Origin of the sequence: Micromonospora sp. NPDC049900 (assembly GCF_044461025.1) — a bacterium.
Taxonomy (GTDB): Bacteria; Actinomycetota; Actinomycetes; order Mycobacteriales; family Micromonosporaceae; genus Micromonospora.
This window is the reverse complement of the sequence record NZ_JBITKM010000008.1, coordinates 55,860-112,059: the sequence shown is the minus strand read 5'-3', so window position 1 is coordinate 112,059 and position 56,200 is coordinate 55,860. Positions and strand designations below refer to the sequence as shown.

The 56,200-nt window shown below is 72.8% G+C and carries 50 protein-coding genes (2 of these 50 only partly in view); 30 read left to right on the top strand and 20 right to left on the bottom strand.

The window, feature by feature from the left end; translation table 11 throughout:
* A protein-coding gene (locus ACIBMZ_RS19325; RefSeq protein WP_396695556.1) for a hypothetical protein crosses the window boundary here: on the bottom strand, nt 1-2,648 show its 5' portion. 61 nt of this gene lie to the left of the window's left edge; 2,648 of the gene's 2,709 nt are visible here — the first part of the coding sequence; it begins with the start codon at nt 2,646-2,648; its stop codon lies off the left edge, out of view.
* Nucleotides 2,649-2,697: 49 nt separating this feature from the next.
* Nucleotides 2,698-3,714, bottom strand: a complete 1,017-nt coding sequence (locus ACIBMZ_RS19320) for a LacI family DNA-binding transcriptional regulator (RefSeq protein ID WP_396695554.1) — start codon at nt 3,712-3,714, stop codon at nt 2,698-2,700.
* A 276-nt stretch (nt 3,715-3,990) separates the two neighbouring features.
* Between ACIBMZ_RS19320 and ACIBMZ_RS19315 the strand changes: the two genes are divergently transcribed.
* Genes ACIBMZ_RS19315 through ACIBMZ_RS19305 form a run of 3 tightly spaced genes read left to right on the top strand, consistent with a single transcriptional unit; the run spans nt 3,991 to nt 7,108 of the window.
* Complete coding sequence (locus ACIBMZ_RS19315) at nt 3,991-5,142, top strand: Gfo/Idh/MocA family protein (RefSeq protein WP_396695552.1); 1,152 nt, start codon at nt 3,991-3,993, stop codon at nt 5,140-5,142.
* Nucleotides 5,139-6,293 (top strand): dihydrodipicolinate synthase family protein, encoded by a 1,155-nt coding sequence (locus tag ACIBMZ_RS19310; protein ID WP_396695550.1) that lies wholly within the window; start codon nt 5,139-5,141, stop codon nt 6,291-6,293. The genes ACIBMZ_RS19315 and ACIBMZ_RS19310 overlap by 4 nt, the downstream gene beginning before the upstream one ends.
* Nucleotides 6,290-7,108: a sugar phosphate isomerase/epimerase family protein gene (locus ACIBMZ_RS19305; RefSeq protein WP_396695548.1), complete on the top strand. Its 819-nt coding sequence runs from the start codon at nt 6,290-6,292 to the stop codon at nt 7,106-7,108. The genes ACIBMZ_RS19310 and ACIBMZ_RS19305 overlap by 4 nt, the downstream gene beginning before the upstream one ends.
* A gap of 28 nt (nt 7,109-7,136) precedes the next feature.
* On the opposite strand, the gene ACIBMZ_RS19300 is transcribed toward ACIBMZ_RS19305, so the two are convergent.
* Complete coding sequence (locus ACIBMZ_RS19300) at nt 7,137-7,619, bottom strand: hypothetical protein (protein WP_396695546.1); 483 nt, start codon at nt 7,617-7,619, stop codon at nt 7,137-7,139.
* A gap of 198 nt (nt 7,620-7,817) precedes the next feature.
* Between ACIBMZ_RS19300 and ACIBMZ_RS19295 the strand changes: the two genes are divergently transcribed.
* Complete coding sequence (locus ACIBMZ_RS19295) at nt 7,818-8,360, top strand: UTRA domain-containing protein (RefSeq protein ID WP_396695544.1); 543 nt, start codon at nt 7,818-7,820, stop codon at nt 8,358-8,360.
* An 18-nt stretch (nt 8,361-8,378) separates the two neighbouring features.
* Nucleotides 8,379-9,107, top strand: coding sequence for a GntR family transcriptional regulator (locus ACIBMZ_RS19290; protein WP_396695542.1), 729 nt, complete (start codon nt 8,379-8,381; stop codon nt 9,105-9,107).
* A 17-nt stretch (nt 9,108-9,124) separates the two neighbouring features.
* Here ACIBMZ_RS19290 and ACIBMZ_RS19285 read toward each other — a convergent pair whose 3' ends face one another.
* The gene (locus ACIBMZ_RS19285) at nt 9,125-10,033 is read right to left on the bottom strand and encodes a 5'-3' exonuclease H3TH domain-containing protein (protein WP_396695860.1); all 909 of its coding nucleotides are present in this window, start codon (nt 10,031-10,033) and stop codon (nt 9,125-9,127) included.
* A gap of 86 nt (nt 10,034-10,119) precedes the next feature.
* Between ACIBMZ_RS19285 and ACIBMZ_RS19280 the strand changes: the two genes are divergently transcribed.
* The 3 genes from ACIBMZ_RS19280 (at nt 10,120) to ACIBMZ_RS19270 (ending at nt 12,354) form a co-directional block, all read left to right on the top strand.
* A complete protein-coding gene (locus ACIBMZ_RS19280; protein ID WP_396695540.1) occupies nt 10,120-10,500 on the top strand; it encodes a VOC family protein in 381 nt (126 codons plus the stop codon).
* Between the two features lie 140 nt (nt 10,501-10,640).
* Entirely contained in the window at nt 10,641-11,783 is a 1,143-nt protein-coding gene (locus tag ACIBMZ_RS19275) for an acyl-CoA dehydrogenase family protein (protein ID WP_396695538.1), read from the top strand.
* 64 nt (nt 11,784-11,847) lie between these two features.
* Nucleotides 11,848-12,354, top strand: a complete 507-nt coding sequence (locus ACIBMZ_RS19270; protein WP_396695536.1) for an Lrp/AsnC family transcriptional regulator — start codon at nt 11,848-11,850, stop codon at nt 12,352-12,354.
* Here the strand turns inward: ACIBMZ_RS19270 and ACIBMZ_RS19265 are convergent.
* On the bottom strand, nt 12,284-12,895 hold the full coding sequence (locus ACIBMZ_RS19265; protein ID WP_396695534.1) for a histidine phosphatase family protein: 612 nt from the start codon (nt 12,893-12,895) through the stop codon (nt 12,284-12,286). The genes ACIBMZ_RS19270 and ACIBMZ_RS19265 overlap by 71 nt on opposite strands.
* A 195-nt stretch (nt 12,896-13,090) precedes the next feature.
* Between ACIBMZ_RS19265 and ACIBMZ_RS19260 the strand changes: the two genes are divergently transcribed.
* Together ACIBMZ_RS19260 and ACIBMZ_RS19255 are read left to right on the top strand one after the other, a co-directional pair.
* Entirely contained in the window at nt 13,091-14,764 is a 1,674-nt protein-coding gene (locus ACIBMZ_RS19260; protein WP_396695532.1) for an ATP-binding cassette domain-containing protein, read from the top strand.
* A gap of 303 nt (nt 14,765-15,067) precedes the next feature.
* A complete protein-coding gene (locus ACIBMZ_RS19255; protein WP_396695530.1) occupies nt 15,068-15,265 on the top strand; it encodes a CsbD family protein in 198 nt (65 codons plus the stop codon).
* Nucleotides 15,266-15,367: 102 nt separating this feature from the next.
* Here the strand turns inward: ACIBMZ_RS19255 and ACIBMZ_RS19250 are convergent, their stop codons facing one another.
* Entirely contained in the window at nt 15,368-16,777 is a 1,410-nt protein-coding gene (locus ACIBMZ_RS19250; protein ID WP_396695528.1) for a KamA family radical SAM protein, read from the bottom strand.
* A gap of 131 nt (nt 16,778-16,908) precedes the next feature.
* Between ACIBMZ_RS19250 and ACIBMZ_RS19245 the strand changes: the two genes are divergently transcribed.
* From ACIBMZ_RS19245 to ACIBMZ_RS19220, 6 genes are read left to right on the top strand one after another with little or no spacing between them, the layout of a single operon-like run.
* Nucleotides 16,909-17,997, top strand: coding sequence for a zinc-binding alcohol dehydrogenase (locus tag ACIBMZ_RS19245; protein ID WP_396695526.1), 1,089 nt, complete (start codon nt 16,909-16,911; stop codon nt 17,995-17,997).
* 10 nt (nt 17,998-18,007) lie between these two features.
* Nucleotides 18,008-19,570, top strand: coding sequence for an amidohydrolase (locus ACIBMZ_RS19240; protein WP_396695858.1), 1,563 nt, complete (start codon nt 18,008-18,010; stop codon nt 19,568-19,570).
* Between the two features lie 5 nt (nt 19,571-19,575).
* On the top strand, nt 19,576-21,147 hold the full coding sequence (locus ACIBMZ_RS19235; protein ID WP_396695856.1) for a lysine 5,6-aminomutase subunit alpha: 1,572 nt from the start codon (nt 19,576-19,578) through the stop codon (nt 21,145-21,147).
* A complete protein-coding gene (locus ACIBMZ_RS19230) occupies nt 21,144-21,905 on the top strand; it encodes an OAM dimerization domain-containing protein (protein ID WP_396695524.1) in 762 nt (253 codons plus the stop codon). The genes ACIBMZ_RS19235 and ACIBMZ_RS19230 overlap by 4 nt, the downstream gene beginning before the upstream one ends.
* On the top strand, nt 21,902-22,294 hold the full coding sequence (locus ACIBMZ_RS19225; protein WP_396695522.1) for a hotdog domain-containing protein: 393 nt from the start codon (nt 21,902-21,904) through the stop codon (nt 22,292-22,294). Before ACIBMZ_RS19230 ends, ACIBMZ_RS19225 begins: the two co-directional genes overlap by 4 nt.
* The gene (locus tag ACIBMZ_RS19220) at nt 22,291-23,619 is read left to right on the top strand and encodes a glutamate mutase L (RefSeq protein ID WP_396695520.1); all 1,329 of its coding nucleotides are present in this window, start codon (nt 22,291-22,293) and stop codon (nt 23,617-23,619) included. Before ACIBMZ_RS19225 ends, ACIBMZ_RS19220 begins: the two co-directional genes overlap by 4 nt.
* Before the next feature lie 407 nt (nt 23,620-24,026).
* Here the strand turns inward: ACIBMZ_RS19220 and ACIBMZ_RS19215 are convergent, their stop codons facing one another.
* Nucleotides 24,027-24,608 (bottom strand): helix-turn-helix domain-containing protein, encoded by a 582-nt coding sequence (locus ACIBMZ_RS19215; RefSeq protein ID WP_396695518.1) that lies wholly within the window; start codon nt 24,606-24,608, stop codon nt 24,027-24,029.
* A gap of 72 nt (nt 24,609-24,680) precedes the next feature.
* On the opposite strand from ACIBMZ_RS19215, the gene ACIBMZ_RS19210 reads away from it, so the two are divergent.
* The 4 genes from ACIBMZ_RS19210 (at nt 24,681) to ACIBMZ_RS19195 (ending at nt 29,478) form a co-directional block, all read left to right on the top strand.
* A complete protein-coding gene (locus tag ACIBMZ_RS19210; protein ID WP_396695516.1) occupies nt 24,681-26,258 on the top strand; it encodes an FAD-dependent oxidoreductase in 1,578 nt (525 codons plus the stop codon).
* A gap of 133 nt (nt 26,259-26,391) precedes the next feature.
* Nucleotides 26,392-28,008, top strand: coding sequence for an apolipoprotein N-acyltransferase (gene lnt / locus ACIBMZ_RS19205; RefSeq protein WP_396695854.1), 1,617 nt, complete (start codon nt 26,392-26,394; stop codon nt 28,006-28,008).
* 30 nt (nt 28,009-28,038) lie between these two features.
* Entirely contained in the window at nt 28,039-28,845 is an 807-nt protein-coding gene (locus tag ACIBMZ_RS19200) for a polyprenol monophosphomannose synthase (protein ID WP_396695514.1), read from the top strand.
* Nucleotides 28,846-28,935: 90 nt separating this feature from the next.
* A complete protein-coding gene (locus ACIBMZ_RS19195; protein ID WP_396695512.1) occupies nt 28,936-29,478 on the top strand; it encodes an FxsA family protein in 543 nt (180 codons plus the stop codon).
* Between the two features lie 64 nt (nt 29,479-29,542).
* On the opposite strand, the gene ACIBMZ_RS19190 is transcribed toward ACIBMZ_RS19195, so the two are convergent.
* The 6 genes from ACIBMZ_RS19190 to ACIBMZ_RS19165 form a co-directional block, all read right to left on the bottom strand.
* On the bottom strand, nt 29,543-29,884 hold the full coding sequence (locus ACIBMZ_RS19190) for an RNA polymerase-binding protein RbpA (RefSeq protein ID WP_046564157.1): 342 nt from the start codon (nt 29,882-29,884) through the stop codon (nt 29,543-29,545).
* Nucleotides 29,885-30,129: 245 nt separating this feature from the next.
* The gene (locus tag ACIBMZ_RS19185; RefSeq protein ID WP_396695508.1) at nt 30,130-30,723 is read right to left on the bottom strand and encodes a pyridoxamine 5'-phosphate oxidase family protein; all 594 of its coding nucleotides are present in this window, start codon (nt 30,721-30,723) and stop codon (nt 30,130-30,132) included.
* 159 nt (nt 30,724-30,882) lie between these two features.
* Complete coding sequence (locus ACIBMZ_RS19180) at nt 30,883-32,097, bottom strand: hypothetical protein (protein ID WP_396695506.1); 1,215 nt, start codon at nt 32,095-32,097, stop codon at nt 30,883-30,885.
* Between the two features lie 46 nt (nt 32,098-32,143).
* On the bottom strand, nt 32,144-33,208 hold the full coding sequence (locus ACIBMZ_RS19175) for a LacI family DNA-binding transcriptional regulator (RefSeq protein WP_396695504.1): 1,065 nt from the start codon (nt 33,206-33,208) through the stop codon (nt 32,144-32,146).
* Complete coding sequence (locus tag ACIBMZ_RS19170) at nt 33,205-35,652, bottom strand: glycoside hydrolase family 3 C-terminal domain-containing protein (RefSeq protein ID WP_396695502.1); 2,448 nt, start codon at nt 35,650-35,652, stop codon at nt 33,205-33,207. Before ACIBMZ_RS19170 ends, ACIBMZ_RS19175 begins: the two co-directional genes overlap by 4 nt.
* 229 nt (nt 35,653-35,881) lie before the next feature.
* Nucleotides 35,882-37,099, bottom strand: a complete 1,218-nt coding sequence (locus ACIBMZ_RS19165; protein ID WP_396695500.1) for an ROK family protein — start codon at nt 37,097-37,099, stop codon at nt 35,882-35,884.
* Nucleotides 37,100-37,310: 211 nt separating this feature from the next.
* Here ACIBMZ_RS19165 and ACIBMZ_RS19160 point away from each other — a divergent pair, with 211 nt between their 5' ends.
* From ACIBMZ_RS19160 to ACIBMZ_RS19150, 3 genes are read left to right on the top strand one after another with little or no spacing between them, the layout of a single operon-like run.
* Nucleotides 37,311-38,975: an extracellular solute-binding protein gene (locus tag ACIBMZ_RS19160; protein WP_396695498.1), complete on the top strand. Its 1,665-nt coding sequence runs from the start codon at nt 37,311-37,313 to the stop codon at nt 38,973-38,975.
* Between the two features lie 43 nt (nt 38,976-39,018).
* The gene (locus ACIBMZ_RS19155) at nt 39,019-40,026 is read left to right on the top strand and encodes an ABC transporter permease (RefSeq protein ID WP_396695496.1); all 1,008 of its coding nucleotides are present in this window, start codon (nt 39,019-39,021) and stop codon (nt 40,024-40,026) included.
* The gene (locus ACIBMZ_RS19150; protein ID WP_396695494.1) at nt 40,023-41,006 is read left to right on the top strand and encodes a carbohydrate ABC transporter permease; all 984 of its coding nucleotides are present in this window, start codon (nt 40,023-40,025) and stop codon (nt 41,004-41,006) included. Before ACIBMZ_RS19155 ends, ACIBMZ_RS19150 begins: the two co-directional genes overlap by 4 nt.
* Before the next feature lie 109 nt (nt 41,007-41,115).
* Here ACIBMZ_RS19150 and ACIBMZ_RS19145 read toward each other — a convergent pair whose 3' ends face one another.
* Nucleotides 41,116-43,458 (bottom strand): TIM-barrel domain-containing protein, encoded by a 2,343-nt coding sequence (locus tag ACIBMZ_RS19145; protein WP_396695492.1) that lies wholly within the window; start codon nt 43,456-43,458, stop codon nt 41,116-41,118.
* 158 nt (nt 43,459-43,616) lie between these two features.
* Between ACIBMZ_RS19145 and ACIBMZ_RS19140 the strand changes: the two genes are divergently transcribed.
* Complete coding sequence (locus ACIBMZ_RS19140; RefSeq protein ID WP_396695490.1) at nt 43,617-45,632, top strand: beta-galactosidase; 2,016 nt, start codon at nt 43,617-43,619, stop codon at nt 45,630-45,632.
* 35 nt (nt 45,633-45,667) lie between these two features.
* Here the strand turns inward: ACIBMZ_RS19140 and ACIBMZ_RS19135 are convergent, their stop codons facing one another.
* Nucleotides 45,668-46,705 (bottom strand): NAD(P)-dependent alcohol dehydrogenase, encoded by a 1,038-nt coding sequence (locus tag ACIBMZ_RS19135; protein WP_396695488.1) that lies wholly within the window; start codon nt 46,703-46,705, stop codon nt 45,668-45,670.
* Between the two features lie 97 nt (nt 46,706-46,802).
* Between ACIBMZ_RS19135 and ACIBMZ_RS19130 the strand changes: the two genes are divergently transcribed.
* From ACIBMZ_RS19130 to ACIBMZ_RS19120, 3 genes are all read left to right on the top strand, one after another.
* Complete coding sequence (locus ACIBMZ_RS19130) at nt 46,803-47,399, top strand: TetR family transcriptional regulator (RefSeq protein WP_396695486.1); 597 nt, start codon at nt 46,803-46,805, stop codon at nt 47,397-47,399.
* A 124-nt stretch (nt 47,400-47,523) separates the two neighbouring features.
* A complete protein-coding gene (locus tag ACIBMZ_RS19125) occupies nt 47,524-48,003 on the top strand; it encodes a DUF1992 domain-containing protein (RefSeq protein WP_396695484.1) in 480 nt (159 codons plus the stop codon).
* 157 nt (nt 48,004-48,160) lie between these two features.
* Nucleotides 48,161-48,742 carry a hypothetical protein gene (locus tag ACIBMZ_RS19120; RefSeq protein WP_396695482.1) on the top strand — a complete coding sequence of 194 codons (582 nt, stop codon included), beginning with the start codon at nt 48,161-48,163 and terminating at the stop codon, nt 48,740-48,742.
* Nucleotides 48,743-49,016: 274 nt separating this feature from the next.
* Here the strand turns inward: ACIBMZ_RS19120 and ACIBMZ_RS19115 are convergent, their stop codons facing one another.
* Nucleotides 49,017-49,484 (bottom strand): HNH endonuclease, encoded by a 468-nt coding sequence (locus ACIBMZ_RS19115; protein ID WP_396695480.1) that lies wholly within the window; start codon nt 49,482-49,484, stop codon nt 49,017-49,019.
* A 57-nt stretch (nt 49,485-49,541) separates the two neighbouring features.
* A complete protein-coding gene (locus ACIBMZ_RS19110; protein WP_396695478.1) occupies nt 49,542-50,324 on the bottom strand; it encodes an FkbM family methyltransferase in 783 nt (260 codons plus the stop codon).
* A 175-nt stretch (nt 50,325-50,499) separates the two neighbouring features.
* Here ACIBMZ_RS19110 and ACIBMZ_RS19105 point away from each other — a divergent pair, with 175 nt between their 5' ends.
* The 3 genes from ACIBMZ_RS19105 to ACIBMZ_RS19095 all read left to right on the top strand — a co-directional run bounded on the left by ACIBMZ_RS19105 (nt 50,500) and on the right by ACIBMZ_RS19095 (nt 52,569).
* Entirely contained in the window at nt 50,500-50,925 is a 426-nt protein-coding gene (locus ACIBMZ_RS19105; RefSeq protein WP_396695476.1) for an Hsp20/alpha crystallin family protein, read from the top strand.
* A gap of 131 nt (nt 50,926-51,056) precedes the next feature.
* Nucleotides 51,057-52,055 (top strand): tyrosine-type recombinase/integrase, encoded by a 999-nt coding sequence (locus tag ACIBMZ_RS19100; RefSeq protein ID WP_396695474.1) that lies wholly within the window; start codon nt 51,057-51,059, stop codon nt 52,053-52,055.
* 106 nt (nt 52,056-52,161) lie between these two features.
* Nucleotides 52,162-52,569 (top strand): hypothetical protein, encoded by a 408-nt coding sequence (locus ACIBMZ_RS19095; protein WP_396695852.1) that lies wholly within the window; start codon nt 52,162-52,164, stop codon nt 52,567-52,569.
* Here the strand turns inward: ACIBMZ_RS19095 and ACIBMZ_RS19090 are convergent, their stop codons facing one another.
* The 3 genes in view from ACIBMZ_RS19090 to ACIBMZ_RS19080 are tightly spaced (each overlapping or abutting the next) and all read right to left on the bottom strand, a layout consistent with a single transcriptional unit that may run on beyond the window.
* Nucleotides 52,570-53,268 (bottom strand): ABC transporter ATP-binding protein, encoded by a 699-nt coding sequence (locus ACIBMZ_RS19090; RefSeq protein WP_396695472.1) that lies wholly within the window; start codon nt 53,266-53,268, stop codon nt 52,570-52,572.
* Nucleotides 53,265-54,257, bottom strand: coding sequence for an ABC transporter ATP-binding protein (locus tag ACIBMZ_RS19085; RefSeq protein WP_396695470.1), 993 nt, complete (start codon nt 54,255-54,257; stop codon nt 53,265-53,267). The genes ACIBMZ_RS19090 and ACIBMZ_RS19085 overlap by 4 nt, the downstream gene beginning before the upstream one ends.
* Nucleotides 54,254-56,200: the 3' portion of an ABC transporter permease gene (locus ACIBMZ_RS19080; protein ID WP_396695468.1), read on the bottom strand. It continues 732 nt past the right edge of the window; only the last 1,947 of its 2,679 coding nucleotides appear in the window; its start codon lies beyond the right edge, outside the window; the stop codon is at nt 54,254-54,256. Before ACIBMZ_RS19080 ends, ACIBMZ_RS19085 begins: the two co-directional genes overlap by 4 nt.

Sequence of the window (56,200 nt, the reverse complement as noted above, 5' to 3'; positions counted from 1 at the left end):
GCGAAGGTCAGCTCGATCCACTCGTCCGGCTCGGTCACCGAGTCGGCGATCGTCGGCACGATGACCTCACCGACGCCGGTCTCGGCCGGAATCACCAGGTACGGCGTCAGCCATGTCTGCGACAGCGGCCGTTCCGGCTGCACCGACTCGTACGCGTGGTCGGTGAACCAGTCCGGGTCCACGTCCAGGGTGGACAGCTCGGGTCCGGAGCTGGGCGCCTGCGGCCAGGCGGACAGGAACAGCCCCTGCTCGGTCGGCTCGGAGGCCGAGAAGCGCCAGCTCAACAGTTCGCCCTCGGCGACGCGTACCTCGCGGGACTCGACGGTGAGCACCGGCACCGGGTCGTCGTTGCGGACGTCGAGTCCACCGACGTAGTCGCCGACCACGACACCCCGGTCCGTCTTGACAGACAAGGCGTACTGCTCGGTGTAGTTCCACAGCGTGTCACCGGGCACCTCGACGGGCACCGGGATGCTGCGCTGACCGGGTCGCACGGTGGCCGTCCAGATGCGCGTCTCGAGGGTCACCGGGTCGAGCAGGTACAGCCGTACCGCGCCGCTGCCGCGTCCGGTCAACGACACCGGGATCTTGTGCGTCCGGGTGCCGGAGTCGCCCTCGGACACCTCAAGGGTGCCGACGTCGAGGCGGGGCAGGCGGGCCGGGCGTGGGTCGGGGGTGCCCGGCGACCATCCCCACGCGTCGAGCAGCCAGGCGCGGCCGTTCGCGCTGCGCGGGGTGATCTCGATCGCGGCGAGCCGGGTGGGGGCGCCCTTCAGCGGTACCCGCACCTCCTGCGCCCAGTACGAGGTCGTGTACCCGGTCCCGGGCAGGCCGTCGACCCGGACGGCACCGAGCCGGGTACGCCGTCCGTCCGTGCCGACCACGGTCACGTCCCACCGGGTGTCGGTGGTGTTCGGCGGGACGATGACGCGGAGTGCCAGTTCCCGGGCACCGGCGACGGAGACCGGCCGGGGCGGCGTCAGCCGGATCGGGGTGCCGGCGCGGGACCAGGTCAGCTCGGCCGCGTACCGGTCGACGTCGGGCACGGTCCAGCGGAACGGCACGAAGTGCGCGAACTGTGCATCACGGTCGTCCGGGTCGAGGCAGGACCGCTGCGGATCGTCGGTGACCTGGTCGCAGAGGCGGGCCCCGCCGGAGAGCGTGGTCGACGGGTCCGGCGTCAGGACCGGCGTGCGGTTGCCGCCGAGCGCGTGACTGAGCACCCGGGCCGGGTCGGCCGAGGGGGCGCGTCGGCCACTGCCGTCGAGCAGCGGTCGGACCCGGTCGTCGCCCGCGACGAAGAGCCGTGCGGCGGCGGCGACGTAGGTGGCGCCGACGGTCTGCTGCTGCGCGGCGGTGAGCCGGGTCGGGGTGCCGGGATCACAGACGGGGTCCGGTCCACCGTCGTCGGTGAAGAAGTCGTCCCACGACGGGGCCACCGCCTGTCCGGGCGTCCACTCGGTGTTGAAGTAGTTGTGGTTGGCGCCGATGACGTAGAGCGCGCTGTGCAGGGCGCCGCCGGAGCTGACGCCGCGTGTCGCGTCCACGAACATCTGGCCCTCGAGGTCGAGGACGTCACCGTCGCAGCCGGGCAGGATCGTCGCCGACGGGACGTCCGGCACCGGGTTGTGCCCGGCCATGGTCGGACCGATCAGCAGCAGACCGCGTACCGTCCAGCGGACCCGGCCCGAGTAGCCGTCGACGGCGGCCGGCGGCGGGGTGAGTGAGTCCATCGCGGCGCGGTTGACGCCCTCGCCGCCCCGGGAGTGACCCACCAGGAGCACCCGGGACAGGTCGGCGCGGGGTGCCGCGCGCACGATCTCCGGCGCGGTGGCACGTCCGGCACCGGCCCAGTCGGCCCACTTCGCCAGGTGCAGCCGGACCAGCGAGGAGCGGGCCTGGGCCCCGCCGTCCTCGAGGGCCCAGTCCTGGCCGTTGATCCCGTTGGCCGAGATGGAGACCGTCAGGTAGCCCTGCGAGGCGAGCAGCCGCTGCGCCTGGAGGTAGCCCCGGTGGCTCGGGATCGGCTCGGTGCCGACCGGGCACGGCCACTGGAGGAACAGATCGTCGGCACCACTCTGGTAGCAGTTCGTGTGGCGGCCGTGCAGGAACACCGCGAGCGGTCGGGCACCGGAGGCCCCCTGCGGCGCGACCACCACCGCGCGCATCTCCACCTTCTCCGGGAAGTCCGGCAGCGTGACGGCGGGCAGGTCGTACTCGCCGGTGATCTGTCCGTGGGGTCCGGGGACTCCGGGATCGACGGCGGCGGCGGGCTGCGGGGCGGGTACGGCGGCGACCGGACCCGACCGGCGGGCGGCCGGCGGAGCCGCCCCGTCGAGCCGCCTGCCGCCGGCCCGCACGCTGAGCTGGTCGGGTTCGACCGACCCGGTCAACGGCAGGCTGAACGTGCGTCCGTCCGGGTGCGGACGCGCCTGGCCGAGCCGCCGGTCACCGGACCAGAACTCGACCCCGGCACCACCGACCGGCACCCGGCTGCTCGAACGCCAGGTCAGCTCGCCGCCGGCCATGGACCAGCCGGTGGCGGCGGGCCGGGGCGCGGGGCTGTCCGGAGGGGCAGCCACCGCCGGCCCGGTGGCACCGGCCACCATCGCCACGGCGAGCGCGGCGGAGATCAGTAATCTACGCATGACACTACGTCTATATCAGCCGCGCAACCCGATGGCGGCGGCCCGGCGGTCAGCCCGGTGGCGGGGCGGAACTGTCCCGGCGGACCAGCTCGGCGGCTAGCGACTCCACCCGGGGGCGGTCCGCGCCCGGGTCCAGGGCCAGCGCCATCGCCCGCGCGCCCATCTCCACCAGCGGCAGCCGGATCGTGGTCAACGTCGGGGTGACGTCCCGGGCCATCGGCATGTCGTCGAAGCCGACGACGGTGACCCGGTCGGGCACCGCCAGCCCGCGCGAGCGCAGCAGCGCCAGCGCGCCGATCGCCATCGAGTCGTTGAGCGCCGCGATGGCGGTCAGCTCCGGTTCCGCGTCGAGCAGGGCGGCGGTGGCGGCGGCACCGCCGTCGCGGTCGAACTCGGCGTACCGGACGCGGTGCTCCGGCAGATCCCGGCCGTGCGCGGTGAGCGCCTCGCGCAGCCCGGTCAACCGGTCGGTGGTGGTGGTCAGCACCTGCGGACCGGCCACCACGCCGATCCGCTCGTGGCCCAGCCGGCACAGCTCCTGCCCGAGCAGTCGGGCGCCGCTGCGGTTGTCGGGCATCACCGCGTCGCCGGAGTGCTCGTGCCGACCGATCACCGCGACCCGCCCGCCGGTCGCCTCGTACGCGGCCAGCTTGCCGTTGAGCAGGCGGGTGAACTCCGCGTCGTGGTAGCCGGAGCCGGCCAGGATGATGGCGGCCACCTGGTGCCCGCGCAGCAGTTCGACGTACTCCAGTTCGCGCTCCGGGTCGCGGTAGCTGTTGCAGATCATCAGTAGTCGACCCTGGTCGGTGGCGACCCGTTGCAGACCCCGGGTGATCTCGGAGAAGTACGGGTCGGAGACGTCGTGCACGATCACGCCGACCGCGCCCCGGTGCGAGCGGGCGAGCAGTTGGGCGTGGGCGTTGGGTACGTACTGCAACTCGGCGACGGCCTGGAGCACCCGCTCCCGCAACTCGTCGGTGACCGGCTTGCTGCTGCCGTTGATCACCCGAGAAGCGGTGGCGGGGGAGACGCCGGCCCGCCGGGCCACATCGGACAGAGTCGCCACGTACCGCCCCCTTGCGCTCACGCCGCGCGCCTGCGGCCAGCGTCACCGTACCGCAGTCGGGGTCTCCCGCTCGGGGGCCGGTTCCGGCAGCTCACGCTGCTGGTCGCGGCCCTGCTCAGCGCGGTGTGCCAGGTGCCGTTCCGGTGTTCGACGGTGGTCGGGAGGTGGTGGGGGCCGGAAGTATCGCTGCCGGGAGAGCGCTTGCCTCGGCCCGGTGGCCCGGCCTAGGCTACGCGGGAAAGCGCTTACCTGTGCGTGTGTGACGGAAGGATCCCCATGACCCGCAGGTCGATCGGCATCATCGTGAACGGCGTCACCGGCCGGATGGGATACCGGCAGCATCTGGTGCGCTCCCTGCTGGCCATCCGCGACGCCGGCGGCGTACGGCTGCCCGACGGCACCACCCTCTGGCCGCACCTCGTGCTGGTCGGCCGCAGCGAGGCCAAGCTGCGGGAGATCGCCGAACGGCACGCCCTGACCGACTGGACCACCGACCTGACCTCGGCGCTGGCCCGCGACGACGTCGAGATCTACTTCGACGCGCAGGTCACCCAGCAGCGGGAGAAGGCGATCCGGCAGGCCATCGAGTCCGGTAAGCACATCTACACCGAGAAGCCGCTGGCCGAGGAGACCTCCGCCGCCCTGGACCTGGCCCACGCCGCGAACGCCGCCGGCATCCGCACCGGCGTGGTGCAGGACAAACTCTTCCTGCCCGGGCTGCGCAAGCTCAAGCGGCTGCTCGACGGTGGCTTCTTCGGTCAGGTGTTGTCGGTGCGCGGCGACTTCGGCTACTGGGTCTTCGAGGGCGACTGGCAACCCGCCCAGCGTCCCTCGTGGAACTACCGAGCCGAGGACGGCGGCGGCATCGTGGTCGACATGTTCCCGCACTGGCACTACGTGCTGGCGGAACTCTTCGGCGAGGTCCGCAGCGTCTCGGCCACCGTCGCCACGCACATCCCGCAACGCGTCGACGAGCGGGGCCGCCCCTACGCGGCCACCGCCGACGATGCCGCGTACGCCGTGTTCGAGCTGGCCGGCGGCGTGATCGCCCAGCTCAACTCCTCCTGGTGCGTCCGGGTGCACCGGGACGAACTGGTCGAGTTCCAGGTCGACGGCACGCACGGCAGCGCCGTGGCCGGACTGCGTCGCTGCCGGGTGCAGCACCGCGCGGCCACCCCGAAGCCGGTGTGGAACCCGGACCTACCGGCCACCGAGGACTTCCGCGCCCAGTGGACCGAGGTGCCGGACAACGAGGAGTTCGACAACGGCTTCAAGGTGCAGTGGGAGGCGTTCCTGCGGCACGTCGCGGTCGGCGAGCCGTTCCCGTGGGACTTCCTGGCAGGGGCGCGCGGCGTGCAACTGGCCGAGCTGGGCCTGGTGTCGGCCCGCGAGGGGCGCCGCGTCGAGATCCCGGAGCTGTCGCTGTGAGCGCCACCGAGGTGAACCTGCCCGGTGGTCGGCGACTGCGGCTGGCCGGTGGGACCGGACATCCCCGCCCGGAGGGGCCGCCGCGCAGCCGGATCGCGTACGCCGCCGCGCACGTGGTGGCCGACCCGCAGGCCGACAACACCCCGGGTACGCCCGCTGTGGTCGACTGGGAGAGCACCCTCGCCTTCCGTCGCCACCTCTGGTCGTACGGGCTGGGGGTGGCCGAGGCGATGGACACCGCGCAGCGTGGCATGGGCCTGGACTATCCGGCCACCCGGGAACTGATCCGGCGCAGCGCTGCCGAGGCCCGGGCGGCCGACGGCCGGATCGTCGCCGGGGTCGCCACCGACCAGTTGCCGGCCGGACCGGTCACCCTCGCCGAGGTCACCGCCGCCTACCGCGAACAGCTCGACGACGTGCAGGCCGCCGGTGCGGTGCCGGTGCTGATGTGCAGCCGCCACCTGGCCGCCGCCGCCCGCGGCCCGGAGGACTACCTGCGGGTGTACGACGACCTGCTGTCCGCCGCCGACCGGCCGGTGGTGCTGCACTGGCTCGGCCCGATGTTCGACCCGGCGTTGACCGGCTACTGGGGCTCGACCGACCTGGACCTGGCCGCCGACACCGTGGTGGAGCTGCTCAAGACGCACGCCGCCCGGGTGGACGGGATCAAGGTGTCGCTGCTCGACGCCGGGCGCGAGGTGGCGTTGCGCCGCCGACTCCCGGCGGGCGTACGTCTCTACACCGGCGACGACTTCCACTACCCGGAGCTGATCCGGGGCGACGCGGACGGCTACTCCGACGCGCTGCTGGGCGTCTTCGCGGCCATCGCACCGGCCGCCTCGGCCGCGTTCGCCGCCCTCGACCGGGGCGACCTGACCGCGTACGACGAGATCTTCGCGCCCACCGTGCCGCTGGCCCGGCACCTGTTCGCGGCCCCGACCTGGTATTACAAGACCGGCATCGTCTTCCTCGCCTGGCTCGCCGGCCACCAGGACCACTTCACCATGGTCGGTGGCCTCCAGTCCGGCCGGTCACCGGCGCACCTGGCCACCCTGCTCACCCTGGCCGACGCCGCCGGTCTGCTGCCCGACGCCGAGCAGGCCGCCGCCCGCGCCCGGGCCTTCTTCCAGGTGGCGGGGGTGGCCCAGTGACCGCCGGTCGCCCGGAGCTGGCCCGTTTCTCGTTCAACCAGGCCACCGCCACGCACTGGGCGCTGCCCGACGTGGTGGCCGGGTGCGTCGCCGCCGGGGTGCCCGGCATCGGCCTGTGGCGGGAGCCGGTCGCCGAATACGGCCTGGACCGCGCCGCCAAGCTGGTCCGCGACGCCGGGTTGGCGGTCACCACACTGTGCCGGGGCGGGTTCTTCACCGCCGACGACTGGTGGGACGAGAACCGGCGCGCCGTCGACGAGGCCGCCGCCCTCGGCGCGCCGGTGCTGGTGCTGGTCTCCGGCGGCCTACCGCCCGGCAGCAAGGACATCGACGGGGCCCGCGCGCGGGTGGCCGACGCCATCGCCGACCTGGCCCCGTACGCCGACACCGCCGGGGTGACACTCGCCATCGAGCCGCTGCACCCGATGTTCAGCGCCGACCGATGCGTCATCGCCACCCTCGGGCAGGCGCTCGACATCGCCGAACGGTTCGACCCGAGCGTGGTCGGTGTGGTGGTCGACGCCTACCACGTGTGGTGGGACGACACCGTCCACGACCAGATCGCCCGCGCGGGGGAGTGGATCGCCTCGTTCCAGGTCTGCGACTGGATCACCCCGCTGCCCGAGGGCGTGCTGCTGGGGCGGGCGCTGCCCGGCGACGGCTGCATCGAGCTGCGCCGGATGCGCGAGGCGGTCGACGCAGCCGGCTACACCGGCCCGATCGAGGTGGAGGTCTTCAACGCGGAGGTCTGGGCGCGTCCCGGCGCGGACGTCCTGGCCGCCGCGATCGACGGCTACCTGCGGGAAGTGGTCTGACGACCCGGACCGCCGCCGGAAATGCCGGTCACAGTGTTCCGGGGCCTTCGTGTCGATCGGGTAGCCAGCCGAGGAAACGCCGGTAGAGCACGCCGGGCGGTACGTCGGGAAGGTCTGCCGAGGCGTCCGCGAGTTGTGCACCGAGGTAGATGCTGAGGGTCATCCGCTCGCGGTCGTACCGTTTCAGCAGTCGGCGTCGTCGGTCCGGGCACGGCCAGTCCTGCCCGCAGCCGAGGCATTCCCAGCCCGGTCGGGCGGCGATGTGGGCGACCGGGCCCGGAGGCGTGGGCTGGACGGCATCGAGGCGGGCCAGGATCCGGCGCTGCCGAGGACCGGACGGGTCGCCGAGGTCGACGCCGCGAAGGTGGATCCACAGTCCGTCGCTGTGTCGCTCCCGCCGCCCGACCTCCAGGATCCGGAAGGTCAGACAGCCCAGGCCATAGCAGTAGTGCTGCTCGGCCACCTGCACCACGTCGCCTGTCCGGAACGGAACTCCACCGCTCACACCCATCGTCCACTCCTGTCCGGCAAGGGTGGGCGGGGCCGCCGGTCGCAGGGGCACGGCTGCGACCGGCGGCGGCTCGCCCGCAACGGTCTGCCTCGGTAGCGACAACCTTACTGCCTTTCGAATAAGGCAACAAGGACTGATTGCCGGTGTGATCGACACGTTCTAGCCTTGGCGCGTGGTCGATTGCGGTAGGAGTGGGAGATGAGTGAAGCGGGCTGGCTCAGTGTCTCGATGCCGTATCTCCGACCACGCCCCGACCAGCACGGCGATGCCTGGGCGGCCGACGCGGCGCAGCAGGGTGGCGTCGGCACGCAACGCCTGCTGCACGTCGGAGAGGTGGTCCCGGCTGCGGCGATCGCGGCGGCGCTCGGCGTGGAGGAAGGCACTCCGGCGGTCGTCCGTCGTCGGCTCATCTTGCTCGACGATCAGCCTGTGGAGCTGACCGACTCCTACTATCCGGTGACCATCGCCCGCGACACCGCGCTCGCCGAACCACGCAAGATCCGGGGAGGCGCGATCCGCCTCCTCGCCGAGTTGGGCTATGTTCCCAAGCAAGCCACGGAAGACGTCTACACGCGGGAGCCCGAGGCTGCCGAACGGCAGGTGCTGGATCTCACCGACGGAGAGTGGGTCCTCGGCCTGACGCGTGTGCTGACCACTCACGAGGGTGTACCGATCGAGGTGAGCGTCATGACGATGACGCCAGCGGGCCGACGCCTGCGATATCAGATGTCACTCGACTAGCGGATTGGGATACGGCATATGAACGGCGGACGCGACGGGCGACCTCGCCACGAGCAGATCGCGGCCGACCTCCGCGCCCGCATCATGTCGGGTGATCTGCCTGCGGGCTCTCGCCTGCCGTCCATCCCGACGCTGGTCCAGCAGTTCGATGCCGCCACCGCGACGGTGCAACGTGCCCTTGCCGCGCTCAAGGCGGAAGGGCTCCTGCACAGCGAGGTGGGCAAGGGAGTGTTCGTCCGGCATCGGCAAGCACTACCGATCGAGGCGATGGCCTACGTCGCGCCGTCGACCGGCGACTACAGCTATCACCTTCTCCGGGTCGCGGAGGTCGTGCCACCCGCCGACGTGGCGCGGGAACTGGAACTCGACGCCGATGAACGCGCTGTGCTCCGGCACCGCATCCTGCGTCACCGCGGCGAGCCGGTCGAGCTGTCGTGGTCGTACTACCCGTCCTCGATCGCGGTGGGAACCGAACTGGCCGAGCGTCGGAAGATCTCCGGTGGAGCGCCGAGGGTGCTGGCGGAGATCGGCCATGCTCAGCAGCGTATGAGCGACCACGTCTCGGCCCGGATGCCCACCACCGAAGAGATCGAGACGCTGAACCTGCCCGGTTACGTCCCGGTGCTTCGGCAGCTACGGGTGATCCGGTCGGCTGCGGGTCGACCCGTGGAGGTGTCGGTACTGGTGAAGGGCAGCCACCTGCACGAGCTGCGGTACGAGCAGACCATTGTCGACGGCACGTCGTAGCGGTGCCGCGCCGAGCGCTAATCCGTCGTGGTGCGGTTGGCGAGGGCGTCGACCAGGCGGCGGGTGGAGCCGGCCAGGTTCCACCGCTCGGCCAGCTCGACCAGGCGCTCCGGGTCGGCCGGTGCGGACGGCAGCTCGGTGGGCAGCGGCGGTAGTGGCACGTCCAGGGCGACCCGGACCACCTTCGGCGCCACCGCCAGGTAGTCGCGGGCGGCGTCGAGCTTGGTGCGTAGGCCGGGCGCGAAACCGGAGGCCGGATCGTCCAGGGCGGCCAGGATGCCGTCGATGTCGCCGTACCGCTCGATGAGTCGGGCGGCGGTCTTCTCGCCGACGCCGGCCACGCCCGGCAGCCCGTCGCTGGGGTCGCCGCGCAGTGCGGCGAAGTCGGCGTACCGGTCGGCGGCCACCCCGTAGCGGGACCGGACCGCCGTGTCGTCGCAGTCGTCCAGCTTGGCCACGCCCCGCCCGATGTAGAGCAGCCGCACCCCACGGGCGTCGTCGACGAGCTGGAACAGGTCACGGTCGCCGGAGACCACCTCGACCGGCCCGGGCTGGGTGACCGAGAGGGTGCCCAGCACGTCGTCGGCCTCGTATCCGGTCGCGCCGACCACGGTGATGCCGAAGGCGTCGAGCACGTCCAGGATCATCGGCACCTGCGGGCTGAGGGTGTCCGGCACGACCTCGCCGCCCTCGGGCGCCACCCGGTGCGCCTTGTACGACGGCAGCAGCGCGACCCGCCAGTCCGGCCGCCAGTCGTGGTCCATCGCGCACACCATCCGGCCCGGCCGCCGGGTGCGGACCAGTTGGGCGAGCATGTCGAGGAATCCGCGTACGGCGTTGACCGGCTGGCCGTCGGCGGTCCGCGCGGCTGACTCGGGGATGCCGAAGTAGGCCCGGAAGTAGAGACTGGGCGCGTCGACGAGCATGATCGGGGTCTGCTGTGCCACGCCCGACAGCCTGGCACATCCCACCGACGTTCGCGGTCGACGGCACGACCGGACGAGGAGGACCGATGCGCGTACCGACCCGGCTGGCCCTGACCGGAGTCAACCTGGACAGCCCGGACCCGGCCGCGCTGGCCCGGTTCTACGTGCGGTTGCTGGGCGGGGAGATCGAGGTGGAGGAGGCCGACGACGTCGTGCTGCGCAGTGCCGACGGTGGCCTGGCGTTGGCCTTCCAGCGCGAGCGGGCGTACGTGCGACCGACCTGGCCCGCCGAGGCGGACCGGCAGCAGATGATGATGCACCTGGAGATCGGGGTCGATGACCTGGACGCCGCCCTGGAGCACGCGCTGGCCTGCGGTGCCACGCTGGCCGAGTTCCAGCCGCAGGACGACGTACGGGTCTGCCTGGACCCGGACGGTCACCCGTTCTGCCTCTGGCTGATGGGCTGACTACGAGGCCGGTCGGGGTCGTCGACACGACCGCACCGTCCGTGCCCGCCACCCGAACGAACGTTAAGCTGGCTGGGTGGGAGCCAGAAGCTGCCACGGCGTACGACGGCTCACCACCATCCCACGGAGCTCACCACGCTATGACTGTCGACCGGATCCTGCCCACCGAAGAGGCCCACGACCTGCTGGAGCTGGCCACCGAACTCGCCGACCGCGAGCTGGCCCCGAAGGCCGTCGAGTTCGAGCAGCGCGCCGAGTTCCCCCGCGAGCTGCTGCGCACCCTGGGCCGGGCTGGTCTGCTCGGTCTGCCCTACCCGGAGGAGTACGGCGGGGCCGCCCAGCCGTACGAGGTCTACCTCCAGGTGCTGGAGATCCTGGCGAGCCGCTGGCTGGCGGTCGCCGAGGCGGTCAGCGTGCACACGCTCTCCTGCCACCCGGTCGCCACGTTCGGCGACGACGCCCAGCGCAAGCTGCTCCCCGACATGATCGGCGGCGAGTTGCTCGGCGCGTACTGCCTCTCCGAACCGCAGGGCGGATCGGACGCCGCCGCGCTGACCACGAAGGCGGTCCGCGACGGCGACGCGTACGTGGTCACCGGCACCAAGGCGTGGATCACCCACGCCCAGGTGGCCGACTTCTACAACGTCTTCTGCCGTACCGGCGGACCCGGCGCGCGGGGCATCTCCTGCCTGCTGCTCGACCGGTCCACCCCCGGTCTCCACCCGCAGGCCGCCGAGCGCACCATGGGACTGCGGTCGTCACCGGTGGCGCAACTCGCGTTCGATGACGCGCGGGTGTCGGCGGACCGGCTGATCGGTGGCGAGGGCGCCGGCTTCACCATCGCGATGTCCGCCCTGGACTCCGGCCGCCTCGGCATCGCCGCCTGCGCGGTCGGTCTGGCCCAGGCGGCGCTGGACTACGCGGTCGGCTACGCGCGGGAACGTCGCCAGTTCGGCCGCGCCGTCATCGACTTCCAGGGCCTCGGCTTCACCCTCGCCGACCTGGCCACCCAGATCTCCGCCGCGCGGGCGTTGACGCTCGCCGCCGCCCGGCTGCGCGACGCCGGTCGGCCGTACTCGATCGAGGCGGCCAAGGCGAAACTCTTCGCCACCGACATGGCGATGCGGGTGACCACCGACGCGGTGCAGGTGCTCGGCGGCGCCGGATACGTGGCCGACCACCCGGTGGAGCGCTACATGCGGGAGGCCAAGGTGCTCCAGATCGTGGAGGGCACCAACCAGATCCAGCGTCTGGTGATCTCCCGGGCCCTGGCGAAGGAGTGACCGCGCGTGCCCTCCGGTGGTTTCGTCGTCGCGCCGACCGGTCTTTCCCGGTAGGTTGCACGCCGTGGAGGAGATCGACCGGGCCATCGTCGCCGCGCTGACCACCGACGGCCGGCAGTCGTACACGGATCTCGCGGAGAAGGTCGGCCTGTCCGTCTCGGCCGTGCACCAGCGGGTACGTCGCCTGGAGCAGCGCGGTGTGGTCAAGGGCTACACCGCGCGGGTCTCGTTCGAGGCGCTCGACCTGCCGCTGACCGCGTTCGTGGCGATCCGGCCGTTCGACCCGTCGCAGCCCGACGACGCCCCGGAACGGCTCGCGCACCTGCCGGAGATCGACTCGTGCTACTCGGTGGCCGGGGAGGACTTCTATCTGCTGCTGGTCCGGGTGGCCGGTCCGGTCGACCTGGAACGCGTACTCCAGGAGATCCGGACCGCGGCGAACGTCACCACCCGCACGACGGTGGTGCTCTCCACCCCGTACGAGGGGCGTCCGCCGAAGATCAGTGGCGAGCCGCCGAACCGCCCTCGGTCGCGGGCGGCGGGGGAGGCGGCTGGTTCCACCGGAGGATGACCCGTCGGCCGTGCTCGTGGCCGAGCACGCTGATGGTGGCGGTGTCCAGCCGGAGCAGCCCACCGGCCGACGGCGGCAGACCGATCCACCGGGCGCCCAGCACCCGCAGCGAGTGCGCGTGCCCGACGATCGCGACGGAACCCCGGTCGAGCAGCGGATGCACCGTGGCGAGCAGCCGGTCCAGACGTTCGCCGACCTCGCTCGGCGACTCCCCGCCGGGGCACCCGTCGGTCCACACGTTCCAACTGGACCGTTCGTCGTGGATCTCGGCGGTGGTCCGTCCCTCGTACTCGCCGTAGTTCCACTCGGCCAGGTCCTCGTCGGTGCCGGTGACGGTCAGCCCGGCCAGTTGCGCGGTGAGCAGCGCCCGGCGGCGCGGGCTGCTCAGCACCGCGACGAACCGCCGGCCGGCGAGCGCCGGACCGAGCGCGCGGGCCTGCCGCTCGCCGTCGGGAGTCAGTTCCAGATCCGTGTACGAGGTGTGCCGGCGGCTCGCGCTCCAGGTGGTCTCGCCGTGCCGGACGAGCAGGATCTCGCTCATGTCCTCAGTCAACCAGGAGTCGGATAGGATCGTGGGCATGTACTCCTGTGCCTTCTCGATGAAGCCCTGGTCCGGCCGCTGACGGCGGCAGGGTTGACCGGCTTCTTCCAGCTCCGCTCTGTCTCGCCGTCCTGGTGTTCCCGCCGGGCGGCCTGATCGCGCTGCCCGGCTCCACGACGAGCCGAAGAGCGCAGAGTGAACAATCTTGAACTGAACCCCACCCAGGACGCGACCCCCGGCCTGCCGGCCGGTGACCGGGCGCATGTCCGGGCCGAGGGCGTACGCGTGGTGCTGGGCGGACGGGTGGTGCTGTCCGACGTCAGCGTGACCGTCTCCGCCCGCTCGCGGCTGGCGGTCGTCGGCGAGAACGGCCGGGGCAAGACGACCCTGCTCCGGGTGCTGATCGGGGAACTCACCCCGGACCAGGGCACGGTGGAACGGACGGGCACGCTCGGCGTGGCCCGGCAGGCGCTGGAGGCGCGCCACGGTGAGACGGTGGGCACCCTGGTCGCCGCCGCCATCCGGGAGTCCCAGGAGGCGGTACGGGCGCTCGACGACGCGGCGACGGGACTGGCCGAGGGGCGTCCCGGCGCGGACACCGCGTACGCCGTCGCGCTGGACGCCGCCACCCGCCTGGACGCCTGGGACGCGGAACGCCGCGTGGACGTGGCACTGGCCGGGCTGGACGCCTGCCCGGACCGGCAGCGCCCGCTGTCGACGTTGTCGGTCGGCCAGCGCTACCGGGTCCGGCTGGCCTGCCTGCTCGGGGCGCGGCACGACCTGCTGGTGCTGGACGAGCCGACCAACCATCTCGACGCCGACAGCCTGGCCTTCCTCACCCTGCGACTGCGTCAGCACGCGGGCGGGGTGGTGCTGGTCAGCCACGACCAGGCCCTGCTCGGTGACGTGGCCGAGGAGTTCCTCGACCTCGACCCCAGCGAGGACGGCCGCCCACGGGTCTTCGCCGGTGGGTACGCCGGCTGGCAGGAGGGCCGTCGCCGCGAGCGGGAACGCTGGCTGCACGACTACGAGGCCCAGCAGGCCGAACACCAGCGGCTGGCCGAGGCGGTGAACGAGGCGCGGCAGCGGCTCAGCACCGGTTGGCGGCCGGAGAAGGGGCACGGTAAGCATCAGCGTCAGTCCCGGGCGCCCGGGGTGGTGCAGGCGTTGCGTCGTCGGCAGGAGGATCTCGACGCCCACCGGCTCACCGTGCCCGAGCCGCCGCTGCGTCTGCGCTGGCCCGAGCTGCGGACCCGGCCCGGGGTGCCGCTGTTGCGCTGCGACGACGTGACGGTGGCCGGGCGGCTGCACCAGCCGGTCACGCTCACCCTGGACGGTGGGGAGCGGTTGCTGGTGACCGGGCCGAACGGGGCCGGCAAGTCGACCCTGCTCGAGGTGCTCGCCCAGAACCTCGAACCCTCCACCGGCGAGGTCCGGCACCTGGGGCGGGCCCGCGTCGCGTACCTGGGTCAGGAGGTGCCCGCCTGGCCCCCGGCCGCCCTCGCCCGCGACCTGTACGACCAGCACGTGGGTCGGCTCCAGTCCGCAGGGCGGCTCCGCGAGGGCGACCGGCTGCCGCTGGGCGCGACACACCTGCTGGACCGGGAGGCGCTGCGTACGCCGGTGGGCCGGATGTCCCAGGGGCAGCAGCGGCGGTTGAACCTGGCGCTGCGGCTGGCCGAGCTACCCGACCTGCTGATCCTCGACGAGCCCACCAACCACCTATCGGCGCTGCTGGTGGACGAGTTGACCGACGCGTTGCGGGGAACCTCGGCGGCGGTGGTGGTGGCCACCCACGACCGTCAGATGCTCACCGACCTGGCGGACTGGCCGGTCCTGGCGCTACGAGCCGCCGAGGAGTCGCCCTGAGGCGCGCCACCTGCTCTCCACCGGACGGTGCCGTTTGCGCCTGGGTGTTGGCGTCTTTCGTGGCCGCCGACTCCTGTCGGGTTCGGGCGCTGTCGAGCTGACGGCACGGACGGATCAGGTAGGAGGGAGGCCACCGAGGCGGGCACGACCAGCGAAAAACAACCACACCTAGCTTCCTAGGACGCCCGAGCGGATGTGCACAGCACCACCGCTCCGAGAACAGTTTCAGATCATCGGATGAGGGGACACGAGCGTGAGGAGCGCAGCGGATCGCTGCGCCGCCGAGGCAGGCAGGGAGGCGACATGAGCTTCACCGACAAGGCGAAGAACAAGGTCGAGGAACTGAGCGGCGCCGCCAAGGAGCGCGTCGGCGACATGACCGACAACGAGCGCATGCGTGCCGAGGGCGCCAGCGAGCAGTCCGAGGCCCGTACCCGTCAGGCCGGTGAGAAGGTCAAGGACGCCGGCCGCGACGCCAAGGACGCCTTCACCAAGAAGTGACCGCACGTACGCCGAAGCGGGCCACCGGATCGTTCCGGTGGCCCGCTTCGCGGCGTGGCACGGGTCGGGGAGGAGGTGCCGCCCGGGCGACGCCGGGTCGGGTCAGTCGTCGCGGTGGGTCTGCCACCACTGGCGACCGGCGTCCGGCAGGGTGTCGATCGGGTCGTAGTACGCGTACCGCTTGTTGAGCGCCTCCAGGTCGGTGGACTCGATGGAGGTGCGGTAGTTCTTCGTCCAGTAGGAGATGCCGCGTTCGCGGTCGTACTCGGTGATCATGTGTACCCACCGCTTGCCGACGAAGGGCACGTCGCAGACGATCCGGGGGGTGGCGTAGCCGGGCAGGTAGCCCATGATGTCGTGCTGGAGCTGCTGGGCGTGCCAGACCGGGACCCGCCAGTGCTCGGCGTTGGGGATCATGTCGCACATGTAGAAGTAGTACGGCAGGATGCCCGCCTCGCCCTGGAGCGCGAAGCAGAGGTCGAGCAGGTCGGTGGTGCTGGCGTTGACGCCGCGCATCAGCACGCCCTGGTTGCGGACGTCGCGTACGCCGACGTCGAGCGCGGTCTGGGTGGCCTTGGCGACCAGCGGGGTGAGCGACTGGGCGTGGTTGACGTGGGTGTGAATGGCCAGGTTGACGCCCCGTCGGGCGGCGGTGCGGGCGACCCGCTCCAGCCCCTCCACGACGTCGGGCTGCAACCAGTGCTGGGGCAGGCCCATGAGCGCCTTGGTGGCGAGCCGGATGTCGCGGATGGTCTCGATCTCCAGCAGGCGCATCAGGTACGACTCGAGATTGCGCCACGGGACGTTGGCCACGTCGCCGCCGGAGACCACGACGTCGCGTACGCCGGGGTGGGCTTTGAGGTAGGTGATGTGGGCGTCGTACCGGTCGACGGGTTTGAGGGTGAGTTTCAGTTTGTCGACCGCGGGGGTGGAGTTGCCGACCAGGTCCATGCGGGTGCAGTGCCCGCAGTACTGCGGGCAGGTGGAGAGCAGTTCGGCGAGGACCTTGGTGGGGTAGCGGTGGGTGAGGCCCTCGGCGACCCACATGTCGTGTTCGTGCAGGGAGTCGCGGGTGGCGTACGGGTGGGAGGGCCAGTCGGTGCGGCGGTCCGAGGCGACGGGGATCATGTAGCGCCGGATCGGGTCGGCCAGCAGCGTCTCGGTGGTGGGTGGGGCGTCCGGCACCATGGTGTTGATCATTTGGGGTGGTACGAGCATGGACATGGTGGCCAGGGCGCGTTGGTCGGCGTCGAGGTCGGTGTAGAAGCTCTCGTCGACGGTGTCGCCGAGCAGGGCGCGGAGTTGCTTGATGTTCTTGATGCAGTTGACGCGCTGCCACTGGGCGCTCTCCCACTGGTCGCGGGTGACGTGGCGCCAGCCGGGGAAGCGGGTCCAGTCGGGTTCGACGAGGCGGTGGCGGCGGTATTCGTAGGGCTGGCCGGTGGGTGCGGTGGTGGGGGCCGGCTCGGGTGTTGCCGGGGTGGTCTGCACCGGCGGTTGGGTCTGGGTCACGGCCCCTCCTGCGGGTGTGCGTCGTCCGACCTGGGTGCAGGTCGGTCCGGGTTCGTCAGCGGACCGAAGGTTACTGGAAAATATTCGGTACAGGAATTATTCTGCCGGAAGTTTTCCCGTCATGCGAGTTGATGTCGGGGCTTCGGGCGGCCGGACAGGAGGTTGGCGTGACGTCACCAGTGGGTCTGCACCGTGTCGTGGAACCGGCGGGGGTGCTGCCGCAGGCGGCCTGGCGGTTGGACGCGCGGTCGGAGATCGGCCCGAACGAGGTGCGGATCTCGGTCGAGCGGCTGAACCTGGACGCGGCGAGTTTCCGTCAGTTGCGCGACAAGCACGGTGGCGACGGTGACGCGGTGCGCGCCGAGGTGCTCGACATCATCGCGACGCGGGGCAAGATGCAGAATCCGGTGACCGGGTCGGGCGGGATGCTGATCGGCACGGTGGCGCAGGCGGGGCGGCGGTCGCCGTTGGGTCTCAAGGCCGGTGAGCGGGTGGCGTCGCTGGTGTCGTTGACGTTGACGCCGTTGGTGGTCACCGACGGGTTGGCGCGGTGGGACGGGCTCAGTGAGCAGGTGCCGTGCGAGGGGTGGGCGATCCTGTTCGCCCGGTCGATCGCGGCGGTGCTGCCGGAGGACCTGGATCCGCAGTTGTCGTTGGCGGTGCTGGACGTGTGTGGGGCACCGGCGTTGACGGAGCGGGTGGTGCGGCGGTACGTGGCGGAGCGGGCGGGGTCCGGGCCGGTCGCGGTGGCGGTGGTCGGTGGTGCGGGCAAGAGCGGTTCGTTGTCGTTGGCGGCGGCGCGGCGGGCGGGTGCCGGTCGTACGGTCGGGGTGGTGCCGACGGTCGCGGAGCGCGACGCGCTGGTGGCGGCGGGCCTGGCCGACGAGGTGGCGGTGACCGACGCGCGGGATCCGGTGGCGTTGTCGGTGGCGGTGACCTCGGCGTTGGGGGTGCCAGCCGACGTGACGGTGGTCTGCGTGGACGTGCCGGGTTGTGAGCACGGTGCGGTGTTGGCGACCGCGGACGGGGGGACGGTGGTGTTCTTCTCGATGGCGACGAGTTTCGCGGCGGCGGCGTTGGGTGCGGAGGGCCTGGCGGCGGACGTGACGATGCTGGTCGGTAACGGGTATGTGCCGGGGCACGCGGAGTTGGCGTTGGGTCTGCTGCGTGAGGTGCCGGGGGTGCGTGGGCTCTTCGAGGCCCGGTTGGCGGCAGACTGAGGTCATGACGATGAACCCCTCGATGTTGTATCGGGCCGGCGTGTTGCACTGCCCGGCTGATCCGTCTGCGACGGCGCTGTTGGTGCGGAACGGTCGGATCGTCTGGTTGGGTGCCGGGGCGGACGCGCCGGCCGCGGACCGGGTGGTGGATCTGGGTGGGGCGTTGGTGACGCCGGCGTTCGTGGACGCGCACGTGCACGTGAGTGACACGGGGTTGGCGTTGTCGGGGCTGGATCTGTCCGGGGTGCGGTCGGCGGAACAGTTGTTGGAGGCGGTGTCGGTGTTCGCGGCGGGGTTGCCGGCGGACGCGGTGGTGTTGGGGCACGGGTGGGACGAGTCGACGTGGTCGGTGCCGGTGCCGCCGGGGGCGGCGGAGGTGGGTCGGGCGGCCGGTGGGCGGCGGGTGTATCTGTCGCAGGCGTCGATTCATTCGGCGCTGGTGTCGTCGGCGTTGCTGGCGGCGTGTCCGGAGGCGGTGGCGGCGCCGGGGTTCGACGCGTCGGGGTGGTTGCGGCGGGACGCGCATCACGTGGTGCGGGCGGTGGCGCGGGCGTCGGTGTCGCGGGCGCAGCGGGTGGCGGCCCAGGGGGTGGCGTTGCGGCATGCGGCGTCGTTGGGGATCGCGGCGGTGCACGAGTGCGGTGGGCCGGAGATCTCGGACGAGGAGGACTTCACGGGTCTGTTGGCGCTGTCGGGTGCGGGGGTGCCGGAGGTGTACGGGTACTGGGGTGAGTTGGGTGGTGCGGCGCGGGCGCGGGAGTTGGGTGCGGTGGGTGCGGGTGGGGATCTGTTCGCGGACGGGGCGTTGGGGTCGCGGACGGCGCACGTGTCGGCGGCGTACGTGGACGGGGAGGGGTGTGGTCACGGGTATCTGACGGCGGAGCAGGTTCGTGATCATTTGTTGGACTGTGCGGCGCACGGGATGCAGGGCGGGTTCCATGCGATCGGGGATGCGGCGATCTCGACGGTGTTGGCGGGGTTCGCGGGGGCGGCGGAGAAGCTCGGGACGGAGCGGGTGCGTGCGGCGCGGCATCGGATCGAGCATGCGGAGATCGTGGATCGGCGGTTGATCGCGGGGTTCGTGGAGTTCGGGGTGGTGGCGTCGATGCAGCCGGCGTTCGACCGGTTGTGGGGTGGTGCGGGTCGGATGTACGAGGCGCGGTTGGGGTTGGCGCGGTCGTTGGCGTCGAATCCGATGGGGGCGATGCACGGGGTGGGGGTGTCGTTGGCGTTCGGGTCGGATTCGCCGGTGACGCCGTTGGATCCGTGGGGTTCGGTGCGGGCGGCGGTGGCGCATCACAATCCGGCGCAGCGGATGAGTGTGCGGGCGGCGTTCGCGGCGCATACGCGGGGTGGTTGGCGGGCGGTGCATCGGGACAGCGAGGGGGTGTTGGCGTTGGGGGCGCCGGCGACGTTCGCGGTGTGGTCGTCGCCGACGGGGGTGCTGCGGGGGTTGCCGGTGTTGGAGGCCGAGGATCCGCAGGTGCGGGGGGTGCAGGATCCGACGCCGTTGCCGGTGTGCCGGGCGACGGTGTTGCGCGGTGAGGTGATCTACGAGGAAGGGTCGTCGTGACGCAGGTGAGTGGGTTCTCGGGCGGGAAGCTGGATCTGGATCCGGTGGTGGTGGCGCGGGCGCGGGAGTTGGCGCGGCGGGTCGGGCAGCCGGTGGTGGAGTTGGCGCGGGGGCACACCACGGTGTCGGTGGAGCGTGCGGTGTTGCGGTTGGCCGGGGTGGCGGGGGCCGATCCGGACGGTATCCCGTGGGTGAACCGGTTGGTGGACGCGGTGGTGGCGGATGTGGGGTTGGGGCACGGGGTGGCGGCGCCGGTGTTCGAGGCGTTGGCGCGTGAGGAGATCTCGGATGTGACGTTGCTGGCGCAGAAGGCGGCGGCGGGGTCGGTGCGGTTCGTGGTGCCGTCGGGGAGGTCGGCGACGGTGGCGCGGCGGGCGGCGCGGCGGGCGGTGGCGGCGGGGGTGCGGCGGATCGATCGGCGGCGGGCGGAGCGGGATCGGTTGGTGCGGCGGTTCGGGGATCCGGTGCGGCGGCCGTGGGTGTATCTGATCGTGGCGACGGGGGACATCTACGAGGACATTCCGCAGGCGCAGGCGGCGGCGCGGGCGGGTGCGGACGTGATCGCGGTGATCCGGTCGACGGGTCAGTCGTTGTTGGACTACGTGCCGGAGGGGGCGACCCGGGAGGGGTTCGCGGGGACGTACGCGACGCAGGAGAACTTCCGGTTGATGCGGGCGGCGTTGGACGAGTCGTCGCGGGAGTTGGGCCGGTATGTGCGGTTGACGAATTACGCGTCGGGGTTGTGCATGCCGGAGATGGCGACGCTCGCGGGCCTGGAGCGGCTGGACATGATGCTCAACGATTCGATGTACGGGATTCTGTTCCGGGACATCAATCCGATCCGGACGTTCGTGGACCAGCGGTTCTCGCGGCAGGTGCACGCGCGGGCGGGGATCGTCATCAACACCGGTGAGGACAACTATCTGACCACTGCGGACGCGGTGGACGAGGCGCACACGGTGACGGTGTCGCAGTTGTTGAACGAGTACTTCGCGCACGAGGCGGGGTTGGCGGACTGGCAGTTGGGGTTGGGGCACGCGTTCGAGATCAATCCGGAGGTGCCGGAGTCGTTCCGGTTGGAGTTGGCGCACGCGTTGTTGGCGCGGGAGTTGTTCCCGGATGCGCCGTTGAAGTGGATGCCGCCGACGAAGCACATGACCGGTGACGTGTTCCGGGGCAATCTGCTGGACGGGTTCTTCAACCTGGTGGGTGCCATGACGGGGCAGGGGATCCTGCTGGTGGGGATGATGACGGAGGCGGTGGTGACGCCGTGGTTGTCGGATCGGGACATCGCCCTGCAGAACGTGCGGTACGTGTTGGGTGCCGCCGGTGGGTTGCACGAGGACTTCGTGCCGGCGCCGGGTGGGTTCATCCAGCAGCGGGCGCACCGTGTGCTGGGTGAGGCGGTGAAGTTGTTGGAGCGCATCGGTGAGCGGTCGTTGTTGACGGCGATCGCCGAGGGCACGTTCGGGATCATGAAGCGACCGGCGGATCGGGGCAAGGGGTTGGACGGGGTGGCGGCGCACGAGGCCGACTACTACAACCCGGCGACGGAGATCCTGGAGGCGGTGGCGTGAGCGCGTCGCAGGGGCCGGTGGTGCGGCCGTACGGGGACACCACCGGTGACGGCATGGTGCAGGTGTCGTTCACGTTGCCGGTGCCGCACGACAAGCGGGCCGAGGGTGCGGCGATCCAGTTGGCGAACCGGATGGGGATGGATCCGGCGTTGTTGGTGCACGCGAAGCAGATGGGTGACGGGTTCACGTTCTTCGTGGTGTACGGGCGGGTGAATCATCTGGTGGACCTGTCGGCGGTGCAGGTGGTGGAGCGGGACTTTCCGCTGCTGTCGGCCAAGGAGGTCAACGCGGTGGTGAAGCGGCGGTTGCGGCGCAAGTTGTCGGTGGTGGGGGCGTGTATCGGCACGGATGCGCACACGGTGGGCATCGACGCGATCCTGAACGTGAAGGGGATCGCGGGGGAGAAGGGTCTGGAGTACTACCGGGAGTTGTCGGTGACGAACCTGGGTGCGCAGGTGAGTGTGCCGGAGTTGGTGGAGGCGGCGCGGGCGGCGCGGGCGGATGCGGTGTTGGTGTCGCAGGTGGTGACGCAGCGGGACGCGCATCTGCACAACACGCGGGAGATGTCGGCGGCGTTCCGGGAGGCGTTGCCGGTGGGGCGGCGGCCGTTGTTGATCGTGGGTGGGCCGCGGTTCGACGAGTCGCAGGCGACCGAGTTGGGGGTGGATCGGATCTTCGGTCGGGGCACCACGCCGGGTGAGGTGGCGTCGTATCTGGTGCACGCGTTGGTGACGGGTCGGAAGGTGGGGGCGGCATGACGGATCCTCGGGTGGGGTTGACGGTGACGCATCGGCGGTATGTGCCGTACACGCACGCGCATTACGCGGGGAACCTGGTCGATGGGGCGTACGCGTTGGGATTGTTCGGTGACGTGGCCACGGAGGTGTGCATCCGTACGGACGGGGACGAGGGGTTGTTCGCGTCGTACTCGGATGTGCAGTTCCGGGCGCCGATGCGGGCCGGTGACGTGCTGGAGGTGGTGGCGACGGTGACGCGGGTGGGTTCCCGCAGCCGGACGTTGGACTTCGAGGCGCGGGTGGTGTGTCGGGGGCGGCCGGATCGGGGTGGGTCGGCGGCGGAGGTGTTGGAGGTGCCGGTGGTGGCGGTGTCGGCGACCGGCACGGTGGTCGTGCCCGCGCCGGTATGAGTGTCGCGGTCTGCGCCGACGTCGGGTCGACGTTCACGAAGGTGGCGGTGGTCGACCTGGCCGGTGGTGGGTTGGTGGCGGCGGCGTCGGTGCCGACGACGGTGGGTACGGACGTGCTGCACGGTCTGGACGCGGCGGTGGCGGCGACCGGGGTGGGTGGTCGGGACGTGCCGTGGTTCGTGTGTTCGTCGGCCGGTGGTGGGCTGCGGTTGGCGGTGGTGGGGTACGAGCCGTTGGTGACGGCGCAGGCGGGTCGGCGGGTGGGGTTGTCGGCGGGGGCCGACGTGGTGCATGTGGCCGCCGGCCGGTTGGGGCGGGCGGAGCTGGCCGGGTTGCGGGCGGCGCGGCCGGACGTGGTGTTGCTGGTGGGTGGCACCGACGGTGGGGACGCCGAGACGCTGACCCACAACGCGACGCGGTTGGCGCGGGCGCGGTGGCGGGTGCCGGTGGTGTTGGCCGGCAACGTCGACGTGCGCGCGGAGTTGGCGGCGGTGTTGGCCGGTGCGGGGGTGCCGGTGACGGTGGCCGACAACGTGTTGCCGCGCATCGGGGTGTTGGCGCCGTTGTCGGCGCGGGCGGCGATCCGGCAGGTGTTCCTGCGGCATGTGATCGGCGGTAAGCGTCTGTCGCGGGGGGCGCGGTTCGGGCGGCTGGTGCGGGCGGCGACGCCGGATGCGGTGCTGACCGGGGTGGAGGTGTTGGCGGACGCGGTCGGTGGCGATCTGGTGGTGGTGGACGTGGGGGGCGCCACCACGGACGTGTATTCGGTGTTGACTCCGGACGAGCGGGCCGATGGGCCGGGTCGGGAGGTGGCCGGGGCGTTGTGGCGGGCGCGGACGGTGGAGGGGGATCTGGGGATGCGGTGGAGCGCGCCGGGGGTCGTGCGGGCGGCCGTGGAGGAGCGGCTGGTCGGTGACGGCGAGCGGGAGGCGTTGGCGGCCGAGGCGGCGGTGCGGGCCGCGGATCCGGGTTTCCTGCCGTCGGATGCGGCGGGGCGGGCGTCGGACGGCCGGTTGGCGGCGTTGGCGGCGACGGTGGCGGTGCGGCGGCACGCCCGGGGTGTGGGCACCGGTGAGCGGGCCGGTCGGGATCTGCGGGACGTGCGGCTGCTGGTGGGCTCGGGTGGGGTGTTGCGGCATGCCCGCGACGGTGAGGTGTCGCCGGTGTGGCGGGCGGTGTTGGGTGATCACGCGGGTGGGTGGGCGGTGCCGAGGGCGGCGCGGGCGGTGGTGGACGTCGACTACGTGTTGGCGGCGGCGGGGTTGTTGGCGGCGGAGCATCCGGGGGCGGCGCGGGCGTTGCTGGGGCCGCTGGTGTCGGCGTGACCGGTGTCGGGTCGACTGCGGACGGTGACGGTGAGCGCGACACGCCGTGCCGGTGTGGCGACTCGTCGGGGGTGGGTTGACAAGGTCGGGGGTGCGCCACGTACCGTCTTTGAGTCCTACCACGGGAAGCGGCTGTTGTTCGCTTCGTCCCTTCGTCCGCTGGCCGAGCGACGGTTGTCGCGGCGGCCAGGTCCAGCGGGCGGGGGTCGGCGGGGCGGCGCGAACCGGCCGCGGTTACCGGTGTACGGGCAGGGTGGGGTGCACGGCCAGTAGACAACGGCCCGACGGGGACAGCCAGTCACCGTCTGGTCGGTCCGAAGGTCGGCGTGCCTCATTCCCGCCGCACCGGCTGGGAAGGGCCTGGGAGCATCGGGGCGCGGCGTATGCCGCGCCCCGATTTCGTGTGGTCAGTCGGTGGCGGGTCGGGCCCGTACGTGCAGGCGTTCGCCTTGGGGGCCGTACAGGTTGAGGACTTCGGCGGGGGTCGGGTCGGGGTTGGCGACGGAGTGCGGCACGCGGGTGTCGAACTCGGCGACCTCGCCGGGGTGCAAGGTTATCTCGTTGTCGCCCAGGCGCAGCCGGATGCGGCCGGAGAGCACGTACAGCCATTCGTAGCCCTCGTGGGAGGCCGGTTGCGGGTCGGCGGGGGTGTGTGGCGGCAGGATCTGCTTGAACGCCTGGACGCCGCCGGGGCGGCGGGTCAGCGGCAGGAACGTCATGCCGTGGCGGACGATCGGTCGGGGGCGGACCCGGGGGTCGCCGACGGCGGGCGCGCCGACGAGTTCGTCCAGGGGCACCTGGTGGGCGCGGGCCAGTGGCAGGAGTAGTTCCAGGGTGGGGCGGCGGTGGCCGGATTCGAGTCGGGACAGGGTGCTGACGGAGATGCCGGTGGTGTCGGCGAGTTCACTCAGGGTGGTGCCGCGTCGTTTGCGTAGGGCGCGGAGCCGGGGGCCGACCTCCGCGAGCACCGTCGCTTCGTCGTTTGCCATAGCGGCAACATTACTTGTCGTTTCGGCGGGCGGGGTGCAGCGTGGAGCCGCACAGGTCACGAGGGGGTACGCATGGACGACGGATACGACGTGGTGGTGGTCGGCGGCGGCGCGGCCGGGCTGGCCGGGGCGTTGGCCCTGGCGCGGGCGCGCCGCTCGGTGCTGGTGGTGGACGCGGGAGCGCCCCGCAACGCGCCCGCCGACCGGGTGCACAACTATCTGGGTCGGGAGGGCTCGCCGCCGACGGAGTTGACGGCGACCGGCCGTGCCGAGGTCACCGGGCACGGCGGGCACGTGGTGGACGGGCGGGTCGAGGCGGTGACCCGCGACGGGGACGCCTTCGTCGTGACCGTCGACGGCGACCGGCGGGTCCGGGCACGGCGGCTGCTGGTCACCACCGGCCTGGTCGACGAGCTGCCGCCGGTGCCGGGGTTGGCGCAGCGGTGGGGCCGGGACGTGCTGCACTGCCCGTACTGCCACGGGTGGGAGGTGCGGGACCGGCGCGTCGGGGTGTTGGCGACCGGGCCCCTCGCGGTGCACCAGGCGCTGCTGTGGCGGCAGTGGAGCCCGCACGTGCTGCTGCTGACGCACCAGGGGCCGACGCCGGACGCCGAGCAGGCCGAGCGGTTGGCGGCCCGCGAGGTCGGGGTGGTGCCGGGCGAGGTGACGGCGGTGACGGTGGCCGAGGACCGGCTCACCGGCGTACGGCTCGCCTCCGGGGAGGTCGTGGCGCTCGACGCGCTGGTGGTGGCGACGGGCATGACCGCCCGGTCGGCGCTGCTGGAGTCGCTCGGGCTGGTCCCGGAGGATGTGGAGATGTCCGGGCACGTGATCGGCCGGCGCATCGCGGCCGACGCGACCGGCGCCACCACGGTGCCCGGGGTGTGGGTGGCCGGCAACGTCACCGACGTGTCGGCGCAGGTCATCCGGGCCGCCGGGGCGGGCCTGACGGCCGGGGCGGCGATCAACGCCGACCTGGTCGAGGAGGACACCCGCCTCGCGGTGGCCGCGCGTCGGCGGCAACGGGAGGAGATGTTCACCGAGGCGGCCTGGGAGGAGCGGTACCGGTCGCGGACGTCGATGTGGAGCGGCCGACCCAACGCGCAGCTCGTCGCCGAGGTGGCGGGCACCGCGCCGGGCCGGGCGTTGGACGTGGGCAGCGGTGAGGGCGCCGACGCGGTGTGGCTGGCCGAACAGGGGTGGCAGGTCACCGGCGTGGACATCTCCGCCACCGCCCTGGAGCGGGCCGCCGCGCACGCCCGCGACGCCGGTGCGCAGGTCGCCGCGCGCATTGATTTCACGCACGCGGACCTGCTGAGCTGGTCGCCGCCGCCGGGCGCGTACGACCTGGTGTCGGCGCAGTTCATGCAGCTTCCGCCGGACGCGCGGCGGGAGATGTTCGCGCGGCTGGCCGAGGCGGTGGCCCCGGGCGGGCGGCTGCTGATCGTCGGGCACGACCCCGGTGACACGCACGTCGGCGGTCACCGCGCCCGCTACCCGGAGATGATGTTCACCGCCGAGCAGGTCGCCGCGGACCTGGACCCGCAGCGGTTCGAGGTGCTGGTGACGCAGAGCCGCCCCCGTACGGCGGTGCACGACGGCCGGGAGACGGTCGTCCGCGACGCGGTGCTGGTGGCCCGCCGCCGCTGAGACACCCCACGTGGCCGCCGCAGGGGCGGTAGCGGGGGGCGCGGTCACCGGCGGCGACGAGGCCGGTGACCGCGTCGGTGTCGGGGTCCGTCGGGCGGGTAGCCTTCGGCGCGTGACCCCGCCTGACGCCCCCGTGACGACCGCGGACCGCGCCGACACCGTCCGGCCCGCCGCCTGCCGGTCGGCCGGTACGCCCCGGCCGCTGCCCCTGCCGGTGGCGGTGGGGATGGCGGTGGCCGCCGGGTTGGCGCTGCTGGTGGCGTTCCCGCCGTACGGGTGGTGGCCGCTGGCGCCGGTCGGGGTGGCGCTGCTGGCCGCCGCGACGCACCGGCGGCGACTGCGGGCCGGGGCGGGTCTGGGTTTCCTGGCCGGGCTGGCGCTGTTCGCGCCGCTGCTGTCCTGGACGAACCTGCACACCGGTTACCTGCCGTGGGTGCTGCTGTCGCTGTTGCAGGCCGGCTACCTGGCGTTGCTGGGTCTGGGCACCGCGTGGGTGTCGCCGCTGGCCGACCGGTATCCGGCGGGGTGGCCGGCGCTGACCGGTGTGCTGTGGGTGGGGCAGGAGGCGCTGCGGGACCGCACCCCGTTCGGGGGGTTCCCGTGGGGGCGGCTGGCGTTCGGTCAGGACGGCTCGCCGCTGCTGGGGTTGGCGGCCGTCGGCGGTGCCCCGCTGGTGACGTTCGCGGTCGCCACGGCCGGTGGGCTGCTGGTGACCGGCGTGTGGTGGACTCAGCGGGCCCGGCGGGCCGCCGGTGCCCGCTGGTGGACCCCGGCCGCCGGATGCGCGGCGGCGCTGGTGCTGCTGGTCGGCGGGGGGCTGCTGGTGCCGGTGAGCACCACGGCCACCGGTGACACGGTGACCGTGGCGATCGTGCAGGGCAACGTGCCCCGCCTCGGGTTGGACTTCAACGCCCAACGGCAGGCGGTGCTGAACAACCACGTGAACGCCACTATCGCCCTGGCCGGTGAGGTGGCCGCCGGCACCCGGGCCCGCCCGGACCTGGTGGTGTGGCCGGAGAACTCCAGCGACATCGACCCGCTGCGCAACCCGTCGGCCAACATCCGCATCTCCGAGGCCGCCGACGCGATCGACGTACCGATCCTGGTCGGTGCGGTGCTGACCGGCCCCGAGCAGGGGCAGGTGCGCAACGCGGGCCTGCTGTGGCGGCCGGGCAGCGGCCCCGACCTGGAGCAGCTCTACGTCAAGCGGCATCCGGTGCCGTTCGCCGAGTATGTGCCGTTGCGGCGTATCGCCCGGATGGTCAGCGACCAGGTCGACCGGGTCCGGGCCGACTTCGTGGCCGGCACCGCACCGGGGGTGGTGCGGACCCCGGCGGCGGTGCTCGGCGACGTGATCTGTTTCGAGGTGGCCTACGACGGGCTGGTGCGCGACACCGTGGTCGGTGGGGCGCAGGTGCTGGTGGTGCAGACCAACAACGCCACCTTCGACGAGGCCGAGGCCCGCCAGCAGTTGGCGATGGTCCGGTTGCGGGCCGTCGAGCACGGTCGGCCCGCGTTGATGGCCTCCACGGTCGGGGTGTCCGGGTTCGTCTCCCCGGACGGGCGGGTAAGCGACGCCACCGGGTTCAACACCCAGGCGGTCGTGGTGCGTGAGCTGCGGCTGACCGAGGGGCGCACCCTCGCCACCCGGGTCGGGGTGCTGCCCGAGGTGGTGCTGGCCGGGCTGTCCGTGGCCGCGTTGGTCGGGGCGGCCCTGGTGCGGCGCCGGTGGGGCGGCCGAGCCGGATGACCGGCGGCTGCCCGGAGAGGGGCAGCGGTGATGCGCAGGACCGACATCCGTCCGGCCGCGACCGGGGTGCCCGGTGTGGGTCGGGTGCTGGTGGTCATCCCGACCTACAACGAGGCCGACAACGTCAGCGCGATCGTGCGGCGGGTGCGGGCCGCCGCGCCGCAGGTGGAGATCCTCGTCGCCGACGACAACAGTCCCGACGGCACCGGCCGTATCGCCGACGGTCTGGCGCGCGGTGACGCGCATGTGCACGTGCTGCACCGGGAGGGCAAGCAGGGCCTCGGTGCGGCGTACCTGGCCGGGTTCGCGTGGGCGCGCCAACGCGGCTACGACGCGGTGGTGGAGATGGACGCCGACGGCTCGCACGCCCCGGAGGACCTGCCGGCGCTGCTGAACGCCGCCCGGCACGCCGACGTGGTGATCGGGTCGCGGTGGACGCGGGGCGCCCGGGTGCTGAACTGGCCGCTGCGGCGGCTGCTGCTGTCGCGGTGCGGCAACCTGTACGCGCGGCTGGCGCTGGGTATGCCGGTGGCCGATGCCACCGGCGGCTACCGGGTGTACCGGGCCGGTGTGCTCGACACGGTGGACCTGGAGTCGGTGTGCTCGCAGGGGTACTCGTTCCAGGTGGAGCTGTCCCGGTTGGCGCACCGGGCGGGGGCGCGGATCGTGGAGGTGCCGATCACGTTCGCCGAGCGGGAACGCGGCGACAGCAAGATGAGCCCGCTGATCGTGGCCGAGGCGCTGTGGCGCATCACCGGCTGGGCGGTACGCGACCGGCGTAGCGCGGTGCGGCAGGGTTGGCAGGCGGCCACGGTGGGGCGGGCCCGCTGGCCGTGAGCCGGAGCGTGTCATGCTGGATGGACGGGACGGCTGCGCCCCGCCGGGCGCGCCGTCCGATGACGAGCGCCGTGAGGCGGATGGGGTGAGATGCGCCGGACAGTGAGGTTCGTACCGTTGGCCCTGCTGGTGTCCCTGGCAGCGGAACTGGCCGTGTTCGTGGTGGTGGGCCGGGCGATCGGCTTCGGCGCGGCGACGCTGCTGGTGTTCGCGGCCTCGCTGCTGGGACTGGTCCTGCTACGCCGCGAGGGGATCCGGGCCTGGCGGGGCTTCCGGGACGCGGCGCAGTCCGGTCGGCCCCCCGGCGGTCAGGTCACCGACGGGCTGATCGGGCTGCTCGGTGCGCTGCTGCTGGCCACCCCGGGGCTGGTCAGCGGAGTGGTGGGATTGGTGCTGCTGGTGCCGCCGGTGCGCCGGCTGGCCCGTGGCGGCATCCAACGGTCCGCCGAGCGGCGGGTGTCGTCGATGACCGCCGGTGACCTGTTCGGGCCGCGCCGGGTGCACGTGTACCGGGGTGCGCCGCAGCAGCCGGCCGGTGAGCAGCCCGCCCCCGCCCCGCAGACCCCGCCGCAGCAGCAGCCGGTCGTCGACGACGGGCGCGCCATCGAGGGCGAGATCGTGGAGCCGCGCTGAACGCGACACCGCGCACGACGACGCCCCGGGAGATGATCTCCCGGGGCGTCGGTGGTGTGACCGGTCAGGCGCGACCGCGACGGGTCCGGACCTCCTGGAGCCGTTCGGCGAGGATGTCCTCCAGCTCGGCGATCGAACGCCGCTCCAGCAGCATGTCCCAGTGGGTACGCGGCGGCTTGGCCTTCTTCTGCTCCGGCTCGCTGCCGTCGACCAGCCGTGCCACGCTGCCGTCGAACTTGCACTCCCAGGTGGTGGGCACCTCGGCGTCGACGGCGAACGGCACCTCGAACTGGTGACCCTTGGCGCACAGGTACTCGCGGGTCTGCCGCGGCGCGAGCTCCGTGTTGCGATCGGATTCGTAGCTGACCGCGCCCAGTCGGCTACCGCGCAGCATGCGCTCGCCCATGATCGACTTCCCCTCTGTGGTGGTGCTGGTCCTATCGGTGTAACGGTCCGCCGTCGCCGGGCCATTCCCCGTGGCCGCCGTCTTGACGTCCGGCAGCACGGCGGGTACGGGTCAAGGGTAGCGGGCCGCAACGCGTACCCGGTCGGGTCCGCCCGCCGGGTCGTCTCGGCGGACCGTCGCCGCCAGCGGAGATCGTAGCCCTCGCACGCACCGGGCCGGGGCCGGTGGGCGGCGGCGCGCCGTGATCAACCCGCCCGGGGCGTCGGTGGCAGCGGCAGCGGCAGCCCGGGCAGGCCGTCGATGCTGGTGGCGACGTCGTCCTTGCCGGCGAAGTAGGCGTCCAGCGACGCGTCGTCCTCCCGGGCGAACCGGCGGCCGTGCAGGTCCCGGTCGGCGTCGTAGGTCATCAGCGGCACCGCGAACCCGCAGGTGTCGCGGATCAGCCGGGCGTGCACCACGATGACCGCCCGCAGCCCGTGCGCGGTGCTGTCGATGTCCGGGAAGCGGGCCAGCAGCCCCGGGAAGCGGGGGTCGTCGCGGAACACCGGCTCGCCCCGCCCGTGCACCCGCACGATCGACGGCGGCCCGGAGAAGGCACACCACATCAGCGTGATCCGGCCGTTCTCCCGCAGATGGGCGATGGTCTCGGCGTTGCTGCCGGCGAAGTCGAGGTAGGCCACGGTCAGTTCGTCGAGGACCGCCAGGCACCCCCGCAGGCCCTTCGGCGACAGGTTGACCGTGCCGTCACCGGAAAGCGGCGCGGTCGCGGTGAAGAACATCGGCTGGGCCTCGATGAAGTCCCGCAGCCGACCGTCGATGCGTTCGTAGGTCTTCCCCATCCGCCCATCATCGGCGAGTCCCCGCCCACCCCGCCGCCCCCTTCCCAGCCCTCGACACACGCGACCGCCCCGGCATGCGTCGATCAAGAGGTTTGGGCGGGGACAGGGCCACCATTCGCGCCCGAACCTCTTGATCAACAAGGGTGTGCGGGCGGCGGGTCAGGAGGTGGCGCGGCGGGTCAGGGCGGTGGCCAGCTCCGCCACCTGGGCGGCCAACTGCGCCACCCGCTGGCGGGCGTCGTCCCGGTCGGCCTCGGTGGCGCGCAGGCGTACCGTCACGTCGTCGAGCCCCCGCTCGGCGGTGCCCGCGGCGGCCCGGGCGGCGGCCAGGTCGGCGCTTAGCGTGCTGACGTCGGCGAGCGCGGCGGCCAGGTCCCCGGCGGCCTGCCGGGCCACCGCCTGGGCCCGGTCCCGGTCGGCGGTCGCCTGGGTGCGGGTCCGCTCGATCTCGGCCTGCACCGCCGCCACCTCCGCCTGGGCCGCCGCGACCTGGGCCCGGTCGGCGTCGGCGGCGGCACGGGCCCGCGCCGCCTCGGACCGGGCCTGCTCGGCGTCGGCGCGGGCCTGGGCGAGGTGGGTCCGGGCCTGCTCCACGTCGGCGCGGGCCTGGTCGGCGGCGGCGTTGGCCCGGTCCGTCACGGTCCGCAGCCGCTCCACCTCGGCGGCGGCCTCGCCGAGGGCGTGGGCGACCCGTTCGGCCTCGGCGCGGGCGGTGTCCCGCTCGGCAGTGCGGTCGGCGACGCGACGGTGGGCGGTGTCCAGATCGGCCCGCAGGGTGTCCGCCTGCGCGCGGGCGGTGTCCCGGTCGGCCTCGGCCTGCGTGCGCAGCGCCTCGGCGGCCACCGCCGCGCGCCGCGCCTCGTCCCGGGCCGTCTCGGCGGCCTCGGCACGCTGGTCGGCGGCGTCGGCCCGGGCCAGGGACCCGGCGGCCTCGGCGCGCGCGGCGTCCCGGTCGACGGCGGCGGTCTCGGCCGCCCGGCGGTCCCGTTCGGCGCGGGCGGCGGCGTCCTCGGCGGCCCGCACCGCCTCGTCCCGCTCGGCCTGCGCCGCCGCGACCTCACCGGCGGTCTCCGCCCGGACCTGCGCCACCTGACGCTGCACCCCCGACGGGGACAGCTCGGCGTGCAGGGCCTCGGTCAACGTCTCGACGATCTGGTCGAGCCGGTCCACCGCCTCCCATGTGCGGGCCACCTGACCGGGCAGGCCGGGGGCGTTGCGGTGGCGCATCCGGCTGTTGCGGGAGGCCCGCTGGCAGGCGCCGTCGTTGTCCCGGCAGTACCGGAACGGACGGCCCGCGCCGACGCGCTGCGGCACGTCGCGGCCGCAGTGGGCGCAGGGGCGGGTGTCGGCGGTGGGGGCGGGCTGGACGTCCATCGAACGGGCAGTCTAGTGAGCCGTCCACCACCGTCCCGTCGGCCCGTCACCGCACCGGTGCCGCACCGCCGTACGAGGCCGTGTCGACCGCCGGGGCGGCGGTGCTGTCCCGCACCGTCAACCGGGGCTCCAACAGCGTCGTCTCCGGCACCGGTTCCTCGGCCAACTTGCGCATCAGCAACGCCACCGCCTGGCGACCGATCTCCTCGGCGGGCACCGGCACCGAGGTGAGCCGGGGACCGGCGTGCTCGGCGAACTGGTCCGGGCAGACCGCCACCATCGACACGTCGTGCGGCACCCGCCGCCCCAACCCGGCCAGTGCCGCCTGCACCGCGCCCACGGCCGACTCGTTCTGCACCACCAGGCCGGACAGGTCGGGGTGCCGGGCGAACAACTCCACCACCCGACGGCGTACGTCGGCGGCGTTCTCCTCGCACGGCATCGTCACCGCCTCCACGCCGTGCGAGGCAGCCGCCTCCACCACACCGGCCCGCGTCCGGTGGGCGAACCCGGTGCCCCGGTCGTAGACGGCGGCCGGCGCACCCAGCAGCGCCACCCGCCGGTGCCCGAGGCCAGCCAGGTGCTCCACGCACACCTGGCCGGCCCGGTGGAAGTCCAGGTCCACACAGGTCAGGCCGGCGGTGTCGGCGGGTACGCCGATCAGGACGCTGGGGCGACCCAGCCCCCGCAGCAGCGGCACCCGCACGTCGTGCAACTCCACGTCCATCACCAGCACCCCGTCGACGAGCGCCCCGGCGGCGACCCGACGCAGCCCCTCCGGCCCCTCGTCGGAGGTCACCAGCAGCACGTCGTGGTCGTGACGGCGGGCCGAGGTCACCACCGCCGTGGCGAACTGCATCACCACCGGCACCTGGATGCCCGAGCGCAGCGGCAGCACCAGGGCGATCACGTTGGAGCGGCGGCTGGCCAGCGCCCGCGCCCCGGCGTTCGGGTGGTAGCCGAGCACCCGGATGCTGGCCAGCACCCGGTTGCGGGTCAGCTCGGAGATGGCCCGCTTGCCGCTGAGCACGTACGACACGGTGCTCACCGCGACACCCGCGTGCCGGGCCACGTCGGCGATGGTGGGCTGACCCGACGCCCGCCGGCTCACCGGGCCCCGCTCGCGCTGTGCAGCCGCGCCGACCGGGCCGCCGTGTCGCCGCGTACCGCCAGCGCGCCGATCAGCCGGACGTCGGTGGCGGAGCGGCCGACCAGCACGCTGTGGGTGGCGTCCTCCACCACGAGCGCGCCCCGGTCGGCGTCCCACCAGCCCAGCTCGGCGGTGCGCAGCCGCAGCGTGACCCTGCGGCTCTGTCCGGGAGCCAGGGTGATCCGGTCGAAGTCCCGCAGTTGCCGCAGCGGCTGCTTGACCCGGGAGCGGCGTTGCCGGGTGTAGAGCTGCACCACCTCCACGCCCGGCCGGGTGCCGCTGTTGGTGACCTCCACGCTCACCTCGACGGTCTCGTCGACCGACGCGGTGTCGGCGCTCAGCCGCAGGTCGGCGTAGTCGAAGCGGGCGTAGGACAGGCCGTGGCCGAACGGGTACAGCGGCTCGCCCCGGAAGTACAGGTAGGTGGAGTCCGCGCCGATCACGTCGTAGTCGAGCAGGTCGGGCAGGTCGGCGGTGTCGGCGTACCAGGTCTGGGTGAGCCGGCCGGCCGGGTCGGCGTCACCGAGCAGCACGTCGGTCAGCGCCCGGCCGTGCTCCTGCCCGCCGTGCGCGGACCAGAGCACCGCCGGCAGGTGCTGCTGCGCCCACCCGATCGCGTACGGGTAGCTGCTGGTCACCACCAGCACGGTGTGCGGATTGGCGGCGTGCACGGCACGCAGCATGGCCTCCTGCCGGGCGGGCAGGGCCAGGTCCACCCGGTCCTCGGTCTCGCGGCCGTTGACCATCGGGTGGTTGCCCAACGCCACCACCGCCACGTCGGCGTCGGCGGCCAGCGCGGCGGCCTCGGCCGCGCCGTCGGTCACCAGGTCGATGCCGAAGGCGGTGGCGGCCTGCCGGTCGTCGCCGTCGACGCGCAGTCGCCCGTCGGCGTCGACGGTGACGTACCGGTCGGTGGCCAGGTGACGCAGCAGGACGGTGCCGGCGGGCAGCGGGTCGAACTGGAACGTCTCGCGCACCACCCAGCCGCCCGGTCCGGGGCGGTCGTTGCGCAGGGCGCCGTCGTCGTCGACGCCGACGTGCCGGCCGTTGCCGACGGCCCGCAGCGCCACCGTGTCGCGTCCCCAGTCGAACACGTCGAAGTGGGCGGCGTCGGCGCCGAGGGTCAGCGGGCCGCCGTCGGCGGTGTCCGGGCAGCCCACGTACCGGTCACCGGCGCGCAGCGCGACGCGGTCGGTGCCCGGGTGCGTGGTGACCTGCGGCAGCCGCCCGGCCAACCCCTGGTAGGTGGTGACCGCGTACGGCAGGGTGCCGCTGTACCAGTCCTCGTAGACGGTGTCGGCCAGCGGGCCGAGCACGGCGACCCGGGTGCCGGCGGGCAGGGGCAGCAGGCCGGTGTTGCGCAGCAGCACCACGGAGTCGCGGGCGGCCTGCCGGGCCAGGTCGCGGTGGGCCGGGCAGTCGACGACGTCGGCGGGGGTGGCGGCGTACGGGTCGTCGTGCGGCGGGTCCAGGTCACCCAGGCGCAGCCGTACCGACAGGATGCGCCGTACCGCCCGATCCACGTCGGACGCCGAGATCAGGCCCCGGTCGAGTGCCTCGGCCAACCACCGCCGGGTGGGGGCGCTGTCGGTGTGGTTCTCGGTGAAGCTGTCGATCCCGGCACGCAGGGCGGCGGCGAATCCGTGCACGTGGTCGGGTGTCTGGTCCTGCACGTCGGTGAGGTTGCCGACCGCGCCCGCGTCGCCGACCACCAGCATTTCGTCCGACGCCCACCGGCGCAGTTCGCCGTCGATGAGTGGGCTCAGGTGCGCCGGCACCCCGTCGACCAGGTTGTACGACGCCATCGCGCCGACCGCGACACCGGCGGCGATCGGGGCCCGGAAGGCGGGCAGTTCGTACTCGTGCAGCACCCGGGGCGGCAGGTCGCTGGAGGTGGTGGCCCGGTCGGTCTCGTTGTTGTAGCCGAGGAAGTGCTTGACCGTGGGGGCGGTCCGCAGCCGCTCGGGATGGTCACCGCACAGCCCCCGCGCGTAGGCGGTGGCGAGCCGGCCGGTCAGCCACGGGTCCTCCGACCAGCCCTCCTCGTTGCGGCCCCAGCGCGGGTCGCGCAGCGGGTTGACCACGGGTGCCCAGACGTTGAGGCCGACGCGCTGCGGGTCGGCGTGGTTCTTGGCGCGGACCTCGGTGCCGACGGCCGCGCCGACGGCCCGGATCAGGTCCGGGTCCCAACTGCTGGCCAGGCCGATGACCTGGGGGAACACGGTGGCCGTGCCGAGCCAGGCGACGCCGTGCAGCGCTTCGGTGCCGGTCTTGAACGGGGGCAGGTCGAGCCGGGGGACCGCTGCCTGCCACTGGTGCAGCAGGCCGACCTTCTCGGGCATGGTGAGCCGGGCCAGCAGGTCATCGATCCGGTCCCGGGGTGCGGGCAGGGTGGGGTCGGTCATGGTGGATCGCCTTCCAGTGCCCGGCGCGCCGGAGGTCGAAGCGCTTCGACGGCGGACGGCCGAGCGGCATCGCAGGTGACGGTGGGGTGACGGTCGTCGTCCCGGACGCAGGTGAAGCGCTTCGACGAGCCGTGGAAAGCAAGCCGCCCCGGGTGCCCGAGCGGAGCGGCTCGCTTCGAGGTTGGCACCATCGACCGGTCCGGTCAAGACTCGGTGCGCGGTGCCCAGGTCAGCGGGTCGGCAACCGTCCGGCCTCGACGGCGGCCAGGGCCGCGGTGGCACCGCCGAGCGCCGCCGCGGTGTCCAGGGTGGAGGCGTCGAGCCGGACGCCGCCGGCGCCGGGGGCGTGGGCCCGCGCGGCGAGCTCGGAGCGGGCCGCCGGCAGCAGCCAGGGCGCCAGGGTGGCGAAGTGGTCGCCGAGCACCACCGCCTCCGGGTTGAGCAGGTCGGCCAGGACGGCCACGCCACGGCCGAGGTGCCGGCCGGTCTCGGCCAGGCCGTTGCACACCGTGGGGTCGTCCTGGCGGGCCAATGTCACGATCCGGGTCAGCTCGGGCAGGTAGTCGGTGACCGGGCCGTCGGCCTCGGCGTCGGGCAGCAGTCGGCGGACCACGGCGGGCAGTCCGACCAGGGTGGTCAGGCAGCCTCGGCCGCCGCAGTCGCAGGGCGGCCCGGTCGGGTCCACGGGCAGGTGGCCGATGCCGCCGGCGAAGCCGCGTCCACCGCGCAGCAGCCGGCCGGCGGCGATGATCCCGGCGCCGACGGTGATGCCGCCGGCCAGGTGCACCAGGTCGGCGGTGCCCGCGTACGCGCCGTGTCGCTGTTCGGCCAGTGCCGCGAGGTTGGCGACGGTGTCCACGCCGACGGTGAAGGTGGGTTCCCGCAGGGCCGCGCGCAGGTCGTCGGCGACCGCAACGTCCCGCCAGCCGAGGGCGTCGGACAGCGGGACCGCCCCGGCGGGGTCGACCAGCCCGGGCACCCCGACGGTGAGGCCGAGCATGGTGCGGCCCTGTGCGGTGACCCGGCCGATCGCGCGGCGGGCCAGGGCGGTCAGGGCGCGCAGGGTCTCGGCGGGGGAGGCGGTGTCGGCGGCGAAGGCCCGACGCCAGGTGAGCAGCCGGTTGCCGCCGAGGTCGATGGCGACCGCGACCAGTTCGTCGGCGCCGACCTGCAGGCCGAGTGCGGCGTACGGCTCACCGTCGAGCACCAGCATCGTCGCGGGACGGCCGACCCGGTTCTCGGTGAGCCCGGTCTCGCGGACCAGCCGCTGGTCGATCAGCTCGCTGACGAGGCTGGAAACGGTGGCCTTGTTGAGGCCGGTGCGGGCGGCGATGTCGGCGCGGGAGCAGGGGGCGTGCAGGCGGACGTGCCGCAGGACCACCGCGCGGTTGGCGACCCGCACGTCACCGAGGTCGGTCGGCTGCGGCTCGTTCTGGATGCTGATCACGATCTGCCCGCTCCCTGCGCCGGTGTCGTGGCGCGCGCGTCCATCATCGCGTACCGCGGTGGCGGGACCGACCACGCCGTCCGGGCCGCCGGCACGCCCTGTCTTGTGGGACGGGATAGCCGTCGATTAGTTTGTTCGGCTAGAACCCCAACTAATCCTAGCCGGAGTCCCCCGCTCCGCAAACCGTTATCGACGACGAAGGGAGTGCGCCGTGACACCTTCTCCGCGCACATCCACCGACCGCCGCACCATGCTGCGGCTGATCGGCCTCGGCGCCGCCGCGACCGTGGGCGGCGGCGCCCTGGCCGGTTGCAGCAAGGAGGCCGGCAGCCAGGGCAGCGCCACCAGCGCCGACGCCATCAAGGCGGTGCTGCCCACCTACCAGCGGGTCGAGCTGCTCAAGCCGGACATCCCCGGCGAGGGCCCGATCCCGGACGGCTACCTCAGCTACCCCCGCGAACTCGTCGACGCGGTCACCGAGCAGCCCGGCCGGGGCGGCCCGCCGATCCAGACGATGAGTCCGTGGTGGGGCCCGACTCCGCCGCCGCTGGGGCGCAACTCCTACCTCGCCGCGGTCAACGGCAAGCTCGGCGTCGAGGTCAACCCCAGCCTCCAGGACGGCCTGACCTACGCCGACAAACTCAACGCCATGCTCGGCGCCCGCGACGTGCCGGAGCTGCTGTCCGCGCCGAACTGGGAGGTGGACAAGGTCGCCCGGTTCTCCGACGCGGTCAAGGCGTTGTTCACCGACCTGACCGACCACCTCCAGGGCGACAACGCGGCGAAGTACCCGTATCTGGCGGCGCTGCCCAGCGGCGCCTGGGAGTACTCGGTCTGGGGTGGGCGGCTCTACGCCGTGCCGTTTCCCACCGACGGGCCGTTCGCGTGGGCCATGTTCTACCGCAAGGATCTGCTCGACGCCGCCGGGCTGGCCGCCCCGGCCAGCCCCGACGAGCTGTACGAGTTCGGCAAGAAGGCCACCGACCCGGCCAAGGGTGTGTGGGCCTTCGGCAGCGTCTTCGAGATGGTGCAGCAGTACTTCGGCTGTCACGAGCGCTGGCGCAAGATGCCCGACGGCCGCCTACAGCACAAGTTCGAGGACCCGGCCTTCGAGGCGGCGCTGGAGTTCACCGCCCGGCTGTTCGCCGAGGGCCTGGTGCATCCGGACACGGTGGCCAGCAAGGGCGCCGACGAGAAGCAGCTCTTCAACTCCGGCAAGATCCTGATGTACCGGGACGGGCTCGGCGCCTGGCAGGGCATGCAGAGCGAACGGGTCAAGGAACTGCCCACCTTCAACATGCAGCCGCTGCCGGTCTTCGGCGCGCCGGGCGCCCAACCGGTCATCTGGGGCAGCGAGAAGCCGATCTTCTACACCTTCCTCAAGAAGGACCTGTCCGCCGAGCGCGTCGACGAGCTGCTGCGGGTGCTCAACTGGTGTGCCGCGCCGTTCGGCAGCCGTGAGTTCGAGCTGCGCGAGTACGGCGTGGAGGGCCAGCACTTCACCCGGGGCGCCGACGGCACGCCGACGCTGACCGAGCGGGGCCGTACCGAGTTGGGCGCGCAGTACACCCACATCGGCGGGCGGGTGCCGGTCAAGGTGCGCAGCGGCGACACGCCCCACTTCGTGCAGGACTACCTGGGCTACTACCGCACGAACATCGCCTCGATCGAGAAGGACCTGTTCGCCGGGATCAAGCTGGAGCTGCCGGCGAACTGGTCGAAGATCATCCAACCGACCGACGACAAGATCCGTGACATCCTGCGCGGTCGTCGCCCGGTCAGCGACCTGGCCCAGGTGCGTAAGGAGTTCCTGGACACCGGTGGCGAGGAGGGCCGCGCGTTCCACGAGAAGGCGCTCGCCGACAACGGCCGATGAACGGGCGGACAACCGTGCGCCCGACCGGTGCCGGGGGACCGGTATGAGCGTCCCCGGCACCGTCGAGGAGCGACCACCCGCCGGACGTACGCCGCCACCGCGGCGTCCCCGGCGCGGTGGGCGGCACACCCTGCGGGCCCGGCTGCGCCGCGACTGGCCGCTGCTGGCGATGGCCGCCCCGGCGGCGCTGCTGCTGCTGGTCTTCCACTACCTGCCCACGCTGGGCAACGTCATCGCCTTCCAGGACTACAACCCGTTCGTCGGCGACGACCCGCTGGACGCGTTCCTCAACAGTGAGTGGATCGGCTTCGGCAACTTCGAGGCCCTCTTCCGCGACCCGCTGTTCTGGGACGCGGTCCGCAACACGCTGAGCATCACCGCCTTCCAGTTGGTGTTCTTCTTCCCGCTGCCGATCCTGCTGGCGCTCATCCTCAACAGCGTCGTCTCCGGGCGGCTGCGCGGGTTCGTGCAGAGCGTCGTCTACCTGCCGCACTTCTTCAGTTGGGTGCTGGTGGTGACGTTCTTCGTGCAGATGTTCGGCGGGGCCGGACTGCTGGCCCAGGAGATGCGCCAGGCCGGCATGCAGCCCTGGGAGATCATGACCAATCCGGACACGTTCATCGTGCTGGTCACCGCCGAGGCGGTCTGGAAGGACCTCGGGTGGGGCGCGATCGTCTTCCTGGCCGCGCTGTCCGCGATCGACCAGAACCTGTACGAGGCGGCGGCGGCCGACGGGGCCGGACGGTGGCGTCGGTTGTGGCACATCACCCTGCCCGGTCTGCGTCCGGTGATCGTGCTGCTGCTCATCATGCGGCTCGGCGACGCGCTCTCGGTCGGCTTCGAGCAGTTCATCCTGCAACGCGAGGCGGTCGGCCGGGAGGCCGCCGAGGTGCTCGACACGTTCGTCTACTACCAGGCGATCAGTACCCAGCAGTGGGGACTCGGCGCCGCGGCGGGCCTGTTCAAGGCGGTGGTCGGCCTGGCCCTGATCATCACCGCGAACAAGGTCGCGCACCGGCTCGGTGAGCAGGGGGTGTACGCGAAATCATGACCGCACAGCTCAGTGGTGCCGGGCCGGTGCCCGCGGCACCGACAACGGCGGGGCGACCCGCGCCACCGCCACGGCGACGCCCCACCGGTCGCCCGGTGTGGGCGGGCCGCCCCTCGACGTCGCTGACCATCGGCAAGGGGGTCGTGCTGACCCTGCTGGTCGCGGCGGTGCTGGTGCCGCTCTGGGCGGTGCTGGTCACCAGCCTCGCCTCGCGCGGCACCATCGACGACGCGGGTGGCATGGTGATCATCCCCCGGGAGATCGACCCGTCGGCGTACATCACCATCTTCAGCGGCGGCGACGTCACCCGGGCGGTGTGGATCAGCACCCTGGTCACCGTGCTCGGCACCACGGTCAGCCTGCTGCTCACCGTGCTGGCCGCGTACGGGCTGTCCCGGCCCGGTTCGGTCGGCCACCGTGGGCTGCTGTTCTACTTCCTGCTGACGTTCCTGATCTTCCCGGGGCTGGTGCCGAGCTATCTGGTGGTGACCGGCCTGGGCCTCAAGGACAGCATCTGGTCGCTGATCCTGCCCAGCGCGATCAGCGTGTTCAACCTGGTGGTGATCCGCGCGTTCTTCATGAACGTGCCGGCCGAACTGCTCGACAGCGCCCGCATCGACGGCGCGGGGGAGCTGCGCATCCTCACCCGGATCGTGCTGCCGCTGTCCAAGGCGGTGATCGCCGTGGTCGGTCTCTTCTACGCGGTCGGCTACTGGAACGCGTACTTCAACGCGGTGCTCTACATCGACTCCAACGACAAGTTCCCGATCCAACGGGTCCTCCAGAGCTACATCCTGGCCGGACAGTCACCGAACGTCTCCGGTGCGTCGGTGAGCCTGCCCGGCGTGTCGGCGTACCCGCCGACGCTCGCGGTCAAGATGGCCGTGGTGATCGTGACGGTCATCCCCGCCGTGATCATCTATCCGTTCGTGCAGCGGCACTTCACCAAGGGTGTCATCACCGGCGCGGTGAAGGGCTGACCGGGCGCGGTGCGGCGCCGCTCGGCAGGGGCCGGACCCGGGTGGGTCCGGCCCCGTCGCGCGTGACGCCCGACTCCGTCCAGCCGGGCGTCACGCGCGACGGTCGGCCCTAGGCGGGGAACAAGCCCGCGAAGGGCACGACGGTCACCGCCGCACCGTTGAGCAGTGACCGGGCCGGCAGGTCGGACTCGCCGACCCCGGCGAACGCCAACTGCCCCACCAGCAGTGGCCCTCGCGTCCTGATCCGCAACTCGTCGCCGTCGCGGAACGCCTCGATGACGGTGTCGCCGTCGACGTCGTGCACCACCGTCCGGCCCGCGACGGCACCCCAACTGACCAGCGTGACGTCGCGGAACGGCCGGTCGCCGACGGTGGGGTGCGGCGCGACCAGCGGCAGCAGCGTGCCGTGCCGCACGAACAGCGGGGTACGCGACAGCGGCACGGTGACCCGCAGGTGCCGCCCGCCCGGATGCCGCTCGCCGGTGGCCGCGTCGATCCAGTCGTCCCCGACCGGCAGGTAGACGTCGCGCCCGCCGGTCGCGTCCAGCACCGGCGCCACCAGCAGGTCGGTGCCGAGGCGGTACTGCAGGTCGGTGGTCCAGGCCGTCGGGTCCTGCGGCGTGTCGACCAGCAGGGCGCGCATCATCGGCGCGCCGGTGCGGGCGGCCTGCACCGCCGCCGACCACAGGTACGGCATGAGCCGGTAGCGCAGCCGCAGCGCGGCCACCGCGTGTCGTTCGGTCTCGGCCGGGAAGTCCCAGGGCAGCCGACTGGTGGTGCCGTGCAGCCGCAGCAGCGGCGACAGCGCCCCGAACTGCGACCAGCGGACGTACAGGTCGGGTTCCGGGGTGCCGTGGAACCCGCCGGTGTCGTGGCTCCAGAACGGCACCCCGGACAGGCCGTGCGACAGCCCGCCGCGCAACGTGCTGGCCAGCGCCGGCCAGGTGGCGTTGACGTCGCCGCTCCACTGCGCGCTGTGCCGCTGCCCACCCAGGTACGACGAGCGCGCCCACACCGCCCGGTGACCGGCCACCTCCTCGGTGACCTGGGCGACCACGTCGTTGAAGAGCAGGCTGTAGACGTTGTGCAGCTCGACACCGGTCATCCCGTTGTGGGCCACGGCGTCGGCCGGCACCCCCTCGGCGAAGTCGGTCTTGAACACCGCCACGCCCTGCTCCAGCAGGGGCCGCAGCAGACCGGTGAACCAGTCGACGGCGGCCGGGTTGGTGAGGTCCACGATGGCGCTGACCGGGTAGCTGCCGTGCCACACGTCGGCGACGTACGTGCTGCCGTCGGGGCGGCGCAGGAAGTAGCCGGCGCGGTCCGCCTCGGCGTACAGCGGGCTGCCGGTCATCAGGTACGGGTTCATCCAGAGGCAGACCCGGAAGCCCTGCTCGCCGAGGGTCCGCAGCATCCCGGCCGGGTCGGGGAACGCCTCGGCGTCCCAGCGCAGGTCCGACCAGTTCCCGGCGACCTGCCAGTAGCAGTCCAGGTGCAGCACGTCGCAGGGGATGTCGCGCTCGCGGATGCGGCGCGCCCGGTCCAGCACCTTCTCCTGACTGTCGGGGTAGAAGCCGGAGGAGATCCAGGTGCCGAAGGCCCAACGCGGCGGCAGGTACGGCCGAGAGGTGAGCCGGTCGAGGCGGTCCAGCACCTCGGCGGGGGTCGGACCGGCCAGCACGTAGTAGTCCAGCAGGTCGTCGGGGACCAGGATCTGCACCGTGCTGTGGGTGGACTGACAGACGTCGAACTGCACCGGCAGGCCACTGTCGACCAGCAGCCCGTAGCCCCGGTCGGACAGATAGAACGGCACGTTCTTGTGCGAGCGGTCGGACTCGCTGCCGAAGGCGTCGAAGTTCCACATCAGCGCCCGTTGGCCGCGTTTGTCCAGCGGGGTGAACTTCTCCCCGAAACCGACGAAGCGTTCGTCGCCGGGCGCGACGAAGCTCTCGTGCCAGGCCACGCGGACCCCGTCGACGGTGGAGCGGCCGAAGGGCAGCGTGCGCCGCCGGCCGCTGATGTCGACCGTGCCCGGGTCCTGTTCCAGCAGGACGGTGCCGTCGGGGCGCAGGAACCGGATCCGCCACGGGTCGAGCCGGATCTCGGCGACGACCGATCCGGCGTCCACGCGTACCCACCGGTCGTCGGCGGTCACGGTCGCCGCCCGCGTCTGGGGGTGGACCAGCGTCACCGCCCGCGCGGACCGGCTCCGTGCCTGGGGGTCCTCGGCGAGCCGGACCCGGATCACGCCGTCACCGGCGGCCTCCACCCGGACCACCGCCGTCACCCCGTCGGCCAGCGCCGCCTTGAAGGTGGCCCCGGAGGTGTCGCCGCCGACGAACTCGGCCCGCCCCACCACCGCTGTGCCGTCCTCGCCGGGGGAGCGGACGGGCAGGTCGGGCGGGTCGGCCACGAACGTCTCGTACGGCACCAACGGCGGTCGGTACGGCATCGGCTCTCCTCAGGCTACGGCGGTGCGGATAGTTTCTTTAATCACCCAACGAACTGTCAACGAGGATCATCGATGCCGAAACTATCGGCGCCGTTGACATGGGCAAACCACCTCCCTAGTTTGGACAGAACATCAACTAATCCGGCGGATGGTGGACGATGTGGCACGACGGTCGGCTCTGCTACGGCGGTGACTACAACCCGGAGCAGTGGCCGGCGGAGGTCTGGGCCGAGGACGTCGCGCTGATGCGCCGGGCCCGGGTCACCCTGGTCACCGTCGGCGTGTTCGCCTGGTCCCGCCTGGAACCGGCCCCCGGGCAGTACTGCTTCGACTGGCTCGACCAGGTCCTCGACCTGCTGCACGACGGCGGCATCCGGGTCGCCCTGGCCACCCCCACCGCCAGCCCGCCACCCTGGTTCTCCCTCGCCCACCCGGGCGCGCTGCCGGTCACCGCCGACGGGGTCCGCCTGCACCACGGCAGCCGCGACACCTACTGCGCCGCCGCCCCCGCCTACCGCTCCGCCGCCCGCCGCATCACCGCCGCCCTCGCCGACCGGTACGCCCGGCACCCGGCCGTGGCGCTGTGGCGGGTGCACAACGAGTACGGCACCACCTGCCACTGCGAGCACACCGCCCGCGCCTTCCGACGGTGGCTGGCCGGGCGCTACGGCGACCTGGACACCCTCAACGACGCCTGGGTCACCAGCTTCTGGAGCCAGCACTACTCCGACTGGTCACAGATCAGCACCCCCCGCGCCACCCAGTACCTGGGCAACCCCGGCCACCTGCTGGACTTCCGCCGCTTCTGGTCGGACACCCTGCTCGCCGCGTACGCCGAACAGCGTGACCTGCTGCGCGCCGCCGCGCCGCAGACCCCGGTCACCACCAACTACGTACTCGGTGACTGGGTGCCGGTCGACCACGCCCGCTGGGCCCGCGAGGTGGACCTGGTCGCCGTCGACCACTACCCGTCGGCCGTCGACGGCGGCGCCGAGGAACAGACCGCGCTCGTCGGCGACCTGGCCCGGGGCTGGGCCCGGCACGCCGCCGCCGACCCGACCTGGTTGCTGATGGAGAGCGCCCCCCAGCAGATCCACACCACCGGGCGGGCACACACCAAGGAACCCGGGCGGATGCTGCGGCACAGCCTCGCCCACGTGGCCCGCGGCTCGCACGGCGCGATGTTCTTCCAGTGGCGGGCGTCCGCCGGTGGCGCCGAACGCTTCCACTCCGCCCTGGTGCCGCACGCCGGGCCGGACAGTCGGGTGTTCCGCGAGGCGGTCGAGCTGGGCGCGGTGCTGGAACGGCTCACCGAGGTACGCGGCCGGGTCGAGGCGTCGGTGGCGCTGGCCGTCGACGCCTGGAGTGCCTGGGCGCTGCGCCACCCGGGCCTGCCCTCGACCCGGGTGGACCACCACGAGGAACTCGCCGCCGCCCACCGGGCCCTGTGGCACGCCGGGTACGGCTGCGACACGGTCGCGCCCGGCGAGGCCCTCGACGGGTATCGGCTGCTCGTCCTGCCCGCCCTCTACCTGACCGACGACGCCACCGCCGAGTGGATCCGCGCGTACGTCCACCGTGGCGGTCACCTGCTCGCCACGTACCTCAGCGGCACCGCCGACGCACACGCCCGGATCCGGCTCGGCGGCTACCCGGGCGCGCTACGCGACGTGCTCGGCGTACGGGTGGAGGAGTTCCACCCGCTCGCCGACGACGACCAGGTCCGACTCGCCGACGGCGGCACCGGCCGGATCTGGGCCGAGACGGTCCACCCGACCGGGGCGGAGACGGTCACCACGTACGCCGGTGGGGTACTCGACGGGTCACCGGCGATCACCCGGCACCGCCACGGCACCGGCACCGCCTGGTACGTCTCCACCCGCCCCGACGACACCACCTACCGCAGGCTGCTGGACTCCGCCGCCCGCGCCGCCGACATCGCCCCGGTCTGCCCGGACGCACCCGCCGGGGTGGAGGCGGTCCGCCGCCTCCACCCCGGCGGGAGCTGGCTGTTCCTGCTCAACCACACCGACCGTGCCCGACGCGTACCGGCCCGGGGCCGCGACCTGCTCACCGACACCGAGGTCGACGAGGCGGTGACCCTGCCGCCCGGCGGTGTGGCCGTGCTGCGCGAGCGGCTGCCCTCGGCTTCCGGTGCAGAGACGACGACCTGATCGATGCGGGGACGGAGGTCCACGGCGGTGGTGTCTCAGTCGAGGTCGGCGAGGTCCAGCACGAAGCGGTAGCGGACGTCGCCGCGTTCGAGGCGGTCGAAGGCCTGCTGGATCTGGGCGGAGGGCAGCAGCTCGACGTCGGCGGTGATGTCGTGTGCGGCGGCGAAGGACAACAGTTCGGCCGTGTGCGTGGTGCCACCGGTGCCCGAGGAACTGAGCTTCTTGCGGCCGAAGGTCAGTTCCATCAGGTTCACCGGCGTCGGCATGGGGAAGCCGAGCACGCTGAGAGTGCCGTTGAGAGTCAGCAAACGCAGCAACGGCGACAGCTCGTGCGGGCCGGAGATGGTGTCCAGGATGAGGTCGAACCGCGCGAGCCCGGCGTCGTCGGCGATGTCGAGCAGGTCGGTGGCGCCGAGTCTGCGGGCGTCGTCGGCCTTGCCGGGGGTACGGCTCAGGACGGTCACCTCGGCGCCGAGTGCAGCGGCGAGCTTGACACCGAGATGGCCGAGGCCCCCGAGGCCGGCGACCGCCACCCGGCTGCCAGGGCCGACTCCCGCCTCGCGCAGCGGCTCCCACATCGTGATGCCGGCACACATCAGCGGAGCCGCGCCGGCCGGGTCGAGACCGGCGGGCAAGGGGTACGCGAACTTCTCCCGCAGCACGTACTCGCGGCTGTACGCCCCCTTGGTGATCGTGCCGTCGACCCGGTCGGGGCTGCCGTACGTGCTGGTCGGGCCCGCGTGGCAGAAGTTCTCCTGGCCGACCTGGCACATGGGGCACGACCCGCACGAGTCGACGAGGGTGCCGACGGCGACCTGGTCGCCGGGGGTGAAGCGGCTGACGGCGGCACCGACGGCGGTGACCGTGCCGGTGAACTCGTGGCCGGGCACGACGCCGACGGCGTTCTTGTAGTGCGGCATCATGCCGCTGAGCAGGTGCAGGTCGCTGTGGCAGACACCGCAGTAGTCGACGCGCACCGCGATGTCGTCGCTACGCAGGTCTCGCCGCTCGAACGCGGCGCGCTGCAAAGCGGCAGTACCGTCCACGCTCTGCCATCCGATGGTCGTCCGCACGGGAGCTCCTTCTAAACAAACTGTTCGGTATTTTTTTCGAACCTAGACGACTGTCGCGCTGAAAGCAACCGACTCGTCGGTTTGTTAGAGTGGTCGCATGTCGTCAGGCCCCGTGACCGCCAAAGGCGCAGCCACCAGTCGCCGCATCCTGGACGCCGCCGCCGCCGAGTTCGCCGAACGAGGCATCGCCGGAGCCCGGATCGACCGCATCACCGCTGCGGCACGCACGAACAAGGCCCAGGTGTACGGCTACTTCGGCAACAAGGACGGCCTGTTCGACGCCGTCATCGCCGATCGCGCGGACCAACTCATGAGTGCGGTCCCGTTCGACGCGGACGACCTGCCCGGATCAGCGGTGGCGATGTACGACGAGAACCTGCGTGATCCTCATCTGGTTCGGCTGCTGACCTGGCTGCGCCTGGAACGGCGGCCCGCCGGTTATCTGGGGCGGCCCGCCGACCACGAGCCGAAGCTGACGGCGATCGCCCGGGCACAGGCCGCCGGCAGAGTGCGTGCGGGCGACCCCTTCGACCTGTTCACCCTGGTTCTGAGCATGGCGTTCGCCTGGTCGGCGGCCAGCGTCGTCTACGCCGCGACCGCCGCCGAGCCCGAGGAGGATCACGACCGGCGGCGCACACTCCTGGCCGCATGCGTCCGGGGAGCGATCTCGCCGAGCACCGCGCCCCAGGACTGACCCGTCGATCGCGGTCATCGGCGCAGCGGAGGGCGCGCCTGCCCGCGATCCGCCGGGACCCGGGCGTCCCGTCGGCGGACCGGCCGGTTCCCGACGGATCGCGTTACCGTGGGGGAACGGGGAGGTGGAACGGGTGGACCGGATGTGGGAGGCGTCGGTCGAGGCGCAGATCCGCTCGGCGCAGGAACGCGGGGAGTTCGACGACCTGCCCGGCGCGGGCCGACCGATCCCCGGCCGGGGACTGCCCTATGACGAGTCCTGGTGGATCAAGAGCTTCATGGAACGCGAGAAGCTTCCCACCGACCTGTTGCTGCCCACCCCGCTGCTGCTGCGCCGCCGCATCGAACGTCTGCCCGACGAGGTCCGCGACCTCCCCACCGAGCAGGCGGTACGCTCCTGCGTCGCCGACCTGAACGCCGAGGTGATGGCCTGGCTGCGCAACCCGTCCGGTCCTCGGGTGGTGGTGCGCCCGGTCGACGTCGACGCCGTGGTGTCGACGTGGCGGGCCGCGCGTCACGCCGCCCGCCCGGCGGCCCCCGTCGCCCCGCCGCCGCCCGCACCCCGGCGGTCCTGGTTCCCGTTCCGCCGACGCCGCGCCGCCTGACCTCTGGCGACCGAGGATGTCGTCGCCGGGCAGTTCGGCTGGGCGGCTGACCCACCGGCGCTACGATGCCCCGCATGCGGTGGGGAGACCGACACGATCGGGGTGGTGGCGTTGTCGGCCGGCGCGTGCCTGGCCTCGACCGGGGCAGCCTGATCCCGTGAGTCCCGGTGGCACCGACGCGAGCCTGCTCGAACTGGTGGTGGGTTTCCTCGTCGCCGTCTCCCTCATCACGGTGCTCACGCTGGTGCTGCGTCGCCGCAGCGGTCGCCAGGACCTGCTGGGCACCCAGATGCGCGAGGTGCAGGCACGGTCCGCCGCCGCGTCCTGGGACACGGACACCCGGCTGCGGGACGCCGCGACCCGGATCGCCGACGCGCGCAGGCACGAAGCCGCCTCCCGTGCGCCCCTGCCTACGGGGGCCACTTCCGACGCGCGTCCACCGGACGCGTCCGCCACGGATGCGACGTCGCCCGGCGCGGGACATCCGGACGCCGCGGCGGGGGAGCGGGCGGCGCAGGACGCCACCGCTCCGCCGCCCGGGTGGCCGTCGACGCCCGGCGCAGACAGTGACGCGATGGCCGACGCGTTCGCCTGGCTCCGGATCGCGGCACTCGTGGAGGCCGGACAACGCCAGCAGGCCGTCGAACTGCTCAGCGCCACGATGGCCATCTCGGCGGACGACGCGGAGACGCTGGTCGACGGTCTGCGCGACGCGGGCGGCGAGCGGCGCCCCGACTGAGCCGCTAGCGGCCCACTTCGGCGTAGGACGCCGCACGAGCTGACTCCCCGCTGCCAGTTCGGCCGACGATCGCAGGCGAGCGGTGCTTCCACCGAGAATCACGAGCCCGGGAGCCGTGGCGAGTATTTATTGAATTACCAGTAACGCCAATCCAATAAATACTCGCCACAAAACGGACATAGCGTCGCTGCATCATAATGACTGTTAATGTGCGTAAGGACTTACGCTGGTGTGATCGCCGGACTTCGCCGCCTGGTCACGGCTCTGTGGAACGTCAGGAGGGTGTCGACGCGTACGACGCGCGGGCTGCGGCGACCTCGGCGGCCTGGCGCTCACGCCAGCGCTTCTGCGCGTCGCGGTTGCAGGTCCGGCAGACGCGCCGATAGCGGCCGGTCGCCGGATCCGTCTCCCGCTCGTGCCCGTTACGGCACATCGGACGCTGTGAACGTTCGCGGCAGTTGTCGGCGTGGCTGCGTTGGCGCAGATGCGTCGGCTCGATGCAGTCCGGCACTGCACAGTCGTGGTGGACCTTGAGAGTGGGGTCGTAGTCGCCGACGAAGACCACGTACGCCGCGATGTGCGCCCAGGCCCGACCCGCCAGCTTCTGGTACACGCCCCGCTGGCGGCCGTAGCCGCGCACGACGAGGCAGCCGTGGTCAGTTCGTGTCGAGCGGCTCAGCAGGTACGCCCGCAGCGTGTCCTCGGTGAAGTGTCGGGACAGGCCGGTGATCTGGGACAGCACCCGGTCAGGGTACGGCGGCGATCACCCACGGGGACCGGCGATCGGTGGGCCGGGGTGTCAGCGGGAAGGCGACGGCACGCAGTAGACGTCGCCGGAGTTGGCCTCGTGCGGCAGCGCGGTCAGGTACGCCGCCATCTCCTCGGCGGTGGCCCAGCGGCCGAGCTTCAGTTCCTTGTGGTCGCCGAGCGCCACGTCGAAGCCGCCGAAGCCGAGCGCGGTCAGCCGGTCCAGGCAGCGCCGCGCCACCTCGCGTTCGATCGTGGTGAACTCGAACGACAGCGCGGGCAGTGGCGCGCTCAGTCCAGCCAGCACGGCGTCCTCGAAGCCCTCCACGTCGATCTTGGCGAAGGCCGGCGTGCCGTGCTCGGCGACGAGGGCGTCCACGGTGGTGACCGGGACCTCGATCTGGCCGTCCCAGGTCTGTCCCTCCCAGCCGCCGGCCCCGGTGGCTGCGCTGACGAAGTCGGTGGAGGCGGTGGAGACGGTCGGGTTGGCGGAGTTGACCAGGAAACCGATGCGGCCCGGTTGCGCCCCGCAGGCCGCTTCGACCAGGGTGACCTGGTCGTCGTCGGCGTAGATGGTGCGCAGCGCCCGCAGGCACAACGGCTGCGGCTCGACCGCGACCACGCGGGCGCCGAGGCGACGGAAGCTGGCGATGTGGTCGCCGACGTGGGAGCCGATGTCGAAGACCAGGTCGCCGGGGCGGACGAAGCGGGCGTAGAAGGCGTCCATCGCCGCGTCCCGTCCCGGATCGCCGTAGTAGACCTCCAGCGACCGGCGCAGCCCGGCGGTCGCCGGGTCGGCCTTGAGCGCCTCGACCGCAGCGGTGTGTGTACCCATCGCAGCACCCTAACCCGCGTACCTCGCCGGGATGGCGCGGCTCGACCACGCCCGTCACCCGGTGTGACCCGAGTTGACGACGCGCGGCCGACGCGCTAAATAAGAGAACAGAGTTGAGTCGCCAAGGCTCAACCCAACCGAAACCTTCGGCCCAGAGGAACCGAGGAGGCACGAGATGCTGATGCGCACCGACCCGTTCCGTGAGATCGACCGGCTCGCCGAGCAGTTCTTCGGCACCACCAGCCGCCCGGCGGTCATGCACATGGACGCCTACCGCGACGGCGACCACTTCTACGCCGCCTTCGACCTGCCGGGAGTGGACCCGGACAGCATCGACTGCACCGTGCAGCGCAACGTGCTGACCGTCCGGGCCGAGCGTCGCCGCCCCGCCGGGGAGGCCGTCGAACTCGTCGCCGCCGAGCGCCCGATGGGCGTGTTCAGTCGACAACTCTTCCTCGGCGACACGCTCGACACGGACAAGCTGGAGGCCGGGTACGAGAACGGCGTGTTGACGTTGCGGATCCCGGTGGCCGAGCGGGCCAAGCCCCGGAAGGTCACCATCAGCGCGACCGGCGACGGCCGGCGGCAGATCAACGCCTGACGCACGCGACGGCCGGGCGGGAGTGCTCCCGCCCGGCCGCGTGCTGCCGCCGTCCGATCCGGCGGTGTGCGATCATGACGCGTCGGCGCGCCTGTTCGTCAACCCGAAACACGACTGAGAACATTTTTCACATGCGTTCGACCGAGACCCCGGTGTTGTACCGCCCGCCGGCCCACCCCGCCCTGCCCGGGGGGCCGATGGCCGTCACCGACGCGTGGTTGCGCAACCGGCGGTTGAGTGAACACACCCGGGACGCGTACCGGCGGGACGTCGCCGGGTGGCTGGGCTGGTGCGACGCCCGCCGTCTGGACCCGCTGCGCGCCAACTTCCTGCACGTCAACGAGTACGCGCGGACGCTGGAGAACACCCTGGCGGCGCGTACCGGCAAGCCGCTGACCCCGGCGACCGTGGCCCGCAAGCTGTCCGCGATGTCGAGCTGGTACGACTTCCTGGTCAAGCTCCAGGCGGTGCACGCCAACCCGGTCTCCGACGCCGACCGGCCCCGCATCGACCGCGACCACTCGGCCACCGTGGGCCTGAGCCCCGACGAGGTGGACGCGCTGCTCGCCGCCGCCGAGACCGACACCGGGCCGACGGCGGCCCGCAACCGCGCCGCCGTCACCCTCCTGGCCGACCTGGGCCTGCGGGTCGGGGAACTGGTCTCCCTGGACGTCGCCGACCTCGGCGCCGAACGGGGACACCGCAGCGTGCGCTTCATCGGCAAGGGCGGCAAGTCCCGCCGCCGCGCCCTCACCCCCTCGACCGCGTACGCGGTGGACGCCTACCTGAGTCAGCGCGCCGCCGAGCAGGGCGTGGCGCCCCACCAGCTCACCGGGGCACTGCTGGTCACCGCCAGCGGGGCCCGACTCGACCGGCACTCGGTGTTCCGGCTGATCCGGAGACTCGCCCGGGACGCGGGCATCCCGGCCTGGGCCAGACTGTCGCCACACTCGCTGCGGCACGCCTTCGCCACCACCGCCCGCGCCGAGGGCGTGCCGCTGGAGGACGTGCAGGACGCGATGGGGCACGCCGACCCGCGCACCACCCGCCGCTACGACCGCGACCGGCACAACCTCGACCGCGACCCCGCGTACGCCATCTGGGCCGCCCGGGCCCGCCGCCGCACCTGACGCGGCACCGGACGGCTTTCCGCCCGCCGACGCGCCCGATTCTCTACGGTCGGATGGTGTGGGCGAGGCGCAGCCGTGGAGCAGGCCGGCCCGGCGACGCCACCCGATGCGGGTCGGGCTCGTCTTCGCCGGTGCCGGCGTGGCCCTGTGCTGCATCGGCGTGGCCGGTCTCGGTGCCTGGAACGTGCAGGTGGTGACCCAGGCCGCCGGCCCGGTGCGGGAGACCGCCGAGGGGTTCCTGCGCGAGGTGACCACCGGCGACACCGACAGCGCGTACGAGCGGCTCTGCGCCGACTCGCGCAGCCGGTGGAGCGAGCTGGGCTTCACCAGTTGGGTCCGCACCCCGCCGACCGTGCGCGACTACGAGATCGTCGACGTGTCGGTGGCCACCGACCGGGGCAAGCCGCACGGCACGGTCACCGTCCGGCTGACCCGCGAGAGCGGTGCCACCGAGCAGCGTGAGCTGACGGTGGTGCGGGAGGGCGGCTGGCGGGTCTGCGGCGACCCGTACTGATCACACCCCGACCGACTCGGCCGACTCGACCAACCGACCGTCGCGCAGCACCAACACCCGGTCGGCCAGTTCCACCAGCGTCGGGTCGTGCGTGGCCACCAGCGCGGTCATACCGCGTGCGTGCACCAGCGCCCGCAGCAGGTCCATCACCGCCCGGCCGGTCTCCGAGTCCAACTGGCCGGTGGGCTCGTCGGCGATCAGCAGCTCGGGATCGTTGGCCAACGCGCGGGCGATCGCCACCCGCTGCTGCTGCCCACCGGACATCTCGTACGGGCGCTGGGCGGCCTCCCCGCCCAGCCCGACCAGTTCCAGCAGCACCGACACCCGCTCCTCGCGCTGCGCGGCCGGGGTCTTCGCCAGCCGCATCGGCACCCCGACGTTCTCCGCGGCGGAGAGGATCGGGATCAGTCCGAAGGACTGGAAGACGAACCCGACGGTGTCCCGGCGCAGCCGCAGCAGGTCCTGCTCACCGGCGGCGGTCACCTCCCGACCGGCCACCCACACCCGGCCCGAGGTGGGCCGGTCCAGGCCGCCGATCAGGTTCAACAACGTGGTCTTGCCGGCACCCGAGCGGCCCCGCACCGCGACCAGCTCACCGCGACCGGCCCGCAACGACACGTCGCGTACCGCGTGCACCGTCCGGTCGCCGCTGCCGTAGTCGCGGCACAGCCCCTCGACCCGGACCAGATCCTCGCTCACGACCCGTCCCTCCCGTCACCCGCACGGACCTGCACGTGGTCCGGTTCCAGGGTCAGCCTCACCCGGTCCCTGAGGGCCAACGCGTCGACGAAACCGGCCGGCAACTGCATCCGCCCGGCCCGGTCCAGCACCGCGTACTCCTCGGTGACCAGTTCCTCGACGCCGTCGGCGCCGACCCGCGCGGTGCGGTGCACCTCCGAGGCGGTACGCCCGTCCCGGATCGCGACGGTCCGGCGGACCTGCGTGGCGACCTGCGGGTCGTGCGTGACCACCACCACCGTGACGCCCAGCTCGGCGTTGATGGTGCGCAGCGCCCCGAACACCTCCGCCGCCGTCGCCTCGTCCAGCTCCCCGGTCGGTTCGTCGGCGAAGAGGACCTCCGGGTCGTTGGCGACCGCCACCGCGACCGCGCACCGCTGCTGCTCACCACCGCTCAGCTGCCCCGGCCGGCGGTCCGCGCAGTAGCCCACACCGACCATGTCCAGCAGCTCCGCCGCGCGTCGCCGACCGGCCCGCCCACTCCGGCCGGCCAACCGCATCGGCAGCTCCACGTTCTCCCGCGCCGACAGGTACGGCAGCAGGTTGCGGCTGGTCTGCTGCCACACGAACCCGACGGTGTTCCGCCGGTAGCGCAGCCGCTTGCGGGCCGACATGGTCAACAGGTCGAAGCCGGCCACCCGGGCGATCCCGGCGGTCGGTGTGTCCAGCCCGGACAGGATGTTGAGCACGGTGGACTTGCCGGACCCGGAGGCACCCACGATCGCCACCAACTCGCCCCGGTCCACGACCAGGTCGAGCCCCTGCAACGCGACGACCTCCACCCCCTCGCTGGTGAAGATCCGCACCAGGCCGTCGCAGACGATGTGCCCCCGCAACCGGTCCGCGCCACCGGCGCGCGCGGCGGCCCGTTCCGCCGCCCGCCGCTGCAACGTCGCCAGATCCGGTGCCCGTTGCACCACACTCGTGCCGGTACCACCTGATCCGCTCACGGGTTCTCCTCTCCCAGGCGCAGCACCTCACCGAGGCGCATCCGCCGATTCACCAGGTTCTCCACCGCCAGACCGGCCAACAGGCCGAGCACCACCAGCACCAGCACCCCACCCACGACCAGCGGATCCAGGTGGTCGCGGATCGGCACGCCGGGAGCGAACGCGGCCAGCCCCAGCGTCGGACCGAGCAGCCGGGGCAGGGCCACCCCCACCACCGCGCCGGTCAGCGCCGCGACCACCACCAGCGGCACCAGCTCGTAGACCAGCAGTCGGCGACCGGCCGCCGCCGACAGGCCCAGGGTGCGCAGCCGCGACAGCGTCCGGCCCCGGCCGGCGGCGTCGGCGACCACCACGAAGCCGACGGCCAGGACCGCCAGCGCGGTGCCACCGACCGCACCCACGGTGAACGCCAGGGTCAACACCTCGTTGGCCCCGGTACGCTCCAACCCGTCCCGGTACGCCTGCCGCGTCTGCAGGGCCGCCGGCACCTGGGCCCGCGTCACCTCCCGGCCGAGCACGTCGGACTGTCGCCGCCGCTGTGCGTCGTCGGCCACCGTCAGCAACCGCGTCTCGTCCACGCCGTCGGTGGCGAGCAGGTACCGGTTGGGCACGATCGGGGTGTACTCGTACTCGGGCAGCGCCTGCCACGGCAGCACCACGAACCGCTCCACGCCCAGCCCCACCCCGGGGAAGGCGTCGGCGACCCCGGCGACCCGGAAGGCGTACCCCCGGCTCTGCACGTCAGCCACCGCGCCGTCGCCGACCTCCGCCGCCACCCGGGGCGACACCACCGCGGGCACCGGCCCGTCGCCTCGCGCCGCGTCGCGCAACGCGGCCGGCACGTCGACGTCCACCCCGCTGCGCGCCACGACCTCGGCGAACGCCGGCGCGTCCACCACCAGCACCCGGGCCTGGCCGAGCGCGCGGTCACCCGGACCGCTCCCGGAGCGCAGCCGCCGGTTCGACTCCACCCACACCCGGGCCACCGCCTGCACCCCGGGCACCGCACCGAGCGCGTCGGCGGCGTCCGGGGCGAAGGTGTAGCCGGTCAACCAGGCGTCGGCCGGGATGCTCAACGTGGCCGCCCGGTCCCGCGCCTCGGCCACCGTGGTCGTCACCACGCCACCGAACACCCCGGTGCTGACCGCGACGATCACCACCGCCAGCGGCCCCCACGCCACCGGCGCGCCGCGACCGGCGCGGGCCGCGCCGAGGAACAGCAACGCGCCCCTCGTCCGGGTGGCGAACCGGCCGACCAGCCGCAGCGGCCACGGCAGCAACCGGATCGCCACCAGCGCGGCGGCGACCGCGACCAGCACCGGCACCGCACTGAGGTACGCGTCGACGCCGCCGGCCGCATCCAGGCCCCGACGGCGCAGCAGCACCACGCCGAGACCGGCGAGCACCAGCACGCTCGCCTCCAGCGTGAGCCGACGCGCGCTCGGCCGCTGCGCCACCACGTCCGCGCGACCGGCGACCACACCCACCCGCCGGTACGCGAGCACCGCCAGCACCGGCACCACGACGGTGGTGAGCAGGGCCAGCACCGGCACCAGCCAGGGCGACCCGGTCGAGCGGCCGGGCACCGTCGCCCCGGCCAGGGCACCCAGCAGCACCGCGAGCGGCTGGACGGGCACCGCCTCGGCGAGCAACCGGCGACCGATCGCGCCCAGCGAGGCCCCCCGCGCCCGCAGCAGCGTCAGTTCCGCCCGACGGCGTCGGACCGCCAGCCGGGCCGCCAGCACGATCAGCCCGAGCAGGCCGGCCAGCAACCCGGTCTGCACGACGGCCAGCAACGCCCGGACCGACCGCAGTTCGTCGGCGAAGCGAACCAGCGCGGTGTCCAGCGAGGTCTGCACCACCGCGTCCGGGACCGTCTCGGAGCGGCGGGTCTCGGCCACCGCCGCGGTGACCGCGTCGAGCACGGCGGTGTCCAGCCGCTG

What these genes read in the sequence shown, in the direction of transcription:
- ACIBMZ_RS19295 (WP_396695544.1), top strand. Translation starts at nt 7,818, where the DNA reads ATGAGTGAAGCGGGCTGGCTCAGTGTCTCGATGCCGTATCTCCGACCA.
- ACIBMZ_RS19225 (WP_396695522.1), top strand. Translation starts at nt 21,902, where the DNA reads ATGACGGATCCTCGGGTGGGGTTGACGGTGACGCATCGGCGGTATGTG.
- ACIBMZ_RS19275 (WP_396695538.1), top strand. Translation starts at nt 10,641, where the DNA reads ATGACTGTCGACCGGATCCTGCCCACCGAAGAGGCCCACGACCTGCTG.
- ACIBMZ_RS19140 (WP_396695490.1), top strand. Translation starts at nt 43,617, where the DNA reads ATGTGGCACGACGGTCGGCTCTGCTACGGCGGTGACTACAACCCGGAG.
- ACIBMZ_RS19150 (WP_396695494.1), top strand. Translation starts at nt 40,023, where the DNA reads ATGACCGCACAGCTCAGTGGTGCCGGGCCGGTGCCCGCGGCACCGACA.
- ACIBMZ_RS19240 (WP_396695858.1), top strand. Translation starts at nt 18,008, where the DNA reads ATGAACCCCTCGATGTTGTATCGGGCCGGCGTGTTGCACTGCCCGGCT.
- ACIBMZ_RS19195 (WP_396695512.1), top strand. Translation starts at nt 28,936, where the DNA reads ATGCGCCGGACAGTGAGGTTCGTACCGTTGGCCCTGCTGGTGTCCCTG.
- ACIBMZ_RS19155 (WP_396695496.1), top strand. Translation starts at nt 39,019, where the DNA reads ATGAGCGTCCCCGGCACCGTCGAGGAGCGACCACCCGCCGGACGTACG.
- ACIBMZ_RS19245 (WP_396695526.1), top strand. Translation starts at nt 16,909, where the DNA reads ATGTCGGGGCTTCGGGCGGCCGGACAGGAGGTTGGCGTGACGTCACCA.
- ACIBMZ_RS19185 (WP_396695508.1), bottom strand. Translation starts at nt 30,723, where the DNA reads ATGGGGAAGACCTACGAACGCATCGACGGTCGGCTGCGGGACTTCATC.
- ACIBMZ_RS19285 (WP_396695860.1), bottom strand. Translation starts at nt 10,033, where the DNA reads ATGCTCGTCGACGCGCCCAGTCTCTACTTCCGGGCCTACTTCGGCATC.
- ACIBMZ_RS19265 (WP_396695534.1), bottom strand. Translation starts at nt 12,895, where the DNA reads ATGAGCGAGATCCTGCTCGTCCGGCACGGCGAGACCACCTGGAGCGCG.
- ACIBMZ_RS19105 (WP_396695476.1), top strand. Translation starts at nt 50,500, where the DNA reads ATGCTGATGCGCACCGACCCGTTCCGTGAGATCGACCGGCTCGCCGAG.
- ACIBMZ_RS19200 (WP_396695514.1), top strand. Translation starts at nt 28,039, where the DNA reads ATGCGCAGGACCGACATCCGTCCGGCCGCGACCGGGGTGCCCGGTGTG.
- ACIBMZ_RS19145 (WP_396695492.1), bottom strand. Translation starts at nt 43,458, where the DNA reads ATGCCGTACCGACCGCCGTTGGTGCCGTACGAGACGTTCGTGGCCGAC.
- ACIBMZ_RS19180 (WP_396695506.1), bottom strand. Translation starts at nt 32,097, where the DNA reads ATGGACGTCCAGCCCGCCCCCACCGCCGACACCCGCCCCTGCGCCCAC.
- ACIBMZ_RS19210 (WP_396695516.1), top strand. Translation starts at nt 24,681, where the DNA reads ATGGACGACGGATACGACGTGGTGGTGGTCGGCGGCGGCGCGGCCGGG.
- ACIBMZ_RS19170 (WP_396695502.1), bottom strand. Translation starts at nt 35,652, where the DNA reads ATGACCGACCCCACCCTGCCCGCACCCCGGGACCGGATCGATGACCTG.
- ACIBMZ_RS19315 (WP_396695552.1), top strand. Translation starts at nt 3,991, where the DNA reads ATGACCCGCAGGTCGATCGGCATCATCGTGAACGGCGTCACCGGCCGG.
- ACIBMZ_RS19255 (WP_396695530.1), top strand. Translation starts at nt 15,068, where the DNA reads ATGAGCTTCACCGACAAGGCGAAGAACAAGGTCGAGGAACTGAGCGGC.
- ACIBMZ_RS19290 (WP_396695542.1), top strand. Translation starts at nt 8,379, where the DNA reads ATGAACGGCGGACGCGACGGGCGACCTCGCCACGAGCAGATCGCGGCC.
- ACIBMZ_RS19095 (WP_396695852.1), top strand. Translation starts at nt 52,162, where the DNA reads ATGCGGGTCGGGCTCGTCTTCGCCGGTGCCGGCGTGGCCCTGTGCTGC.
- ACIBMZ_RS19220 (WP_396695520.1), top strand. Translation starts at nt 22,291, where the DNA reads ATGAGTGTCGCGGTCTGCGCCGACGTCGGGTCGACGTTCACGAAGGTG.
- ACIBMZ_RS19215 (WP_396695518.1), bottom strand. Translation starts at nt 24,608, where the DNA reads ATGGCAAACGACGAAGCGACGGTGCTCGCGGAGGTCGGCCCCCGGCTC.
- ACIBMZ_RS19110 (WP_396695478.1), bottom strand. Translation starts at nt 50,324, where the DNA reads ATGGGTACACACACCGCTGCGGTCGAGGCGCTCAAGGCCGACCCGGCG.
- ACIBMZ_RS19130 (WP_396695486.1), top strand. Translation starts at nt 46,803, where the DNA reads ATGTCGTCAGGCCCCGTGACCGCCAAAGGCGCAGCCACCAGTCGCCGC.
- ACIBMZ_RS19280 (WP_396695540.1), top strand. Translation starts at nt 10,120, where the DNA reads ATGCGCGTACCGACCCGGCTGGCCCTGACCGGAGTCAACCTGGACAGC.
- ACIBMZ_RS19300 (WP_396695546.1), bottom strand. Translation starts at nt 7,619, where the DNA reads ATGGGTGTGAGCGGTGGAGTTCCGTTCCGGACAGGCGACGTGGTGCAG.
- ACIBMZ_RS19100 (WP_396695474.1), top strand. Translation starts at nt 51,057, where the DNA reads ATGCGTTCGACCGAGACCCCGGTGTTGTACCGCCCGCCGGCCCACCCC.
- ACIBMZ_RS19190 (WP_046564157.1), bottom strand. Translation starts at nt 29,884, where the DNA reads ATGGGCGAGCGCATGCTGCGCGGTAGCCGACTGGGCGCGGTCAGCTAC.